44 protein-coding genes and 1 pseudogene (2 of these 45 cut by a window edge) are annotated in these 57,671 nt (G+C 47.2%); 24 read left to right on the forward strand and 21 right to left on the reverse strand.

Annotation, left to right across the window (positions count from 1 at the left end):
• From ABWV76_RS13165 to ABWV76_RS13180, 4 genes and pseudogenes are all read left to right on the forward strand, one after another.
• Positions 1 to 530, forward strand: the 3' portion of a protein-coding gene (locus ABWV76_RS13165) for an ABC transporter six-transmembrane domain-containing protein (protein WP_353376187.1). It extends 370 nt beyond the left edge of the window; 530 of the gene's 900 nt are visible here — the last part of the coding sequence; the start codon falls outside the window, past its left edge; it ends in the stop codon at positions 528 to 530.
• A 389-nt stretch (positions 531 to 919) separates the two neighbouring features.
• Positions 920 to 3,160 (forward strand): annotated as a pseudogene (locus ABWV76_RS13170) (ribonucleoside triphosphate reductase).
• Positions 3,161 to 3,162: 2 nt separating this feature from the next.
• Positions 3,163 to 3,789 (forward strand): anaerobic ribonucleoside-triphosphate reductase activating protein, encoded by a 627-nt coding sequence (locus ABWV76_RS13175; protein ID WP_353376188.1) that lies wholly within the window; start codon positions 3,163 to 3,165, stop codon positions 3,787 to 3,789.
• Between the two features lie 128 nt (positions 3,790 to 3,917).
• Positions 3,918 to 4,706, forward strand: coding sequence for a CLCA_X family protein (locus ABWV76_RS13180; protein ID WP_353376189.1), 789 nt, complete (start codon positions 3,918 to 3,920; stop codon positions 4,704 to 4,706).
• Here ABWV76_RS13180 and ABWV76_RS13185 read toward each other — a convergent pair.
• A complete protein-coding gene (locus tag ABWV76_RS13185; protein ID WP_353376190.1) occupies positions 4,633 to 5,406 on the reverse strand; it encodes an FMN-dependent NADH-azoreductase in 774 nt (257 codons plus the stop codon). The two genes, ABWV76_RS13180 and ABWV76_RS13185, sit on opposite strands and share 74 nt — an antisense overlap.
• Before the next feature lie 121 nt (positions 5,407 to 5,527).
• Here ABWV76_RS13185 and ABWV76_RS13190 point away from each other — a divergent pair, with 121 nt between their 5' ends.
• On the forward strand, positions 5,528 to 6,406 hold the full coding sequence (locus tag ABWV76_RS13190) for a LysR family transcriptional regulator (protein ID WP_353376191.1): 879 nt from the start codon (positions 5,528 to 5,530) through the stop codon (positions 6,404 to 6,406).
• Positions 6,407 to 6,491: 85 nt separating this feature from the next.
• Here ABWV76_RS13190 and ABWV76_RS13195 read toward each other — a convergent pair whose 3' ends face one another.
• The 4 genes from ABWV76_RS13195 to ABWV76_RS13210 all read right to left on the reverse strand — a co-directional run bounded on the left by ABWV76_RS13195 (position 6,492) and on the right by ABWV76_RS13210 (position 10,156).
• Positions 6,492 to 6,701, reverse strand: a complete 210-nt coding sequence (locus ABWV76_RS13195) for a cold-shock protein (protein ID WP_020412807.1) — start codon at positions 6,699 to 6,701, stop codon at positions 6,492 to 6,494.
• A 300-nt stretch (positions 6,702 to 7,001) separates the two neighbouring features.
• Entirely contained in the window at positions 7,002 to 7,829 is an 828-nt protein-coding gene (locus ABWV76_RS13200) for an SDR family NAD(P)-dependent oxidoreductase (RefSeq protein ID WP_020412808.1), read from the reverse strand.
• Between the two features lies 1 nt (position 7,830).
• Positions 7,831 to 8,799 carry an SDR family oxidoreductase gene (locus ABWV76_RS13205; protein WP_020412809.1) on the reverse strand — a complete coding sequence of 323 codons (969 nt, stop codon included), beginning with the start codon at positions 8,797 to 8,799 and terminating at the stop codon, positions 7,831 to 7,833.
• 13 nt (positions 8,800 to 8,812) lie between these two features.
• Entirely contained in the window at positions 8,813 to 10,156 is a 1,344-nt protein-coding gene (locus ABWV76_RS13210) for a flavin-containing monooxygenase (RefSeq protein WP_282953477.1), read from the reverse strand.
• A gap of 117 nt (positions 10,157 to 10,273) precedes the next feature.
• On the opposite strand from ABWV76_RS13210, the gene ABWV76_RS13215 reads away from it, so the two are divergent.
• The 3 genes from ABWV76_RS13215 to ABWV76_RS13225 all read left to right on the forward strand — a co-directional run bounded on the left by ABWV76_RS13215 (position 10,274) and on the right by ABWV76_RS13225 (position 16,701).
• The gene (locus ABWV76_RS13215; RefSeq protein ID WP_353376192.1) at positions 10,274 to 11,278 is read left to right on the forward strand and encodes an AraC family transcriptional regulator; all 1,005 of its coding nucleotides are present in this window, start codon (positions 10,274 to 10,276) and stop codon (positions 11,276 to 11,278) included.
• Positions 11,279 to 11,572: 294 nt separating this feature from the next.
• Positions 11,573 to 14,056 carry a radical SAM protein gene (locus ABWV76_RS13220; protein ID WP_353376193.1) on the forward strand — a complete coding sequence of 828 codons (2,484 nt, stop codon included), beginning with the start codon at positions 11,573 to 11,575 and terminating at the stop codon, positions 14,054 to 14,056.
• A gap of 407 nt (positions 14,057 to 14,463) precedes the next feature.
• Positions 14,464 to 16,701, forward strand: coding sequence for a multicopper oxidase family protein (locus ABWV76_RS13225; protein ID WP_353376194.1), 2,238 nt, complete (start codon positions 14,464 to 14,466; stop codon positions 16,699 to 16,701).
• 216 nt (positions 16,702 to 16,917) lie between these two features.
• On the opposite strand, the gene ABWV76_RS13230 is transcribed toward ABWV76_RS13225, so the two are convergent.
• The 4 genes from ABWV76_RS13230 to ABWV76_RS13245 form a co-directional block, all read right to left on the reverse strand.
• Positions 16,918 to 17,352 carry a MarR family winged helix-turn-helix transcriptional regulator gene (locus tag ABWV76_RS13230; protein ID WP_282953471.1) on the reverse strand — a complete coding sequence of 145 codons (435 nt, stop codon included), beginning with the start codon at positions 17,350 to 17,352 and terminating at the stop codon, positions 16,918 to 16,920.
• 258 nt (positions 17,353 to 17,610) lie between these two features.
• Complete coding sequence (locus ABWV76_RS13235; RefSeq protein ID WP_353376195.1) at positions 17,611 to 18,420, reverse strand: MipA/OmpV family protein; 810 nt, start codon at positions 18,418 to 18,420, stop codon at positions 17,611 to 17,613.
• 326 nt (positions 18,421 to 18,746) lie between these two features.
• Complete coding sequence (locus ABWV76_RS13240) at positions 18,747 to 19,811, reverse strand: FAD-dependent oxidoreductase (protein WP_353376196.1); 1,065 nt, start codon at positions 19,809 to 19,811, stop codon at positions 18,747 to 18,749.
• 194 nt (positions 19,812 to 20,005) lie between these two features.
• On the reverse strand, positions 20,006 to 20,563 hold the full coding sequence (locus ABWV76_RS13245) for a MarR family winged helix-turn-helix transcriptional regulator (RefSeq protein ID WP_353376197.1): 558 nt from the start codon (positions 20,561 to 20,563) through the stop codon (positions 20,006 to 20,008).
• 574 nt (positions 20,564 to 21,137) lie between these two features.
• Here ABWV76_RS13245 and betB point away from each other — a divergent pair.
• The 4 genes from betB (at position 21,138) to ABWV76_RS13265 (ending at position 26,405) form a co-directional block, all read left to right on the forward strand.
• Complete coding sequence (gene betB / locus ABWV76_RS13250) at positions 21,138 to 22,601, forward strand: betaine-aldehyde dehydrogenase (RefSeq protein WP_353376198.1); 1,464 nt, start codon at positions 21,138 to 21,140, stop codon at positions 22,599 to 22,601.
• Between the two features lie 12 nt (positions 22,602 to 22,613).
• Entirely contained in the window at positions 22,614 to 24,287 is a 1,674-nt protein-coding gene (betA, locus tag ABWV76_RS13255; RefSeq protein WP_353376199.1) for a choline dehydrogenase, read from the forward strand.
• 123 nt (positions 24,288 to 24,410) lie between these two features.
• Positions 24,411 to 25,628 carry a choline transporter gene (locus ABWV76_RS13260; RefSeq protein WP_020412822.1) on the forward strand — a complete coding sequence of 406 codons (1,218 nt, stop codon included), beginning with the start codon at positions 24,411 to 24,413 and terminating at the stop codon, positions 25,626 to 25,628.
• A 63-nt stretch (positions 25,629 to 25,691) separates the two neighbouring features.
• Positions 25,692 to 26,405, forward strand: coding sequence for a TorF family putative porin (locus tag ABWV76_RS13265; RefSeq protein ID WP_353376200.1), 714 nt, complete (start codon positions 25,692 to 25,694; stop codon positions 26,403 to 26,405).
• A 56-nt stretch (positions 26,406 to 26,461) separates the two neighbouring features.
• Here the strand turns inward: ABWV76_RS13265 and ABWV76_RS13270 are convergent, their stop codons facing one another.
• On the reverse strand, positions 26,462 to 28,135 hold the full coding sequence (locus ABWV76_RS13270) for a BCCT family transporter (protein WP_353376201.1): 1,674 nt from the start codon (positions 28,133 to 28,135) through the stop codon (positions 26,462 to 26,464).
• A gap of 275 nt (positions 28,136 to 28,410) precedes the next feature.
• Between ABWV76_RS13270 and ABWV76_RS13275 the strand changes: the two genes are divergently transcribed.
• The 3 genes from ABWV76_RS13275 to ABWV76_RS13285 all read left to right on the forward strand — a co-directional run bounded on the left by ABWV76_RS13275 (position 28,411) and on the right by ABWV76_RS13285 (position 32,919).
• Complete coding sequence (locus ABWV76_RS13275; RefSeq protein ID WP_353376202.1) at positions 28,411 to 29,355, forward strand: M15 family metallopeptidase; 945 nt, start codon at positions 28,411 to 28,413, stop codon at positions 29,353 to 29,355.
• Positions 29,356 to 29,576: 221 nt separating this feature from the next.
• The gene (gene ectB, locus ABWV76_RS13280) at positions 29,577 to 30,878 is read left to right on the forward strand and encodes a diaminobutyrate--2-oxoglutarate transaminase (RefSeq protein WP_353376203.1); all 1,302 of its coding nucleotides are present in this window, start codon (positions 29,577 to 29,579) and stop codon (positions 30,876 to 30,878) included.
• 64 nt (positions 30,879 to 30,942) lie between these two features.
• On the forward strand, positions 30,943 to 32,919 hold the full coding sequence (locus ABWV76_RS13285) for an acylphosphatase (protein ID WP_353376204.1): 1,977 nt from the start codon (positions 30,943 to 30,945) through the stop codon (positions 32,917 to 32,919).
• A gap of 87 nt (positions 32,920 to 33,006) precedes the next feature.
• On the opposite strand, the gene ABWV76_RS13290 is transcribed toward ABWV76_RS13285, so the two are convergent.
• Positions 33,007 to 34,701, reverse strand: coding sequence for a BCCT family transporter (locus tag ABWV76_RS13290; protein ID WP_353376205.1), 1,695 nt, complete (start codon positions 34,699 to 34,701; stop codon positions 33,007 to 33,009).
• A 295-nt stretch (positions 34,702 to 34,996) separates the two neighbouring features.
• The gene (locus ABWV76_RS13295; RefSeq protein ID WP_353376206.1) at positions 34,997 to 36,058 is read right to left on the reverse strand and encodes a DNA-binding protein; all 1,062 of its coding nucleotides are present in this window, start codon (positions 36,056 to 36,058) and stop codon (positions 34,997 to 34,999) included.
• Positions 36,059 to 36,251: 193 nt separating this feature from the next.
• Between ABWV76_RS13295 and ABWV76_RS13300 the strand changes: the two genes are divergently transcribed.
• The 5 genes from ABWV76_RS13300 (at position 36,252) to ABWV76_RS13320 (ending at position 42,677) form a co-directional block, all read left to right on the forward strand.
• Complete coding sequence (locus ABWV76_RS13300) at positions 36,252 to 37,259, forward strand: site-specific integrase (RefSeq protein ID WP_020412830.1); 1,008 nt, start codon at positions 36,252 to 36,254, stop codon at positions 37,257 to 37,259.
• A 335-nt stretch (positions 37,260 to 37,594) separates the two neighbouring features.
• Positions 37,595 to 38,293 (forward strand): SDR family NAD(P)-dependent oxidoreductase, encoded by a 699-nt coding sequence (locus ABWV76_RS13305; RefSeq protein WP_282953453.1) that lies wholly within the window; start codon positions 37,595 to 37,597, stop codon positions 38,291 to 38,293.
• A gap of 69 nt (positions 38,294 to 38,362) precedes the next feature.
• Complete coding sequence (locus ABWV76_RS13310) at positions 38,363 to 39,109, forward strand: flavodoxin family protein (RefSeq protein ID WP_282953452.1); 747 nt, start codon at positions 38,363 to 38,365, stop codon at positions 39,107 to 39,109.
• A gap of 673 nt (positions 39,110 to 39,782) precedes the next feature.
• Positions 39,783 to 41,489 (forward strand): thiamine pyrophosphate-dependent enzyme, encoded by a 1,707-nt coding sequence (locus ABWV76_RS13315; RefSeq protein WP_353376207.1) that lies wholly within the window; start codon positions 39,783 to 39,785, stop codon positions 41,487 to 41,489.
• A 342-nt stretch (positions 41,490 to 41,831) separates the two neighbouring features.
• Positions 41,832 to 42,677, forward strand: a complete 846-nt coding sequence (locus ABWV76_RS13320; protein WP_353376208.1) for a mechanosensitive ion channel family protein — start codon at positions 41,832 to 41,834, stop codon at positions 42,675 to 42,677.
• A gap of 68 nt (positions 42,678 to 42,745) precedes the next feature.
• Here ABWV76_RS13320 and ABWV76_RS13325 read toward each other — a convergent pair whose 3' ends face one another.
• On the reverse strand, positions 42,746 to 43,633 hold the full coding sequence (locus ABWV76_RS13325) for a LysR family transcriptional regulator (RefSeq protein ID WP_353376209.1): 888 nt from the start codon (positions 43,631 to 43,633) through the stop codon (positions 42,746 to 42,748).
• Between the two features lie 110 nt (positions 43,634 to 43,743).
• Here ABWV76_RS13325 and ABWV76_RS13330 point away from each other — a divergent pair, with 110 nt between their 5' ends.
• A complete protein-coding gene (locus ABWV76_RS13330) occupies positions 43,744 to 44,499 on the forward strand; it encodes an SDR family oxidoreductase (RefSeq protein WP_353376210.1) in 756 nt (251 codons plus the stop codon).
• A 91-nt stretch (positions 44,500 to 44,590) separates the two neighbouring features.
• A complete protein-coding gene (locus tag ABWV76_RS13335; RefSeq protein WP_353376211.1) occupies positions 44,591 to 45,088 on the forward strand; it encodes a DUF1097 domain-containing protein in 498 nt (165 codons plus the stop codon).
• Here ABWV76_RS13335 and ABWV76_RS13340 read toward each other — a convergent pair.
• A complete protein-coding gene (locus ABWV76_RS13340; protein ID WP_353376212.1) occupies positions 45,085 to 46,011 on the reverse strand; it encodes a LysR family transcriptional regulator in 927 nt (308 codons plus the stop codon). The genes ABWV76_RS13335 and ABWV76_RS13340 overlap by 4 nt on opposite strands.
• Positions 46,012 to 46,114: 103 nt before the next feature.
• Here ABWV76_RS13340 and ABWV76_RS13345 point away from each other — a divergent pair, with 103 nt between their 5' ends.
• Complete coding sequence (locus ABWV76_RS13345; RefSeq protein ID WP_353376213.1) at positions 46,115 to 46,708, forward strand: FMN-dependent NADH-azoreductase; 594 nt, start codon at positions 46,115 to 46,117, stop codon at positions 46,706 to 46,708.
• A gap of 78 nt (positions 46,709 to 46,786) precedes the next feature.
• Here ABWV76_RS13345 and ABWV76_RS13350 read toward each other — a convergent pair whose 3' ends face one another.
• Together ABWV76_RS13350 and ABWV76_RS13355 are read right to left on the reverse strand one after the other, a co-directional pair.
• Entirely contained in the window at positions 46,787 to 49,957 is a 3,171-nt protein-coding gene (locus ABWV76_RS13350; RefSeq protein ID WP_282953444.1) for an efflux RND transporter permease subunit, read from the reverse strand.
• An 11-nt stretch (positions 49,958 to 49,968) separates the two neighbouring features.
• Positions 49,969 to 51,144: an efflux RND transporter periplasmic adaptor subunit gene (locus ABWV76_RS13355; RefSeq protein ID WP_020412842.1), complete on the reverse strand. Its 1,176-nt coding sequence runs from the start codon at positions 51,142 to 51,144 to the stop codon at positions 49,969 to 49,971.
• Positions 51,145 to 51,393: 249 nt separating this feature from the next.
• Between ABWV76_RS13355 and ABWV76_RS13360 the strand changes: the two genes are divergently transcribed.
• Positions 51,394 to 52,077 carry a TetR family transcriptional regulator gene (locus ABWV76_RS13360; RefSeq protein WP_353376214.1) on the forward strand — a complete coding sequence of 228 codons (684 nt, stop codon included), beginning with the start codon at positions 51,394 to 51,396 and terminating at the stop codon, positions 52,075 to 52,077.
• A gap of 1,124 nt (positions 52,078 to 53,201) precedes the next feature.
• Here the strand turns inward: ABWV76_RS13360 and ABWV76_RS13365 are convergent.
• The 5 genes from ABWV76_RS13365 to ABWV76_RS13385 all read right to left on the reverse strand — a co-directional run.
• A complete protein-coding gene (locus ABWV76_RS13365) occupies positions 53,202 to 53,546 on the reverse strand; it encodes a hypothetical protein (protein ID WP_353376215.1) in 345 nt (114 codons plus the stop codon).
• A gap of 9 nt (positions 53,547 to 53,555) precedes the next feature.
• Positions 53,556 to 53,726 (reverse strand): hypothetical protein, encoded by a 171-nt coding sequence (locus ABWV76_RS13370; protein ID WP_353376216.1) that lies wholly within the window; start codon positions 53,724 to 53,726, stop codon positions 53,556 to 53,558.
• A gap of 30 nt (positions 53,727 to 53,756) precedes the next feature.
• Positions 53,757 to 54,107, reverse strand: coding sequence for a hypothetical protein (locus ABWV76_RS13375; RefSeq protein WP_353376217.1), 351 nt, complete (start codon positions 54,105 to 54,107; stop codon positions 53,757 to 53,759).
• 646 nt (positions 54,108 to 54,753) lie between these two features.
• Positions 54,754 to 55,002: a hypothetical protein gene (locus ABWV76_RS13380; RefSeq protein ID WP_353376218.1), complete on the reverse strand. Its 249-nt coding sequence runs from the start codon at positions 55,000 to 55,002 to the stop codon at positions 54,754 to 54,756.
• Between the two features lies 1 nt (position 55,003).
• On the reverse strand, positions 55,004 to 57,671 hold the final stretch of the coding sequence (locus ABWV76_RS13385; protein WP_353376219.1) for an RHS repeat-associated core domain-containing protein. The gene runs 4,364 nt beyond the window's last position; the window shows 2,668 of its 7,032 coding nt (coding positions 4,365-7,032); the start codon falls outside the window, past its right edge; the stop codon is at positions 55,004 to 55,006.

Below are 57,671 nucleotides of genomic sequence, written 5' to 3' on the forward strand. Positions count from 1 at the left end.
CACGCTCCAGTTTATTAACTGAAATTGTCGAATTCTTTGAAAATAGCCTGCCAGAAGTTATTACCGTTTCTATTGGTATGGTGGGTTTGCTCATTATCATCAGTGCTATCAATCTCAACGTCTTTCTGGCTTGCCTGGCAATTCTCGCTTTGATTATCCTGATCTATTGCGTAATCGGAAATACCAATTACCGGCTGAATGAATCTTATAATAATGAGCTGGAATATCAGGTTGATGCGCTTAAACAACCAAATGTTGAGCATGCAAAAGCACACTTCCGGCGCCTTATGCGGTGGAATATTGAATTGAGCGACCTGGAAACTTGCACCTACTTTATATTGTGGACTGGGATAATCGCTTTATTTGTTTACGCTCCCATAGCGGCAATCGATGAGGGCCTGGTTAATTACGGATTAATAGTTGCCTTATTGATGTACGTTTTCGACTTTATCGGGAAGGTCTCTGCGTTACCACTCTATGTTCAGCAGGTTATTCGTTTGAAGGAGATTTCTAATCGGATTGGATCATAAGAAAAAGAGGCGGGAATACAGTGTCTCGCGACTGGGAGTATGAATTAGAGTCAATTTTTATTCTTGCCTTAAAAGCTGCTTCAATTAGTCGAATAGGAATCCCTGTACTCCAATCACTTAAACGAAAGGACCACTAGACAATTGTTATCTAGCAGCAAGTGTGAAACTCGCTACTACTTGTGCAACACACCCCAAAATACTGCACCCTACCCCTATTACCCTAGTACTGACACCTTGATATTTAAATGTTTTTCAACTAGGCAGCTTGTCATCCAGGCACAACATAGTGTGCCAATTTAATCATAAAAGCACCATATATAGTGATCCAGATCAAGCACTCCTCTCTTGCACTTCTTTAAGCTTCCCTCACAATCTGTGAAGGAAGGCCCATGACAAGCACCTCTACCCCTGAAATTGACAGAGCCACACCTCCTGTTCAAGACCTGAGCAGCTTACTGGTACGAAAGCGGGATGGTCGCGCTGTGGCTTTTGATCCTCAACGTATTACTTCAGCACTTGTGCGAGCCGGGCAGGCTACTGGTGAATTTGGTGAGGATGAAGTTGATTGGCTAACCCAGGGCATCCTGAAAGTGATTAATCATCGCTTTGATGCAGCGACACCAGTCGATATTGAGGAAATCCAAAATATCGCCGAGCAAATATTAATCAATTGCGATTACATAGATACAGCACGGGCCTACATCGCCTATCGGGAGCGACATGCTCGCATACGTAATGATTGCCAAACTCTGGTAGATGTTGGGGCTTCCATCGAAGAATATCTGGAGCAGGCGGACTGGCGTGTCGCTGCTAATGCCAACCAGGGCTACTCTCTCGGCGGCCTGATTTTAAATAGTGCCGGTAAAATGATTGCCAATTACTGGCTAAATCATGTCTATTCCCCGGAGATTGGTGCAGCCCATCGGGATGGCGATTTACACATCCATGACCTGGATATGTTGGCCGGCTATTGCGCAGGCTGGTCACTTCGCACCCTGCTGCACGAGGGGTTGAATGGGGTTCCCGGCAAAGTGGAGTCTGCACCGCCCGCCCACTTGACCAGTGCAGTTGGGCAGATCGTTAACTTTCTTGGCACATTGCAAAACGAATGGGCTGGAGCCCAGGCATTTAGCTCCTTCGATACTTATCTCGCACCCTTTGTACGCAAGGATCAGCTGGATTACGCCAGTGTGCGCCAGTGCATGCAAGAGCTGATTTTTAACCTGAACGTGCCATCCCGCTGGGGCACCCAGACTCCCTTTACCAACCTCACTTTCGATTGGGTTTGCCCTCAAGACTTGCAAGACCAGGTGCCGGTGATTGCCGGCAAAGAAATGCCATTCACTTATGGTGACCTGCAGGTGGAAATGGACCTGATTAACCGCGCCTATATTGAGGTGATGAGTAAAGGGGACGCGCGCGGCAGAGTCTTCACTTTCCCAATTCCAACTTACAATATCAGTGAGGACTTTCCCTGGGAGAGCGAAAATGCCGAGCGGCTATTTGCCATGACTGCCCGCTATGGACTGCCCTACTTCCAAAACTTTATTAACTCAGACCTCAGTCCAAACATGGTGCGCTCCATGTGCTGTCGCCTACAACTGGACCTTCGAGAGCTGCTTAAACGGGGCAATGGATTATTTGGCTCCGCGGAACAGACCGGCTCTCTCGGTGTAGTAACGATCAACTGTGCACGTCTGGGCTATTTGTATAAGGGGGACTGGGACCTCCTGCTCGCCCAGTTAGATAAACTACTGCTACTTGCACGGGATTCCCTGGAAGTGAAACGCAAAGTGATTCAGCGGCATATGGACGCCGGCCTGTTTCCCTACACGCGTCGCTATCTTGGCACACTGCGTAACCACTTCTCCACCATTGGCGTTAACGGCATTAATGAAATGCTGCGAAACTTTAGTGAAGACCGTGAAAGTGTCGTCACAGAGCCTGGTAAAAAGCTTGCCGAGCAGTTGCTCGATCATATTCGTTTGCGAATGACAGAGTTCCAGGAACAAACCGGCCACCTCTATAATCTCGAAGCCACACCGGCTGAGGGAACTACTTACCGTTTTGCCCGCGAAGACCAAAAGCGCTATGAGGACATTATTCAGGCTGGCAGCACGGAAGCACCTTACTATACCAACTCATCCCAGCTGCCAGTCGGCTTTACCGATGATCCTTTCGAAGCGTTGGCCCGGCAGGAATCCCTACAATCCCGTTATACGGGTGGCACTGTGCTGCACCTATACCTGGGCGAACAACTGCCAGATGCCGATAGCTGCCGCCGCTTATTACAGCGCGCCCTGAAAAATTATCGGCTGCCCTATATCACAGTAACTCCCAGCTTTTCTATATGCCCAGTACACGGCTACCTGAGCGGCGAACACGAATTCTGTCCCCGCTGCGATGAGGCTCTGCTCGCTCGTGAGCAATCTTGCTGCAGCGATTAAAACCAACCACCAAGGAGAGACATCATGAATAAACCAACCCCACCACTCAAAAATGAAGAGCGCACCCGCTGTGAAGTCTGGAGCCGGGTGATGGGCTATCACCGCCCAGTTTCCTTCTGGAATCCAGGCAAACAATCGGAACACAGGGAGCGCCGCTTTTTTGTTGCTGGTAGTGACAAATAACCATGGCTGAAAAGCTGCGCATTGGCGGTTTTACACCATTTACCGCTATCGACTTCCCTGGTGAATTGGCCGCGGTGGTCTTTTGCCAGGGGTGCCCCTGGCGTTGCCGCTACTGCCATAATGGTGATCTGTTGCCGGCCCGCGCGCCCAGTGCCTACGACTGGGACCAGATATTGGGGTTCCTCGCCAGCCGGCAAGGACTGCTGGATGCGGTGGTATTTTCTGGCGGAGAGCCAACTGCCCAGGGGGCACTGGAAGCAGCCACTGCCCAAGCCCGAAGCCTGGGGTTTAAGATAGGTTTACATACTGCCGGGATCTACCCTCGGAAACTGAGTCGCTTGATCCCCAGTTTGGACTGGATTGGGCTGGATATAAAAGCGTTGCCGGAAAATTACCCTGCCATTACCGGGGTAGATGGTAGCGGTACAGCACCCTGGCAATGTGTAGAGCTACTAGTCGAGGCGGGAACAGCAATGCAAGTACGCCTTACCAGGCATCCTCACCTCACCAGCGATGAGGAGCTAGCTCAAATTCAGGAGAAGCTTCGCAAATGCGGTGTTCATCATTTAGAGGTGCAGCGCTGCAATACCGAGCAAGCGCTTGACCAAACTCTGAAGTTTATTTCATAGGGCTAACAAGTTTGGCGGGCGCTTGCTGAATTGGCCTGACCTGACAAGCATCACTCGCTGCCTTGTTGATGGAACAGAGGCTGTATTAATATCCAAACTTCCCCAATAGACCCCTGCCCTAATCCACTATGGTGTTGTCCCGACAGTTCTATCGCCAAGGCCCCAGCCGGCGGGATAATTCACTGGTCTCTTTTGCCGATGTCAGAAGGCGCTTTGGCTTCAGATCTATAGCAGTTGGGCGCTGGGTAACCGATAAAGAGCGAGATCGAGCTGCGGGCCTATTTTACGATGCCCTTGTTGATTTAATGGCCATCCTCAAGGGGCCAGAAGCACTTATATCCCTAAGAGGCAGCTTGTCTTTTCAATATGGAATCGGCGGTCGGCCAGGCATGTCGGCTTTTTATGACCCTTCTGCACGTAGCTTTTCACTAGCTAAAAACGCCGGACCCGGATCTATCGCCCACGAATGGTTCCACGCGCTGGATCACTACCTTGCCCAGAAGGCATTCAGTGATACTTCTCAAAGTATGTATGCCTCAGACGCCTGGCTCCGCGGTGCGACTCCCGAACCCCACCCGCTAAATGATCTTCTTTTCGCATGCTTCAAAACCATTATGTTAGACGAGGAAGGCAGCAATCCCAGCGATCTGGTTACTGCATCCGTAAAGGCTGATAAGACAAACGGTTCCATCTATTACAGTGAGCCAGTTGAACTTTGTGCCCGTGCCTTCGAGGCCTTTATCCAGGATTCCAGTATCAGCAACAACTTTCTGGTGGCGGGCTCAAAGGCCAGTAAAGAGGCCAAGCTTGGCCTCTACCCGATAGGACACCAGCGCCAGCAGATCAATCTTGCATTTGAGCAATACTTTGCTTTCTTAGGGCGAGCGCTTTGGGCTGAGTTGAATGAGAGTGAGTAAGTTGGCTTTTGAGTTTAGTAGCAAGCTCTTCGGCCAATGACTGACTTTGCAATAAAGCCTGGTTTACCGAATTTCGATGCCGTTCATCCGCAAACTCCTGGAATTCCGCATTGATTTCATGGACTTGATCGACCCCCAGGTAATGGCTCAGTGTCCTGATATGAGGACCCAAGTGATTCATGTTCTCGCGTATTCCCCCCTCTGCAAAGCCAAACTCTCCGGCAGAAGTAATTAGCACCAGAACCTTCCCCGACATAATGGGCTCAAGCGGATAGTCTCCACGGGCCAAGTCAAAGGTGAAGGTCTTGTTGATGCGTATCACCTGGTCGAACCAGGCTTTTAAAGCCGCCGGCATACCGTAGTTATACATTGGGGAGGACATTACTATGACATCCGCCTGGTCGAGTTCATTGATCAAAGTATCCGATAATGTAACCAACGATTTTTGCTCTTCACTACGCTGATCTTCTGGAGTGAATACAGAGGCAATCCAATCCTGGGTAATGAATCCTGGCGGGGTCTGGCCAACATCCCTATAGATGAGTTTATCTTTTGGTCTTAGCCCAAGCCAACGCTTCACAAAACTTGCGGCAACGGCCTTGGAGATAGAGGAGTGTTTTGGTATGTCCCTATACTCCTCCGGTACCTGAATAGTCCCGAAAATCTGGGCGCTGGCTTCAATATGAAGAAGGGTTTTCATTTGCTAGACCTCGAAAAATTCATCATTTGGTCCAGCGATAGTGCAGTCTACAAGCATTCTTGACAAATGAGATATTTTTCCTTATAGATGAATTAGTTTCATCTATAAGGAAGAGTAGTCCATGTATCCAAGCCTACCCTCCCTCAATTCCTTAAAGGTTTTTGATGCAGCTGCGAGGCTCGGTAGCTTCAAGAAAGCTGCAGAGGAACTCTTTATCACTCCTACAGCAGTATCCCATCAGATAAAAAGCCTGGAAGAAACGCTAGACAGCCAGCTGTTTGAGCGTAAAACCCGCGCAATACAATTAACAGAAGAAGGAAGGCTACTCGCAGAAACAACTTCACGAGTTTTTCAGCAACTTGCCGCAGCAATAGGTGAAATCGCTAACTCAAATAGTGTGATTGCTGTCAGTACAACTTCATCTTTTGCTGCACTGTGGCTGGTTCCCCACCTGGAGCGCTTTTATCAGAAGCATCCTGGTATCGAGATATCCATTTCGACCGGTGAACAGATAGATGATATTGAGCGCGACCGACACATTGATGTAGCTATTCGCTATGGTGAATTTGATCCAGAAGCCAAAAATAGCACAAGGCTTATTACTGAATCAGTGGGTATGTATGCTACGCGGAACTACTTATCAAACATAACCGACCTCGAGCAGGCACAGCTATTAGAAACCAAATGGATCAACCAATCTTTAACCCCATTCAGTTGGAAATCCTTACTTGGCGACTTCAATAAAAACCTTACCATTCGTCAATATGATCAGGAGTATCATGTCATACAAGCCGCACTAGCGAGCCAGGGGATTGCATTAGTCAGCTCCCTACTGATTCAGAATGCCTTACAGAACGAATGGTTGGTGCCATATAAAAGCGCAGCAGCTACAAAGCAAAAGGCTGAAGGGCTTTCATACTGCGCAGTAATCCCAGACCGCAATATAAATAACAAGCAGGTTAGTGTGTTTCTTGATTGGCTACTTGAAGAAATAGAATAAACTATGTATACGATATCGCCCTTACGAGCAAAGCTCGAAAGGGCGATAAACAAGCCATCACTAAAAAGCAATAAGACTTAAAAATTTAGAGGCAAATAATATTTTCTGCCTGAGGGCCCTTGGCACCCTGGGTAACTGTAAACTCTACAGCTTGCCCTTCCTGCAATGTTTTAAAGCCACTGCTGGCAATGTTGCTGAAGTGTGCAAAAACATCGGGGCCGGATTTTTGTGCAATGAAGCCAAAACCTTTGGCTTCATCGAACCACTTAACAGTACCAGTCGTTGTGTTAGACATAATAAATATCCTGAGAAAATAAATTGATCATAGTTGACCTGTTGGTCGAGCGGGCAAAAACTGAGAATTTAAAAGAGACAGAACGAAGGATTATGACTAAAACCACGAGTTGAACTAAAATAAAAACTGGGCGTTTATACCAGCTATCAGGATAGTAGCACCTAGAGCTAACTCGTGTCTATAAAAATAGAAATTAAGGATAGGAATGAAGCAGATAACTCAATAACTGTATTATAAATGGCCTATTTTAAAGATTTTCCGCTCTAGCTATAGTTCACTCAGTGTCCTAGAGAGCTCTCACTAGGGAGTGCTACCTAGCTCCATACGAAAACGCCTTCTTAATTGTTTGAGAAAGGTCATCGGGGCCAGCCTGTACAAGTAGGCTCCAATCAGGCTTATATCTTTTGGAAACCAACGCTCCCTGCCCTTTTCCAATGCCGTCATAATCTGATTGGCCATCCACTCAGGGCTACGCACCGCTCCCACGGTGCTCCTTTGGTGCCGCGCCTGCCCACCATCTCCAGCTAAAGCGTTCTGCTCAATCGTTGTAGCCAGGAAACTTGGGTAAACCATTAATACACTAACTCCATCGTTCCGCACTTCCTCACGGAATACCTCAAAATACTGGTGCAATGCACTCTTGGCTGCGCAATAGCCCGCCCGCCCCAATACCGGCATCCATCCAGCCATTGAACTGATATTTACCACACAGCCTGATGCCGCTTTTAGCTCCGTAAACAAGCCTTGAGTAAGCTCTACCGGGACATGGTAATTCACCGCCATCACCTTGCGAATAACCGCGCTGGACGTCTGTGTAGAGAGGCTTCGGTGTGTAATGCCAGCATTGTTTACCAGCAGATCGACTCTTGAATGCTCATTCCGTAAGGATTGAGCCAGCTCCTCTAATGCCAAGCAGTTTGATAGGTCAACGGTATATATCCTGACTCGAACACCGATAGCCCTGAGTTGGGCCTCTCTTTGACGAAGTTTTTCAGCTGAAATATCGACCAGAACAAATTCAGCTCTATATTTTTTTGCAAGGCACAGGGTAATCGCCCAACCCAAGCCTTCGGCAGCCCCTGTAATCACAAAAGTCTTCTGTAAATTTTCCGACTGATTTGTGTCCATCTCAACTCTCCTCCACAGACAAGGGAGTTTTACTGGAGAGTGCTACTATGCCGAGTGCCCTTTCTGCAAACAGGTGAAAAACCTCTTTTGAAGTCTTCTCCGGAATAAACCCCAACTCTTCTTTTAAACGGCGATTATCCAGTACCGGCCTGTATTGCAAAAAGGCCACGTGGTCTGGGTGGGTATCCGTTAGGTGGAGGCTGTAACCCAGCCAGAGAACCGCTTTTATCAGCCATACTGGTGGTCTCATCAGTGGTTTGGACAGAATTTGTCCTATTTCCTTGGGGCTGAGACTGCCATCACCGGTTAGATTGAATATGCCACTGTTCCCAGTACTCACACCAAGCGTGAGTGCGCGGATCACATCCTGGTCCCAGATAAAGACAAAGGGGGAATTATGCCCACCGGGGTCCAGAAGTACTTTTCGGCTAAAGAGTGCGCTGATCTTATTATTGGTGTTGGCACCTAAAACGGAAGACACGCGAAATACCAGTTGCTTGAGATACGGATACCGCTCACGGTATTCAGCCAGCAGCTTCTCAACTTTGCGCTTGTTATTGGAGTATCCAAATTCAGGGTTCCCCCTCAAAGGGTGATGTTCCTCGAGTTTGGGTGGATTATCCGGATAATAACCATAGGCGGCGCCACTGCTTGTTACAGTGATATGTTCAACTCCCGCGTAGAGACAGGCCTCCAATACATTTCTTGTGCCTTCCACATCTATACGGTATTCAGCAGCGTGGTCACGTCCCGCAGCCATCACTGATGCTAGATGAATCACATGGGTTATAGATTCGTTCTGAATTATCTTACCCAGGTCTTTATCACAGATATCATGAGCAAGAATTGGAAAACTCGCGATTCTAGTTCGGATATCAATCCCGGTCACAGGAAAAGTCTTACTCAACTGCTCCCCAAGCTGGAGACCTATATATCCCGCCGCCCCAGTAATCAAAATCCGCTTGTTCATTTTGAGGCTCCTATCAGGAAGTTGCTTCTGGCCTGCTTGTGCAGAAAACCTCATCTTGTGGTAGGAGATCTTTTTGTAAATCTGCCTTATGTGTTCTGAGTGCCCTTAAATAGGCGTCTTTGTGTACATAATACGCCATGCGCTCAAGTTCCAGATAACGTATACCGCCGTTTACACGTTTTGCCGATCTCTGCTGGATGATTTTCCTAAATCTACTAGCAGACGGTGCGCCAGAAATTAACTGACGAATAAAAAGTGCAACAAGTTCCGCTTGCTTATTGCGTCCTTCCCATCCCAATCCAGCCGCCTCTACCATACCCATCATAAAGAGGTTGTCGGACTCCGGATGGAATACATTCAGATAGAGGCTTGGTGCATGACCACCCCAGTTCAGCTCGCTGCTATCCAAGAACGGGTAATGCAATTTGTAACCGGTAGCTTGCACGATCAGGTCATACGCTCCGCAACTTCCATCTGCGAATCTCACCTTATTCTCATTGACTGATTTGATATCAGGCCTGGGATTGATATCTCCATGGCCAATATGATGCAGGAGCAAGGAGTTGACTACTGGGTGAGATTCAAAGAATTGATAATCAGGCTCTGGCAAGCCGTATTGAGATGGGCGACCCAATGAAAATTGGGTCAGCGCCTTTGTAAGGCGCCGCTTAACAAAGAGAGGTAACTGTAGTTTGCCGCCTAACTGATCGATAGGTTTGCCGGCAATGTACTTCGGCAGAAAGTAATAGCCACGGCGCAGGCTGATATCAACGCTTTTCGCTCTATGTGCTGCGTCTACAGCAATATCCGCCCCACTGTTACCACAGCCAATCAACAGGACTTTTTTCCCGGCAAAGATTTCAGAGGACTGATATTGCGCAGAATGTAGTAACTCTCCAGCAAATTGGCCCGGAAGTTCAGGCTGGTTGGGGTGGTGCAAAGTTCCGCTGGCAATGAGTAGTCCGCTAAACTCCCGAGTTCTTTCTTGCCATTTTCTACGAGTGGTAATCAGCCAGTTTGGCCCGCTACGTTCACATCTCAAGACTTCTGTGTCGAACTCGTAATGGCCATAAAGACCAAATTTTCTCGCATAGGATCGGAAGTAATCACGCATCTCCCTGTGACTTGGGTAGTCAGCGACGCCCTCCCCCATCGGAAACTCAGCAAATTCGGTCATCTTCTTGGAGGAAATAAGGTGCGCCGACTCATACATTGTGCTGGTGGGGTTATCGATATCCCATAACCCCCCGACATCACTGTGCAGCTCAAAACCAATACAAGGAATTCCATGCTTGAGTAAATTTCGAACGGTACAAAGGCCCATAGGACCGGCACCAATCACTGCATAGGGTTTCACGGCAGCTCCCTTTCCCTGTTTATTCGTTATAGCGCCAAGATAAAAGGAATATACCGTGACAAATCAATTACAGATCGTCATTATCGGGCATGTACTGGTTAATTTGGGACATTTTTGATGGATTTGACCGACACCAGAAGTGTAAACCTTCACTATACCAGGGCCTTATTCGAGGCTCTGACCAGCTTGGGTCTCGCCATACCAGAGGGAGCGAGCAACTTACTGTCCCAAATAAACCAGGAAGAACGTATTCCAATTTACCTGCAGGACCTGTTGTGGGAGTCGGTAATCGAGAGTTATCACGACCCTTTATTGGGGGTAAGGCTTGGGCTTGCCATGCAAGCGAGCCAAATCGGCCTAGTGGGTTACCTCCTGATGACCCAAAAAAATTTGGGAGAGGCGATAGAGCAATTGATTACCTACCACCCGTTGCTGGGCGAAGGTGGTCACTTTGAAATGCGTCGCGATGCATTTGCTGTAAACCTGTGTTACCACCCCAGCTGTTTAAGCTTTGCAAAAATCCGTGTAGAAACAGTGCTCACTGCTTGTATTGCTCAAACACGAATCTTGACTGGCGGAAAGTTTCAACCCCTCAAACTACTTCTCTCGTACCCTGCGCCTAGCCTTGCCCTACAGCAATGTTATCAGGAACTTTTACAACTACCACTTGAGTTCAATGCCAAGGTATCAGCGATTCAATTCACAGCTAAAGACTTAGCTCTACCGTTAATCGCGGCGAATAAAGAAGTCGTGGCCTGCTTAAAACCCAAAGCAGATGTTCTCTTACAGACGTTTGCCGCAAAGACCCTACACCGAAAGGTAACACTTTTACTTCAGCAGGCCCCGGGTTTAACACGTGAGAAAGTCGCCAAGCATCTTTGCCTAAGCCCTAGACATTTGGGTCGTAAGCTGCAGGAAGAACAGATCAGCTTTCGTGCTCTTCAGGATGAAGTGCGTAGTCACTATGCGAAACAATGGCTTAAAGAAGGGGAAAAAACAATTGTCGAAATTGCCTCGACCCTAGGATACTCCGATGAAAGTGCCTTCGGTAAAGCATTCCGGCGCTGGGAGAGCATTTCTCCTGGCTCTTATAGACAGAGTCTTAAACACAAGACAATTTGATTCTTCAATAGTAGAAGCCGATCTGTTCACTAATACTGGCCTTCTTGTAGCCAATTTCTTCCTCATACTCCCTCAAAAGTAAGGGCGCGCTCCATATTTGGGCGGCTATATCCCGATCATTCCGTTTGACCAGAGCAGGCGCTACAAACATCTCCATTGAAAGCGCTAAATCTAACCTCCCAAGAATAGTTAATAAACACAAGCGGCACTTTATCCGACAAAGACCCGGCCACTACACAGAGGCTATGATCAAAATTCGAACACTAGATTTTTTTTGTAAGGAGTTCGATATCAATGAAAGGCGGAATTTTTTCTAGGGCGCAATTTAGCAACTTAGGTGATTACAACTCAACTGATCCTTTTATTAAACGATTTCATGCCATCAATAAAGATATTCGGACCAGAACTTATGGCAATTTTCCACCCTTGAGGGGAAATTACGAAGATTGGAAGAGCTTTATTGAGGACGCTGTGGCCGAGGATGCCAAAGCAAGTTTTGAATTGATTGAAGCCAACCAGATACTTGCGGCCTGGGAAACTGCACTGGGTATTGGAAAAGTTTCATCATTTCCAATCAGTATCAGTGCGAGCATTACTGACATCTGTAACGCCCGGTGCAACTTTTGTGCATACCTGCCTGAACGGGTATCAAATCAGAAACTGTCATTTGATCAATTTCAAAAAGCCAACTGGCTTAAATTTTGTCGTGCTTTCAGGCCCAATGGCGGAGGACTTGGTGAACCTTTTGCCCACCCAAAAATTCTGGAGATACTGGAACAGCTTAGGGAAACTGCACCATATTTGTCTCTAGGGTCTGTCACTAATGGCTCAATTATGCGTCCAGAGGTGGCAGATATTGTCGCGCAGTATTTTTCATACCTCTATGTATCGGTAAATGCCGCGCGCAAGGAAACTTATGAATGGACCATGGCCCCATTAAAGTGGGAGCGGTTCGTAGACAATATGGATCGACTTAATGACTTAAAGCAACGACACGGCAGAGAGCGCCCATGGCTAAGGGCTGGATATGTTGTTCATAGCGGCAACCTTGATGAACTTCCGGAATTACCAGCTTTGCTACGCAGGTTTGGCTTCAAGGATTTGAACGTTAATCCAATGGTTCCGCCACCCCAGTATGGCCGCAACCAATTGCTGACTGAGGAAGCCAGTATTTTCAAGATTCCTCATAGGGCAGATTATGTTTTCCGGCAGCTTGAACAAGAGTGCGCTATCCACGGCATTGCACTTTCAAAAGCTCTTCCTAGTTTGAAGAAACTGCTTGGTGCGGCAGAAGGCGATAGAGTATGTCCACAGCAGAATAACCCCTCAATCGTAGCTACTGATAGAGAGTATCACATCACACCCAGCAGTTATAAAGTACCAGGCATGCTGAGCAATACCCCAAAGTCGCTAGTAATAACCAACAGGTTATCCAAGAAACCGATTGACAAGAAAGTTAATACTGCCAATGCCGCATTGAGAGCGAGTAAACCCAAAATCAGGCCAGCCATGGTCTCCATGCCTCAGGCGACAGGCTTAAACCTAGCAAAGGTAGTGGTAAGTAACAGTGACCTGGAGGCTATGGCGGAGACTGGTGATGGTGTGTCCTACAGCTACGAGTGGTCTGTTTTTGAGAACCAAAACCTAATTCCTATCTGCTGGGCCCCATGGAGAGCTCTCAAGATAGATATCTTTGAACGTACTCAAGTCTGCTGTAACTTTTTCCGGAAATTACCAAAATTTAAATGGACCAACGCCAAGGACTTCCATAGCGAAAAAAACATGTGGAATCACCCTTATATGCAGCATCTGCGAGAAACAATGGGTACACCTGAGGAGGTACCTTTTTGCACATTATGCAAGTCAACTGATAAAAGGCATTTAAAGAACGACAAAGAAAAACGTTCAATAATGCTGAAAAGCCAAAAAAAGTATTATGAGATTGTAGCCAAAGTATCTGGTGTAGAGCTATGTGGCAAACTTGACTCTGTAAAGTCTCCACTACCTGATTGGAGCATCAAAAGTTCATTGCCCGATCAAAGGCCAATTTCACCATACACAAAGGGGATTGATTATTACAGGTACTCAGTCTTTCAACATGGATTCCATAACATTGGTAAAGTGTTGATGCTTGCAAGAGTCCCTGCAGTCTGGGCCCCCTTTCTCGCAGAAGTCAATGAATCGGTACATATCCTAAGCCCACGACGAGGCCAGTGTGTTATCGCTGAGGATGTGTTAAAAGCATTTCAATTTAGTAATTACAAATTCACTCGTCTCGAGCAGCAACTTCTCGTAGCTGCCCCAAGTAAATTAGAGTTGTATGATGCGGTCTGGCTTGATGGGCTCATTTTTGAAGCCTTCATCCGTGACGAGGTACTCTTGTGGGTACGTAAGATGCTAAAAAATGGCGGGAGACTTAGAGTAATTGGCGCTCCAGGCATTGGCAAAGTTGCAGAATCAATTCTTTCTAATCCTGAAAGCTCATCAGGAAAATTAGAAACGTTACGAGCTGGCATCCAGTTTTCTGGTAAGGGCAGCTATTTCACTCAGGATGGTGTTCTAGGTGCACTCAAAAAGTATAATCTTGCTCTAGATCGCCTGATGCCGCCCTCTGGTAGCCGTATTGTGCTTGCAGATGGTGTAAAAGGCACCGAAAAACTGAGTGAAACAGAGTTGATCAAAAAACTGGAGCTATTTGTCAGCGGCGGTGAATTAAGCCCCCAAAAGTACTTGGCAGGTATGGACCGAACAGTATCTTTTGCAGCACTAGCGGTCTAACTGCAGAAAAACTGACCTGACAAAGGCCGCCTAAATAGCTGTAAAGAGGCGGCCTTTTTCAACCGCTAGAAATTAGCAATACTGACATGCATCTGGATTAATGATGCGAATTTTTTAATGACATATTATAGGGTGACAAATTAGGTGAAATTACTTAATTTTTTTCTTTTCTTTTAAAGAAAATTTCAGATTTAGAATTTCTACTGCTAGTGTTATTCATAAACCTGAGAACCATAAAGATCACCAATTTGAACCATGGATACGTCAGAGTCGAAAATAGACGAAGTTAATTCGTCAGGTCTTACCTGCACATGAAAAACAAAGGGCCTTATAGGTAATTAAGGGAACAACGCATTAAACACCGGCGCCAACATTGTACATAGAATATGGATATTGAGAGGCAATTCATGAGACAAGGAAATATACGTTTACTGATGGTAGCTGCTGGGGCCTGCTCACTCTTGGTCAGTAGTCTCGGGGCTGCGAATGTGGATGAGAGTGACGGCGATACGAGTAACGAAGTCACTTATTTCCAGACTAAGCTGGTAAAAGCCGAAAAAGTTTGCAAATTTGAGAATGATCTACCAATCCCAGCCACTATTGATGTTCGTGACGCTATACCGCCTTTCAATAGAGTCAACCTTACCGTTGAAAAGACTCAGGCTGATTTGGGGCTAAAATATTGTGATGGCTCCAATCAGGTGTTCCCCAAGGCAACAGTCTACGGTTTCAGATTGGAGGGAGAAAGTGAGGTACATTCCCCTGGCCCAACATTTCTAGCGAAAGAAGGTTACCCTATTTCTGTTGCCTTCGATAATAAATTGCAAGGACCCCACTTATTCCCTGTTGACACTTCCATACATGTTCCATATGTAGTCCGGAAAGATCCTGATGCGCGCCCCATTGTAATTCATCTACATGGTGGGCATACAGAACCTCGCAGTGATGGTCATCCTGAAGCTTGGTACACAAAGAATTTTGCATTTACAGGGAAAACATTTGATCTTGATAACTTCCGCTACAATTATTCGAATACTCAGGATGCCACAACATTATGGTATCACGATCACACAGTTGGGCTCACCCGACTCAATAATTATGCGGGTACTGCTGGCTTCTATCTAATTACAGATGACAATGAACAGGAGTTGATTGCCGAAGGAAGGCTTCCAGATGATAAACATACTATCCCAATTATGGTGCAGGACAAACTGTTTAGCACTGACGGACAACTCTACTACCCAGGGGTACATGGTGAACCCTTATCACCGTTTCCCAATGTTGACATACGGCCGGAATGGCCCAACCCAACGATTCTCGATGAATTCTTTGGCAATATTATCTTGGTAAATGGGAAGGTATGGCCGAAGCACCAGGTAAGCCCTACGGTATACCGACTTCGCTTGCTTAACGCATCAGATACGCGAACCTATGTGTTTAAGTTTGAAACTGAATCCAATGATGCGGTGGAATTTTATGTAATTGGGTCTGATGGAGGGTTATTAGAGCACCCTACCAAGGTCGATCAACTGGTGATGTCTCCAGCTGAGCGGTATGATATTTTGGTGGATTTTTCGCCTTATAAAGGCAGTCGTGTTTTCTTGCGCAATGAGGGGGCTGACAGCATGTTTAAGGGGTATTTTAATCCCGAATTGCCAGCTCCAAACGGCCAGACCGAACTGCTGGTCTTTAAGAAAGATGAAAGCTGGTTCTTGCTTAGGAAAGACGATGAAATAGCTCCGCCTACAGAGGTTGCCAGGGATATCTTGCGCTTCGATGTAGGGAATGATCTTGATCAGAGAGACCGTTCTTTTGAAGAAGACTGTAAGCCTAACTGCATAGGGAATTTAAACCTATCCGCTGATACTCAACTAGGCAACCCGCCAATCCTGCCTCAAGTAGTCGACCGGCGCCGGAGACTATCTCTATTTCGAGTTTCGGACAACGAGGGGGACACATTAGATCACGGCCGCAGCTTGCTTATGCTAGGTACTTTTGAATTTGGCAGCCTCTCTTTTCAGGATCCGCTAACAGAGATCGTCCAGGTAGGTACAACAGAAATCTGGGAGTTCCACAATACTACTCGCGCAGCACATCCGATTCATGTACATCTCGTAGAGTTCGATATACTGAACCGGCAGCAAGCTCTTTACGAGCTGATTGATAGGCCGCAAGTGGACCCCTCTGATCCTTTCGGACAATTGATTACTGGCGCGATTATCAACCCATTAACATTCAAGCTTACGGGGGACGAGGTGCTGCCCCAACCCAATGAGTCCGGCCGTAAAGACACTGTCATCACTCTTCCTGGCTATGTTACTCGGATCAAAGCAAATTTTGACTGTACGGGAATCGATTGTACTAACGGAGAGTATGTGTGGCATTGTCATTTGCTGTCCCATGAGGACTACGACATGATGCGCCCTATGAAAATGTATGGCAGAACTTTAGGAGATAAAAAAAGACCTATTCCTTATCCGCTGAGTTCGAGAGAGCAGGATTCAAACTTCAGCTTTCTTGAAACTCTCTTAGGTAAAAATGACGAGCCGACCTGGCCTTTCTACACCAAGAGTTTCAAGCAAAGCTTGAAAACCAGCGATGCAGGCAGCCACCTCACCTGTGAACTCACCAAGAGAAAGATGTAAGAATAGATCAATGGATGGCGGTCACGTGGCGTTCCGACTGACTGATAAATGAGACTGACAAGCATGATTTCTTAAGTATATGTTATTAAGCAATATACAAACACTTTTTACATAGTGAGCGTCGCAATTGTGACGCTCTTTTTTAGAAATCCCGCTATTTGGAGCGACACTCAACCCCACAATCAAGCAAGTCTTCTGTAAGAACAAATAACATGCTTAACCCACATTGCATAAATTTTCTGAAAGTTGATCAGCTACTGAGAAGAATACTTTCAAGTCTTCCTTGCTAATACCTTTAGTTAATTGCTGTGAGAATTCAGCTTCTATTTCTTCTATGGTTTCGAAGAATTTGTAACCTTTCTTGGTAAGTTTTAGCAACTTACTGCGACCATCATTAGGGTTGGGTACTCTCTTTACCATATCCAGACTACAAAGTTCATCTACAAGTCGGGTGACCTGTCCTTTGTCGCGTTTCAGCGTAGCACTCAGTTCAGCCAGGGTGGACTCTTCCTTAGTCCAAATTTGCCGCATGGCCCTCAGTTGTTGGGGAGCAAGCTTCATGCTCAGGCGGCCAAGTTCCGGGGCTATCTGCAAGCTTAAGTCATAGCTCAAACGAAATGCAGCTTCATGAACCGTTCTGTTTTTTGCCATTGGCACAACTCCATATTCAATGGTGAGTACAGCAGGTGCGAAGCACCCGGCTCCATTATTCCTTAACTCCGTTCGTTGACAAGCAGCAATTGCTTCAGCATAGATGACATATATCAACCAGATTGATTTAGAGAAGATATTGCAGGGTAAAACACCAGCAAATTTGCAGGAAGTATTAGCGGCCGTATAATCAGAATCTGCCCCTCCTTCAAAGAGGTGGTTAGTTAGACAGCACTAATATGCCCCGGAAGAGTATGCCTAAAACCAGTAGTTCAACATAAGTGAAACCTGGCTCGCACTGTTCACTGCCACTATAGGGCTATTACTAATCTCATCACCATACCAAGCATGTTGAACTCTCCCCAATAGCATCAATCTGGGAGTAAAGCCATAGCCGACTTGCAAGCCTAATTTAGAGACAATGCCGGCATCCGCTTTATATGCAGCCCTATTTAAAGTGGCTTCATCGATATTCACGCCATAGTAATAATCCAAGGTCTTCTCACTCTGCCAACTGGCATTTAATTCAGGCTTGATAATCCAATTTCCATGCTTATAAGGCAGGCTGTAGCCAGCAGATAGACTGTATCCGTCGTGGATACCGCTAATATCCTGAGACAATCCCACCTTCCAAAGTCCCACTGAGACGCGGTACTCCATAGACAAACGCGCAAGGATAGAGATATCCAACTCCTCCATATCAGCGAGTTCATCACTATCACCGCGGTCTTTATCGCCTACAAAGTCGCCCCCAACTCCGAATTTCACATTAATTCCATGATTGCGATACAAATTAGCTCCTAGCTCAAAGCCCTGGAAATAAAAACGTTTATAATGGGCGGAAAGCAAAGGAAATATGCGATTTTGGTTCTCGCCCCCTACGTAGATAGACTCTGAACTAAAGGCACCAATCCCCAGCGAATAGCCGGCTTCAGCCTGCCTTGGGGACTGTTCAACTTCTTCTTTGGCCCAAACGGACTGTGACAGAATCGCACTACAAAGTACGAAGCAGGTCCGAAAGGCTGGCGAAGTTGAAAAATGTCTGCACTTATCTCGCGTAATTGTCATGAGTTGATACCTTAATTATTATTAGTTGCAAATCCTTGTGAGCATTGTATCCATCACAAGTGAACATTTCGTAACCAGCGTCACTTCCAAAGCAAGTTCATCGTTAAGAATTGTTTACCTGAATACGAGCCCAATACCTATTTTTGCTGATTATTGATATGGGCAGTTCCTGATGCACTTAGCATATTAAATTGTGTATAGGTTGATCTTTAGCGGCCTTCACAAAAGTTGGCAACCCAAACAGGCAAAATTTAAAATTTTTTTCAGCAAATCTTAAGGCTGGCTGGCATATTTACTTAACTTTCGCACAATCAGAGAACTGCTACTTAAACTGAAGTCCACTGCTTCATAAATGCGCGATGGAGAGGAGGTATAGATGATATGCATTTGGCGGAGAACCAAAATAAAGATTTTGCCAGCGGGTTCTCAGAGGATATCAGGTATCTTGCGATTTCTGTTTTCTTAACAACAGAAGCGCCCACCTTACGACGCGTATAAGAATATTGATCAACATTTCCATAGACTATAGACATTGCGGCAGCAATAGCATCTGCCATACCCAGGTTCATCCCTTTCCCGCCTACTGGAGAATGGCAGTGGGCAGCATCGCCAGCCAATAGAACGCGGTTTTTACGATAGGTTTCCGCCTGCCTGATAGAAATTTGAAAGGTTCCGGTGCGCCGGACACTGCCAATATTCAGCGGTAATCGCATATTTCCCAGAGCGTCCTCAGTTGATGAGGCAATACGGGCACGATACTTCTCAATTGGCAGGATTAATGTAAATTGGCAATCTCTACCATAGAGATCAAGAGTAATCTCCTCGGAATCAAAATCTCCAACAATATCTACATCCGCAATAGACCACTTTCCTGGTAGATCTATTCCAGGGTATCCGATCTGTAGCTGCTCCCGGACGGTAGATTGGATACCATCTGCCGCAATAACCCAGTCGAACTCACCGCTGGTATTATCTGAAAAATGCGCTTCTGCTTTGTCTGCACTGGTAGAGATTTTCGTTACGGAAAGATCATATTCCACCTGTACACCTTTATCCATCAAGGCATCCCTTAAAATACCCTCCGTTCGATTCTGAGGCAGCCCCAGCGGAACCCGGTCTCTATATTCGTTTCCACTATTATCCAGATAAACCAGAGTCTTCTCATCGCGCAGGACATGGATCTTTCGCAATGGCATGGCTTCTGCCAGAAACGCATCTGCAACTCCCAGGGATTTCAAAGCATCAATCGTTACCGGCATTATGCCAACGGCACGAGACAACTCTGAGGGCTCACTTTTACGCTCTACAACACGACAAGTGATTCCCTTGGAGGCCAAAGCTGTCGCAGCTGTTAACCCGGTGGGACCCGCACCTATAATTAATACGTCCATACTCACCACTTGCCATCAAATGGGATTGAGACAGCTGCCGATACAAACGCGTCCCAATCAACTTTAAGAGCCAATTGATGCAAGCTTAGACAATTTTTTAATTGGGCAGTCTCAACAATCGGTTGTACGAACCGATTGCTGTTATCTATAAATGGAAGGGCTTAGTTACTCGGGGTTTAGTTACTCAGGGTGTGCTAAACAGATTCTGACTGTGTTTTTCCCCCTGCATCAGGAGCTTCAGTATATCCCAGAGCTGAGCCTGGCTTGTCCATAGCGGCTCCCTGGCGATCTAAAACACCAATATCCAGTACGGGGGATGCATCGATATGCTGAGCGTCCATCATCTGGGCAACTCGCTGCAATGATGCGATGATCATGCTTTGCTCCCAATCCTTCAGGTCACCAAACTGTCGAGTAAACTGGTCTTGTAGGGGGATTGGGGCGTCTCGCAAAGTTTCAGCGGCCTGCTCGGTGAGATAGGCATGAACCTTACGTTTATCCGACTGGGAACGCTGGCGGTAAACGAAGCCTCTTTTTTCCAGGCGATCCAATATATTGGTCACTGTCGCCTGACTAAGGCTCACTTCATTAGCAAGCTCACCAATTGTCACTTCGCCCTTATTGCGAATGGTTTGTAGCAGTAGCACCTGTGGGGCTGTCAGCCCGGTAGTCTTGGCAAGATGTTTGGAGTGCAAGTCGGTTGCTCTTATTACACGTCGTAGCGCGACTAACACCTGTTCAATACTGTTCAAAACTACCTCTCAATCAAGTGCCTCGGCGGGTTGAGCTGGGATTATATAGGTGCATTTGAGGATCGCTAAGCACTTCTTCAGCCCTTGCTAGTTGGAACTTCCAGACCGCTAGATTTATCCCTCGCTGTGCCCTACTTCGTCAAATAAGCTCTCTTCAAAGCCAGGCTTATCATAGACCTTACTCTGAAAATGTGGCTAAAAATCAGACAGAACTTTCATAGAGTTCAAATAAGATTTTCAGTCTACCCATGTGGATTATTTAGAGTGAAAAAACCACATATAAGCGGCTATTCCGGGAAAATAGAGCGGGATTCAACACCCTCTCGCAATTACTTAGAACACCAACAATTAGAGTTCAAATTAAAAATATGTTACATTTTGTGCCATATCGCCCGATATTTGACCGTCGGGCCAGGGCTGGAGCCTGACGACTTGGGACAAATGTCTACGTCAGACCGGCCCATTTTTTTGCGATGACTAAAGGTTCACGGGGCGGCCATTTACCGTTTTCCGCCTTGCCCCATCGATAACAAATAACCGACTGACCCTCTGTTAAAGCAGTATGGAGAGACAGATGTCACTGGACAAACAACGGAATTTCGTAGACGGCCGCTATCTGTCGAATGAGAGCGGCGAGTGCTTTGATGTATATAACCCGGCTACCAACGAGGTCAGCTATCAGGTTGAGGTTGCCGACGAAAAGGTACTCGCAGAAACCATCGAGAGCGCCAAGCGTGGTTTTGCCCAGTGGTCAGCGATGATGCCGGTCGAACGCGGTCGCATCCTGCTGAAAGCAGTAGCACTGTTGCGCGAGCGCAACGACGAACTGGCAGCTATCGAAGTGGCTGATACCGGCAAGCCCTGGCAGGAAGCCAGTGTTGTCGACGTGGTGACTGGGGCCGACTCCATCGAATTCTTTGCCGGCTTGGCCGCAGGCATTGAGGGCAATCAGCAGCAAGTCGGTGATGACTTCTATTACACCCGCCGCGAGCCCCTGGGCATCTGCGCCGGAATCGGTGCCTGGAACTACCCCTTACAAATCGCCTGCTGGAAAGCCGCCCCGGCCCTGGCCTGCGGTAACGCCATGATCTTCAAGCCTTCCGAAGAGACCCCCAAAGGCGCTTTGAAGTTGGCTGAAATCTTTATTGAAGCGGGCATGCCCCCCGGTGTCTTCAATGTAATCCAGGGCGATGGCGCCGTGGGTGCCTGGCTGACTAACCACCCGGATATCGCCAAGGTTTCCTTTACCGGCGAAGTGGGTACCGGCAAGAAAGTAATGGCCGCAGCGGCTTCCAACCTGAAAGAAGTCACCATGGAGCTAGGAGGTAAGTCCCCGCTGGTGATCTTTGATGATGCCGACCTGGAGCAAGCTGTTTCTGCTGCCATGCTGGGCAACTTCTACACCCAGGGTGAAATCTGCACCAACGGTACCCGGGTATTTGTACACCGCAGCATCCACGATCAGTTCCTCGCTCGCCTGAAAGAGCGTGTTGAGCAAAACATTATTGCCGGTGATCCGATGAATCCGGACACCAACTTTGGCGCGCTGATTTCTGCCAAGCACCAGCAACTGGTGATGGACTACATCAGCAAGGGTAAAGAGGAAGGCGCGACTTTGTTCTGCGGCGGCCACACCCTCTCCCCGGAGAATTCACCTAACGGTTACTTCGTTGCTCCCACCGTATTCACCGACTGTCATGACGATATGACCATCTGCCGCGAAGAGATCTTCGGCCCGGTAATGTCGGTACTGGTTTTTGATGATGAAGACGAAGTGATCCGTCGCGCTAACGATACCCGTTTGGGCCTCGCCGCCGGCGTATTTACCCGTGATATCACTCGCGCCCACCGTGTGATCCACCAGATGCAAGCGGGTATCTGCTGGATCAATGCCTACGGTGCTTCGCCGGCAGAAATGCCGGTGGGCGGATACAAATTGTCCGGAATCGGACGCGAAAATGGACTTGCGACCCTGAATCACTACACCCAGCTAAAAGCGGTGTATGTGGGCCTGGCACCACTGGAAAGTCCATTTTAAGCGGTACCCTGTATGAGTGAGTTTGACTATATCATTGTCGGCGCCGGGTCTGCCGGCTGCGTTCTGGCTAACCGCCTGTCTGCCCAGGAAGATAAAAAAGTCCTCCTGGTAGAAACCGGCGGTAGCGATCGCAGTATCTTTATCCAGATGCCCACCGCACTATCCATTCCGATGAATACCGACAAGTACGCCTGGCAGTTTATGACTGAGCCAGAGCCGTACCTGGACAACCGCAGCATGCATTGCCCCAGAGGCAAGGTGCTCGGGGGTTCATCCTCGATTAACGGGATGGTTTACGTGCGCGGGCACGCCAAAGACTTTGATGAGTGGGCACAGCACGGCGCCGAAGGCTGGGACTACGCGCACTGTCTGCCCTACTTCAAACGCTCTGAGACCTGGGCTTTCGGCGGTGACGATTACCGTGGCGACGACGGTCCTCTGGGGGTCAATAACGGCAATGAAATGGCCAACCCCCTTTATGGAGCCTTTATCGAAGCTGGCAAAGAAGCTGGCTACGACTACACCGCAGATTACAACGGTGAGCAGCAAGAGGGCTTTGGTCCCATGCATATGACGGTAAAAGATGGAAAGCGCTGGTCTACCGCCAACGCCTACCTGAAGCCGGCCATGCAGCGCTCCAATTTGACAGTATTGACCCACGCCACTGTGCATAAGGTGATTCTGGAAGGTAAACGGGCGGTCGGAATCAAACTTGAACGCAAGGGAAAGATCCTGGAATTCATAGCGCGACGGGAAGTCATCCTCAGCGCAGGTCCCATCGGCTCCCCTCACCTTCTTCAGCTCTCCGGAATCGGAGATCCCGACACACTGGCAGAAGCCGGTATCGAACTCCAACACGAACTCCCCGGCGTCGGCCAAAACTTGCAGGACCACCTGGAATTCTATTTCCAGTTCCGCTGTAACCAGCCGATTTCCCTGAATGGCAAGCTCGACCCCTGGAATAAATTCCTGATCGGCGCTCGTTGGATACTGAAGAAGGATGGTCTCGGAGCCACCAACCATTTCGAGTCCTGCGGTTTTATTCGCTCCAAGGAAAACGTGGAGTGGCCGGACCTGCAATATCACTTCCTGCCGGCAGCCATGCGCTATGACGGCCGCGAAGCTTTCGATGGCCACGGCTTCCAGGTACATATCGGGCACAACAAGCCCAAGAGTCGCGGCAGGGTCAAAGTGGTGAGCAGTGATCCCAAGCAATCCCCTTCCATCCTGTTTAATTATTTACAGGAGAAAGAGGATATCGAGGGTTTCCGTGCTTGTGTGCGACTGACTCGCGAGATTATCAATCAGCCGGCGTTCGACGAGTACCGAGGCGATGAAATCCAGCCCGGCACCGATATCCAGACTGATGAACAAATTGACGCTTTCGTACGGGAATCCGTCGAGAGTGCTTACCACCCATCCTGCTCCTGCAAGATGGGCACTGATCCAATGGCAGTGGTAGACCCGGAAACCCGTGTACACGGTTTACAGGGTTTGAGAGTTGTAGATTCCTCCATCTTTCCAACCATTCCCAACGGCAACCTGAATGCGCCCACCATTATGGTGGCGGAGCGGGCTGCTGACCTGATTTTAGGGCGCCCCGTATTGGCGCCCTCCGAGGCACCGGTAGCGACCAAGGCTACCAGCACTCAGCGACCTGGCCGCCCTGCGCGCTCTGTGAGCTGAATTTACGTCGGCGCTCTGGCAGAGATTTGACTGCCCCCTTCAAACGCGACGGGGATATTCAAATCTCGAACAGCAATGCCCTTTGGGGGCGCCGGCATACCAATAACTAGCTGGAGACTCAGCATGACAGCTTGGCTTTCCGCGGGATTATTGTTTACCTTCACGGCAATAATTTTCTCGCTGATTAAATGGGGAAATGTGAAGATGGTCGGGGTAACCCCGGTCAAAACCTTCACTTTTATAGCGATCCTTTTCACCTCCGGCCTTGATGTAGGCCTGATCATGTTCCCCCTCACCGAGTTCGGTGGCTACGCAGACTTAGCCAATAGCCCAGAATATGGTTTCACCAACCCACTCGCGATTGAGTTTGGTTTTTGGGCCTTCCTGATCTGGGGCTTCTACTTCCTCACCTGTTTTTACTTCTGCATTATCGAGCCCAAAGTTAAATTCTTTGAGTTGGGCCCAGTAAAGCTGATCAACAATGTGGTGATTATCGGAACCTGTGCCTTTACCGCCTACTTGCTGCTCAGCAACCTGCCCTGGTACCTGCCGCAAGTTGGCGATGGTGAAACCATTGTTGGCACCTTCTACCTGATCGTCTTTGCAGTGATCGCCGCTGCGGTCTACTCATCTACCAGCCTGCGCTATGTGCGCTTCCTCAGCCTGGCAACTACCTGGATGTTTATTGGCCTGATCGCGGTCATGTGGGTAGGCGCCTTTACCGGTGAGAATGGCAGCGTTGGAGACTTCGCTTCCACCTTTGCGCTGCTCGGCGGTTACTTCGGTAATATCCACCAGTTCGTACTGCCTCTGAATGACTACCACGAATTTTACCTGTTCTGGTGGTTTGCCTGGAGCATTATGATCGGCCAGTTTACCTCCCGCTTTGTGGGCGGTCTGCGCACTTACCAAGTGCTGGCGGCAATGCTGATTTTCCCATCTATCCCCATCGCACTCTGGTTTACCGTGCTCTACTACTACTCCAGCCAAGGCCTGGATACCAGCGGCTTCTACAACCTGGCTATGGTGATTGTGGGTATTACCTTCGTGATCAACTCGCTGGACTCCCTGATTCGCCTGTACACCGACAACCTGGGTATGACCGTTGCGCGTCTGGGCAAGTGGAAATACTTCGTACTGAACCTGGCTGCGATGAGTCTTCTCACCCTGTTGTTCAAGCTGGACTTCCTGCAAATCCAATGGATCGGTGCCCTGGTGATTGGCATTTTCTTCTGCTGTCTGGGTTACATCCTGGTGAAGCGCTTCAGGGCGGTAGCAGCTATCGACTCCTCGCCTAAAGAAAACAAAGTCGACTTTAACAAGATCGAACTGGCGAGCTAACTGTTGAAATCCCCCACCCTCTTAGGTGGGGGCTACAAAATATAAATAAGTGGTAATTGAACAATGAAATCGACGTTGAAACTTTCTGCACTGACCTGTGCTTCCCTACTGGTACTTGCCCAACAATCCCAGGCAGAGCTGTCTTCTACTGTAAATCTGACCACCGACTACACCTTTAACGGTGTTAGCCAGACCCAGAATGACCCAGCACTGCAGGCTAGCCTGGACTACGGCTTTGATAACGGTTGGTATGTTGGTACCTGGGCTTCCAACGTGGACTTTGGCAAAGGTGATGACACTAACCTGGAGTGGGACTTCTACGCAGGTAAGTTCATGCAGCTTACCGACAAAGTGAGCCTGGACACCGGAATCGCTTATTACACCTATCACGGTGATAATGATTTCTCTGAAGAGTACGCTTACCCCGAAGCTTATACCAAGTTTGGCTACAGCTCTGCACTGGGCGATTCCGAAGTCAACGGTTGGTACAGCTGGGATTACTTTGGCCAGGGTGGTGGCCACTACATTATGATGCTGGCCCATACCTTTGAGCTTGCAGAGGGTCACAATATTCGCTTCAGTGCTGACCGCTCCACCAGCGTCAATAAAGATAACTGGACCTGGGAAGGTAAAAAAGCCTACAACCACTACCGTGTAGAGTACATGACCTCCCTGAACGGCTTCGACCTCAATGTTGCAGCAGAAAACACTACTCTCGATTCTGAGAATGCCGACGAACGTATTGTTTTCTCTGTTGCCCGCACCTTTAACTTTTAAGTTAAGAATGCAAGCCGGGGCCTAAAACGGCCCCGGGATTCCTCGCCAGGCAACTCCTAAGGCAACTCCCCTTCACTGCCCTTGCCGAGCTTCTCAGCAGATTTCATCATCACTTGTTCTTGCGCAGGCGCCCCATTTGAGTTCCGGTGTTCTTCTTTTGGCAGGCCCTCTAAAACGATTTCCTTTTCAGCCAAGGCCGGATGTAAAGCCAAGTCGTGCCGGGCAACTTTGACGATTGAGATACAAAGTAAAAGTGCGATTAGCAGTAAAGGTACACCGGCAATAATACTTGCGGCCTGCAGTGTTTCGAGCCCACCGATAAACAGCAAGGCGATTGGCATTACTGCCAGAGCAAATGCCCAGAAAATTCGATTCCACCGAAGAGGCTCGCCATCGACCTCCTTCTGCACAACGGCCGCAAGAATGTGAGAAATGGAGTCAAAAGTAATAACCGTGAAGACCAGTGCGATCAGTGTGTATAGCAACACAACCAACTGGCTTGCCGGGAGCGTATCCAAAATCGCAAAGATCGTGCTATTAGCACCTTGCTGATTCAGCATTTGCACCAAATCCAACTGACCCGAGAAATGCAGGTAAACCCCGTAGTTGCCCAGCACCATAAAGAACAAGAAGCATCCGAGAGTACCAAATAATATTGAACCAAGGATCATTTCCTTGATGGTCCTGCCTCGGGAAATACGCGCAATAAAAAGGCCAATACTCGGCGCAAAAACCAGCCACCAAGCCCAATAGAAAACGGTCCACTCCTGGGGAAAACGGGTGTTGGGAAACTGCTGGAAATGAGAGAAGGATTCAGTCCAAGTGGCCATCTGCAAAAAGTTATGCAGGGCCCTGCCCAGAGAGTCCAGCCCGCTGTTAAGCATAAATAGCGTTGGGCCAACGACAAATACAAAGAATAGCAGTGCAAGGGACAGAAAAATAGTGAAGTTCGAGAGTGCGCCAATTCCCCGTTTCAAACCTGCAAGGGCACTGTAGCCAAACAACAGTGCACATATCACAAGTACGCCAACCTGAACCCCCAGTCCGGTAGGCATGCCAAATATCTTATAAAGCCCCAAAGTAATCAGCGGCGCAGCAATACCAAGTCGCGTAGCGGCACCTCCGAGCATCCCAAACACCAGGGAAATATCTATAGCCTTGCCAATGGGCCCATTTGCTCTCCCCTCCCCCAGCACAGGCGCAAGTGCTTGGCTAAATTTCAGGACTTTACGCTGGCGTACATAATAGAAGTAAGCAATAGGCACCGCAGGGATCAAATAAATGGACCAGGCTAATGGCCCCCAGTGAAAAATTCCGTAAGAAACGGCCCAACGGGCGGCTTCGACTGAGCTCGCTTGAACTTGGAACGGCGGCTGTTGATAGTAGTAGATCCATTCAACCATCGACCAATATAAAATCGAAGCGCCAATGCCAGAAGAAAACAGCATGGCGGCCCAGGACACAGTTGAGAACTCTGGAGCTTCCTTTTGGCCTCCCAGTTTTATCCGGCCGATATCGCTAAATGCAACATATAGCACAAACAGCATCGCCCCTATGCCAAGTAGAAGATAAAAAACACCTAACTTTTCTGTTACCAGGTCTTTCACTGCCAAGAGCCACATAGAGCCAGCCTCTGGATATAAGATCAGAGGCAGTGTTGTCACTAGCAATATTGCCAGAGCGCCCAAAAAGGTGGGCCAGTCTATTAGATCTTCCGATCCCCTATTCAATAAATCTCTCCGTATTAATTGATATTGGTGGTCAAAAGAAAAATAACATACACCAGTATCGCTATTATGACTTGAGCCTTTTATAAACCCCCTACGCAACACTACCGAACATTAATACGCCAATCTTTTAGGAAGACAATGTGATGCCAAAAAGTATACTGATATGACATTCATATGGCGAAATTCACTACTAACTTTCCTTGCCAAACACAGATCGGCACATATTCAAACAGCTTTGAAAGTTAAATATTTCAAAGTAAAAGAGAAGGATCGATATGTATAAATTGGCGATCACCATTCTATTTGGCTTAGCTCTGTGGGCGTGTACAAAAAGTCCTTTAAGCGATATTGATATCTATGACTTCAGGCCCGAATCCGAAATAGGTGTTTATGATGTCTCCCAAAAGGATTGTGAGCTAATGGGATATAGGCAAGTTATCAGGAGTGATTCTCCTATCGGCTGTGAACGTCTAAAGAGAGTAGTTTTTAATTTCCATCCACTTTTACCTAACCCGACAGAAAAAAGTAATGCAACCAGTAGTAATAAAGGTGCCACAAGTATCAATCAAACAAGTACTAATGAGACCCCTGAAAAAGGGGCAATTATTGTACTTGATGTCGTTGCCGCTGAAGTATTGGATCTTTTTACAGAGCTATACCAATTGCATTTTCCGATAGAATCAGCAATACCAATTGAGTATTTCACGAAGAAAGAGCGTCTTGCAGATGATATGAATAACACGCTCGCCTTTGATTCCCGGCCCATCACCGGCGGAAATAAGTGGTCTGAGCATGCTTATGGTGTTGCCATTGATATCAACCCCCTACAGAATCCCTATCTACATATAGATAAACACTCAAAAGCAGTGGTAATCCCGAAGGATGCAACAGAGGGTTATTTAAACCGAGCAAAATACCGGGCAGGAAAGCCGATACGCAAAGGAATGTCTGAAGATATAACTACAGTTTTTGCCAAGCATGGCTTTGCTGTCTGGGGAGGAGATTGGAATGCTCCGATTGATTATATGCACTTCCAGGTGGGTTCCCGCCAGTTTATTAACCGGCTCGTTTCTTTACCGGTAAAGGAAGCAAAGCTGCTATTCAACCAGTATGTGAGCCTGCTTAATCAGTGTTTCAAAGAGAACACGCTTATCAATAACCCCACTCACCTCAGAAAATACTGTGTAGATCGGGTGATGCCTGCATTTGGTTCTCAATAATGTAACTGTGGTAAATAGCGGCTAAATTGGCGCCATATTTTTAGTAGCATATCTAAGACGTCATCTTAGAGGTACGAATCGCAAAATATCACGCCTTTATAATACAAGCTAGAAGATCCAGGCAGCGTTGTATCAAATGGCAATTTTAGCTCCCATATAAGTACCCTATTTGGGATACCACTACACTCATTTAAATAGCCAAACTTCATTAAGAGTACAGAATGAAGATTTTCGATGAGGTTGAATCGGAAGTGCAAAGCTATGCACGATCCTTCCCAAAGGTGTTCTGTCGCGCAAAAGGTGAATTATTGTGGGACCTGGATGGAAACCAGTATTTAGATTTTCTGGCTGGAGCAGGTGCACTCAATTATGGGCACAATAACGCACTATTCAAAGGGGCTCTATTGGATTACATCCGGGCCGACGGTATTACACACGGTCTGGATCTACACACCAAGGCCAAGGGAGAGTTTCTCCAAACCTTTAGTGACAATATCCTTGCCCCCAGGGGCATGGAATACATTATCCAATTTACAGGACCTACAGGTACTAATGCAGTAGAAGCCGCCATGAAGGTTGCCCGCAAGGTCACTGGACGGCCAGCCATTATTGCCTTTACCAATGGTTTTCATGGTGTAAGTCTTGGTTCCCTCACAGCAACGGGAAACTCCTATCACAGAGATGCGGCAGGTATTCTACTAAGTGGTACCCATCGAATGCCTTATGACGGCTACTTGGGGAACGGCATTGACACAACGGAGTACCTGGATAAGGCACTATCGGACTCCAGTAGTGGTATCGGCTCACCAGCTGCCGTTATTGTGGAAACAATTCAAGGTGAAGGCGGTATTAATAGTGCCAGTATCGGATGGTTAAGAAATCTACAGAGTGTTTGCAGAAAACATGAATTGCTTTTGATAGTTGACGATATCCAGGCTGGCTGTGGACGAACAGGCGATTTCTTCAGTTTCGAAGAGGCGGGAATTGAGCCCGATATTATCACTCTTTCCAAGTCGCTTGGAGGTTATGGATTACCGATCGCACTAGTCTTAATGAAACCCAAGCTGGATCAATGGAAGCCCGGAGAACACAATGGTACCTTCCGCGGTAACAGCCTGGCATTTGTAACCGCAAAAGCGGCAATTGACCACTACTGGTCAGACCCTAGCTTCTCTGAAGATATAAAGCGAAAAGGCAGCTATATCTCCTCACGTCTTAACAGCATTATTAATCAATACGGCGAGGGCCTACTGAAAAGTAAAGGCCGTGGTATGTTTCAAGGCATCGACTGCGTAACAGGCTATCTGGCCAAAAGGGTATCCGAGTATGCGTTTGAACATCAGCTGATTATTGAGACCAGTGGCGCCGATGACCAGGTTCTTAAACTGCTTTGCCCCCTAACTACCAGTGATCAAAACCTTCAAGGCGGTATCGATATTATTGAAAAAGCATTTCAGGAAGTCTTTGCCAGGGAAGAAAATATACTGCAGACAATGACCAACATTGACACCTGCCGAATATAATTTATCCGGCGGACCAAGAATAGAAAACACCTAGAGCCTATAACATACATGGATGTATATATTTATGTTGAATGAGAAACAGATAAATTTAAGTAATATTCTCACTGAAGAGAATGACTATTCCAACTCCCCTTTTCTTAAAGTAAAGGAGAGAGATCTTAGCCTGCCAATAATAACTGCAGAAGCTGAAAGGTTAGGATGCACTTTCAAGTTTCATGAAAAATCTATTTACGAGATCATCAATGGGGACCTGCGAGTCCCATTCTTGAGCAACTCCCCATCAAGCTCCTGTGTTCATAGCTACTGTGCAAGAATCAAGAACATTGCAAAGAAGATGTTAACTGAGAATGGAGTGCCGGTTCCGGAGGGGAATGTTTTCAAGGATATTAAGAGCGCTCTTGCCTATTTCAAGAACTTTAATGGCAAGGTTGCCATCAAACCAAACAATGCTTCCATGGCCAGAGGTGTTACCACCGGTATTTGCACCGAAGAAGAATTCATTAGCGGCTGGGAATTTGCAGCAAAGTACAGTAAGGAAATTATTGTTGAGAAAAGCATTGACGGATATGATTTAAGGGTCTGGGTAATTGGGGGCAAAGCCGTAACAGCATTTGTTAGAATTCCTGCAAATGTAGTTGGCGACGGAATAAGCAGTATCAGGCATTTGATAGAAAAGAAAAATGAACGCAGAAAGCTCAATCCTAATCTGATTCATGACCCGATCAATCGGTTTGACTTGATCGATAGGAAGGGCCTCACTTTAGATTATGTCCCCGAGCATAATGAGCGAGTATGGCTTACAAGCGTAGCAACAGTTGGGGGGGAAATAGTCAATTTTATTGACCACGTAGATAAGGCAACACTTGAAATTGCAGAGAGGGCAGCCGCTACTTTTCCTGGAATTATACAGGCAGGCGTTGACTTGATTGTGGATACAGAAAAGGAAAATGCCAGGGCCGTTGTCCTTGAGGTTAACTCCAATCCAGATATATCTTCCCCTACATTTCCGGGATACGGCGATCAGATTAACACCCCTAAAGCACTACTTGAATATGTTTTAAAACACCCATCTGCGGCCACTGGAAACAAAAAGGCTAGCTACAATCCAGCCCCTCAATACTCTTACACCATAAGTGATAATGCATCACTTAGAGAGCTTGGAAACTCAATAAAATTTATCAAACAGGCTGCCCTAAGGAAAGGAATCAAAACTGAGGATGTAGATGACAATGTGTTTATTGCCAAAAATAAAAAACAATCGCACCTATTTCTTGGCTGCATGCCAGAAAGCACATCTTTAGTATCGCGAATAATATGCAATGATAAAAGTTTTCTCTCAAGCTTCCTGAAGTACAAAAAAATACCTTACTTCAGTAAAAATGATGTAGGTGAAAAACTAAAGATATACAGGCTGGTACTAATAGATGGTGCGGTAGTGTCCGTACTTCAAAGCATTCATGAAGGATACAAGCTAAATACAGAGCTTGGAGTAAACCATAGATGGCAGGAAGTAACCAGGGAGATACATTGCAAATTCACGGAGATTGCGAGTCATGTTATATCAGAGTTGTTCCACCCCTACCTTTCCGGGGTAACTATTATTGCCGAAGATATATCTGCATCTCCTAAAGACCAGGAATGGGCAATTAGAGATGTCACATACAAGCCCTTTCTGGCTTGGCATCACCATCCAGATATTGGTATTGGTCGAGATGTAGCTGGCGCTTTACTGGACTCTTTATTTGAAAGTGAAGATCAAACTATAACCATTCAAAAATCTATACATATCCAACTAGATAAAGAGGTATCTTTTAAAGATCTTGCTGAAAAAATACAAAAAAGTGCGGCAAGATTTGGCATTTCAGGGTGGGCGAAAAACACCCAAAATGAAACCTTGGAAATGCTTTTAGAGGGGGCGCCCAGAGCTCTTGATGACTTTCTTACCACCTGCCAAGACCTCATGGGAGCAAACTATGGAGATATAATTCGAATTGAAGAATATAGTAAAATTCAACATTCAAGCTTTGTGGTGGTTAGCTAATGGCAACTCCTTGATTTTTTAAGAGTGATCTAGAAGGCACCTCTAGAAAAAAGTGCCTTAGAGCGCTCACCAGGGCATTTCCTGTTCTTATAGCCTGGACGGATGGCTTCCAGGGTCACCTTCAATATGGGGCTTATCGTCATGTGATATCCCATGGGTGCCATGACTGGGTATCTCCCAGTCCCCTTCCTTAGTCCAGGGGTCTTCCTTCGGGAAGTCTTCGATATAAATTTCCTTTTCCTCATAATCAGGCTGGTAGCGCAAATCATAATCAGCAGCTTTAACGATCGATATGCAAAGCAGGAGGGCAACAATAAGCAATGGGACTCCACCAATAACGCTGGCAGTCTGCAGAGTGTCTAATCCACCGAGAAACATCAAAGTCACCGGCATCACAGACAAAGCAAAAGCCCAAAATAGGCGATTCCATCGCGCTGGTTCCTCATCTACTTCCTTCTGCACCACAGCAGCGAGAATATAAGAGATGGAGTCAAAGGTAGTTGCTGTAAAGATAAGCGCGAGTATGGTGTAAACCAGGATGACCAGCTTACTGGCGGGAAGTGTTTTAAGCGTAGCAAAGATAGCCTCTGTAGCCCCCTGCTCATTTAATATCTGTACAACATCCAATTCACCGGAAAATTGAAGATAAACTCCGTAGTTACCCAACACCATAAAGAACAGAAAGCAACCCAGGGTACCAAAGAAGATAGAACCGACTACCATCGTCTTGATAGTCCTGCCGCGAGAAATGCGAGCAATAAATAAACCAACACTGGGTGCAAAAACCAACCACCAGGCCCAGTAAAAGATGGTCCAGTCTTGCGGGAAGTGTGTATCCGGGAACTGCTCAAACCTGGCAAATGGCTCAGTCCAGGATGCCATATGGAAGATGTTGTCCAGCACACGGCCCAAGGCATCTAACCCGGTATTTAGCATAAACAGGGTTGGACCAACAAGAAAAACAAATACCAGCAGAGAGATCGAAAGCCACATGTTCACATTGGAAAGCGCCCGAATACCCTTCTTCAGGCCTACAAATGCGCTATAGCCAAAGATCAGCGTACAGATCATTAGTACGGTTACCTGGGTACCCAGCCCGGTTGGCACACCTAGCAGTTCATGAGCGCCTTGGGTAATCAAAGGAGCGGCAATCCCTAAGGTAGTGGCACCACCTCCAAGCATGCCAAACACAAACAAGACGTCAATCAGCTTGCCAATACCCCCTTGTGCCCGCTGTTCCCCCAAAACCGGCATCAGTGCTTCACTGATCTTCAATACACTGTGATTGCGTACATAGTAGAAATAGGCAATAGGTAGTGCCGGTATCAAATAAATAGACCACGCCAAGGGCCCCCAATGAAATATGCCGTAAGCGACCGCCCAGCGTGCAGCCTCAGGCGTTCCCCCTTCAACCTGAAAGGGCGGAGACTGGTAGTAGTAGATCCACTCGACCATGGACCAATAGAGGATTGAGGCCCCAATGCCCGCGCAAAAAAGCATGGAAGCCCAGGATAGTGTTGAAAATTCAGGGTTCTCTTCAGGGCTACCCAGTTTGATCTGACCTATATCGCTAAATACGATGTAGACCATAAACAGAATCGCCCCAACTCCCAGCAGCAAATAAAAGACCCCTAATTTGTCAGTAACAAAATTCTTAGCCACCAGTACCCAGGCTGCACCGACCTCAGGGTAAAGCACCAAGGGCACAGTCACCATTATCAGCAGCGCCAGCGCTCCAAAGAAAGTGGGCTTATCAATAATCTCTCTAAAGTTACTGGACAACACTTGCCTCCTGTTTGCCATAAAAAACTGCGGCAAAATAAAAGCAAGTGAGACTGTATATAAAGAACTGAAAATAAGGCGATGTTATTGAGCTAGAACTTATATAGAAGAAGGAATCAGAATGAATTGCTTTTTAGTTTTGCTTTTATGCTGGTGGATTTTATCAACATCTCACTGAAGTTCAATGCAGACTCCACTTTCTCCTCGTATATATAATCTGGACCACGAGAGCCAACGCCTGTTTTCAGCCCGCTTCTCTCATAACCTCAACGACTTAATCGTTGCCACAAGACTTTCACTTCTGAATCTTCAGGGAGTTCTCCAGCTGGGTGAACTGCCCTTGTATCATCGCCTTTTCCTGCAGCAGGATACGATTTTCATCCGCCAGCTGCTCTATGCGGTCCTTGGATAAAGTCAAATCTATTTCGAGCTTTTCCATGGACTGATATTGTAACTGTGCCTCTTTGGCGAGAGCTGAGTAGTCACTTTGCAGTTGGGCTAACTGGTTCTGTAAGCTGGTTATCTCCGTAGCTCTAGCCATGTCCAGCTTGCCCTGATCTTCAGCCTGCCTTCTAAGCACTTCCACTTCCGCTTGAGATGCTCCAACCTGTTCACATAGATCATGCTTTTCTCGATTAACTTCTGCCACCAGTGCCTGCCCGTGTTTATTCAGCAGCTCCTGCTCACTTAACTTGCGCTCGGTCAGTGCCAACTGCTCAGTAAGTGTGGCCACTTGACCTTTCAGCTGCTCACTTGCGGAGCGGAACTGATCCCTTTCATGCTGACGATCGCTGGCAGTTCGTTGCTGGAAATGCTCGAAGTGCTCACGAATATCACGGTTCTCGAGCCTCATTTCCTCAATGGACTCTTTCTGCTCCTGAATGCGGCCCAAAGCCTCTTCACGTTGAAATTCGCTCTTCTCAACCGCTTTCTGCGTATCATCCAGAGCCCGCTTTAGCTGGCGCTTTTCGGTTTCCGCAATCGCCAGCTTCCGCTCCAGCTCACGAACACTGGCCGCCTGCTTGGAGTTTTTCTCCTGAACCTCGCTGAGTTGGGCGGCTATTGATTCTTCCTGAGCCCTAAATTCCTGCTGAACCTCTTCAACTCTTTGGTCCGCCTGCCCCTGGATGCGCTGGTGTAACCCTTTGAGAGCCTCCACCAGGTCCCTAGGGAGGCCACTAACATCTGTGTCATTGGCAATCTCGCTACGCCAACGCTTTAACAGTGGCGCGATAGTGCTTTTGCTGCCAGTTCCCAGGTGAGATCGCACCCGATCTACCGTTGGCTCTTCCCCCAGGGCCTTTACCGCTTTCGCAGCCTCAACAATATCGAAATAAGTAACCCCTGCACGTGCCATTAGCCTTTCCTTAGATTATTTCGTTACAAATTACGTAATACGTAATATTACATAATACTTTACAATTAACCAATTCTTGAATTTACCTTTATAACCTTCGATAATGATTCTTATCGAAGGTTATATTTATAAGAAAGCCCGCATTTCCCGTACCACCAGTACAATCAATACTTCTTAAGGTGTCTTGAAAATCATGGGAATCCAGCCCTCCCCGCCCGGGATACCCCCGCTAAAAACCAGCTCTCTTAGTACAACTGGACAGGCTGACGCTCTGCTATCAGAAGAGGACATCCAGAAATACCTGCGTGCGGCCACCTCTGACAGTACGCGCAAGGCTTACCGCTCAGCTATCCGCCAGTTCGAACGGTGGGGCGGCAGGCTGCCTACCGATGGCCACTCACTAGTGAGCTATCTGATGAGCCGGGCAGACAAGTTGAACCCTCGCACATTGGATCTGCACCTTACCGCCATTGGCCAATGGCATCTGTATCAGGGAATTCCAAATCCAGTCACCGAACCCTTGGTACAAAAGACTATGCGCGGCATTCGCCGCACGCATGGCAAGCCCAAACAAAAAGCCAAGGCTTTGAGCCTCCAACACATTGCCACTATGGCTAATCAGTTGCGCTCGCAACCGGATTCAAATAAGAAGGCAAGGGATCTCGCTCTGATTCTAATTGGCTTCTTTGGGGCATTTCGGCGTAGCGAGCTGGTAGCGATCCAGGTGGAAGACCTGGTCTGGGAAGAGGAAGGCCTGATTGTGCGTCTACCTAAATCCAAAACAGATCAAAACGGTCAAGGAATTATGCGTGCCCTCCCCTTCGGTAAACCAGAATCCTGCCCAGCTCAAGCCCTCAAAACCTGGCTAAAAGTAAGTGGTATTGTTCGTGGGCCGGTATTCAGAGCGGTTAACCGCTGGGATACAGTTCAGGACCGGCAATTAAATCCCACTGCCATCAATGACCTACTGAAGAAGCTTGGGGCAGATTGTGGATTTGACTTCATCAATGAACTCAGCAGCCATAGCTTCCGCCGCGGACTATCTACATCTGCAGCCCGGGAAAAGGTTGGTTTTGAGCTGATCAAAAAGCAAGGTGGCTGGAAAAGTGATGCCACAGTTTGGGAGTACATTGAGGAAGGGCAACAATTCACCGAAAACGCCTCAGCAATTCTTATGAAGAAGATGGCAGAATTACTTTAGCTGCTATGGGAGCCCGGAATCTGCCTCAGGCTCCCGAAAAAAAGCCTGCTAAATCTGTAAGCTTGAGCTGAATCGCCCTATGGGAGCACCAATACCTACCCTGCCGATCCACTTTCCATCTATCTCAGGCTGTCTACACTGACAAGCTCATAAAATCAGCCACGCTCGCCAATAAACACCTGGGACCAACTAAACTCTCCGGGCAGCAACGGGCAATATCTACTAACTAACCCTAATTACCACAGCACTCTTGTACCCAGGCGCCAAAATAGTTCTTTTTGAGCCGTAAATTGGCCCGGGTCAGGACTCACCAGCTTTTCCTGGAGACACCAACCATGGCTAAACACACCTGCGTCGTTGTAGGCGTCGGGCCTGGAAATGGGGCCGCCTTTGCCAAGAAGTTTAATCACGAAGGCTACCAGGTGGCGCTTCTTGCCCGAAATAAAAGTTACCTAGATAAATTGCAGGCTGAGCTGCGCCAGGCAAAGAGTTACATCTGTGACGTTACCAAACCTGATCAAATTGCCGATGTATTCAGCCGTATCCAAGCTGAAATGGCCCCAATCGAAACATTGATCTACAACGCTGGCTCTGGCCACTCCTGCACCATTGAAAATCTCGATATCTATGAATATGAATCGGATTGGAAGATAAATTGCCGGGGCTGCGCTCTATTCGGCCAACTGGTGACTACTGAGATGATCCAGCATGGCAAAGGAAACATCATTATTGTGGGGGCAACCGCCTCCCTCCGCGGCGGAGCGAACTTTGCTTCTTTTGCATCAGCAAAGGCTGCGCAGCGCAGTCTTGCCCAATCGATGGCCAGGCATCTTTGGCCCAAAGGGGTACATGTAGCCTACCTGATCATTGATGGGCCGGTAAGTAAAAGTCGCACACTAGATGGAAGCACAAGAGATAATCAAACATTTTTGCAGCCACCAGATATCGCCGACACGGCCTTTTTCCTGACAACCCAGGCCAAATCCGCCTGGACTTTCGAGGTGGATCTTAGGCCCCATGTGGAGAAATGGTAACAACTATCAGCTAAGTTAAAACTGCTCATTCTGATTTGCCGGGAACCAGATTTTGCAAGGAGGCCAATAATGACCCTTAACAAGAAACAAATTGAAGAGTGTGAATCCAGCCGTTGGGACTTTTCTGACCTGAAAGCTGTATTTCTTAACTGCACTCTGAAGCCTACGCCGGAACTATCCCATACGGATGGACTGGTTACTATCTCCCGAGAAATCATGCAAAGAAACGGTATATCGGTACAGGTACTGAGACCAGTTGACCACGATATTGCCTTCGGCGTTTACCCAGATATGACTAAACACGGCTGGGAGAACGATGACTGGCCACAGATATTTCAACAAGTGATTGAGGCCAATATCCTGGTTATAACAACACCTATTTGGCTGGGGGAAAAATCATCCGTATGCACCCAGGTTATAGAAAGGCTTTATGCCAATTCATCTGATCTGAATGACCAGGGACAATACGCCTATTATGGGCGAGTCGGGGGCTGCCTTATTACTGGCAATGAAGACGGAGCCAAACACTGTGCGATGAATATCCTCTACTCCTTGCAACATCTTGGCTATGTTATCCCACCCCAAGCAGATGCAGCCTGGGTTGGTGAAGCAGGCCCTGGCCCCTCATATCTGGACCCAGGTTCTGGCGGCCCGCAAAATGACTTCACCAACCGCAACACCACCTTTATGACATGGAATTTGATGCACCTTGCGAGAATAATAAAAGATGCCGGTGGTATCCCCGCCCATGGAAATCAGCGCTCGGCATGGGATGCAGGCTGCAAGCCCGATTTTCCCAACCCCGATTATCGATAGGGACGCCCTCCCCCGTTGATCAATCTGTGTCCATCGATTGGCGGGGAAGTGTAAATAAATCGAAGCATGATGTATCAATGCCTTACCTTGGCTCTAAGTCAGAAAGTAATAGCCTTTTGCTGAGGATATATCTAACCATTTCGTATCGCTATTGATCGGCACTATTGAAAGTTGCCCTCAGAACTTGCCACATAGAAACCAGATAGCGGTACTGCCAGTCTTATGACCAAGAAACCCAATGTGTCTGCTTCATGTCATAGGTAGTTTCACGCGCGAAAGCCAGTGGTCAATTTGCGCATTATCCATTTCGCGCTGGAGCATTCATCCTCGAAACCTAATACCATCATACTAAATATCCAACGCTCATCGCCTTAGCCTCAACCTCAGCCAAATCACTCTTTCAGGAGCTCATCACTGCCCATAGAAAACTCAATCGGACACGACTCACTGACTGATAAAAAGGCACTCACAAGCAGGTGCTATTTGAAAAAACAATAGTGTAAAGCCCCAATAAAAATAACAGTTACTTTCTTTGAATTAAGGTTCATAACCATGATGGCCTATTAGCCTTTATAGCAACTTAAAAATAGAAACGAACTAAGCTATAAGAAACAAACGCAGAAAATCGATCAATATGAACATGCAAACAGGGATATAGAAGGCAAACTTATTTATGAGCCATTCTACAACACATCCAATATACAATGGCGCTTATGCCATAATTGATCAATTAGATGCAAACAAAGTAGATTGTATTTTTGCCTCGCCCATCGCCATTATGGCGCCAGTGTGGGAAGTATTCGCTGCTAGAGAAAATAAAATAAACATACGCTATTTTCGTTGTCGTCATGAACTATTGGCTGTCAGCCTTGCCTATGGATACTTTAAGGTTAAGGGAAAGCCGCAGGCTGTTTTTCTCCCTTCCAGTCTGGGAGTATTAAACGGCTCTATGGCACTAAGGTCCTCATTACAAGAACGAATCCCGATGCTCGTTATATCACCTGATTCATTAACCTACGGTGAGGATGCTACAACCGATCCAGGTCCGGAATGGCCCTCTTTACTTGTTGATTTTGCAGGCCCAGCAATAGAGGGAGAAAGAGTCGTCAAATGGTCAAAAAAAGCAATAACTTCTTCTGATCTAGTACAAGAGCTTAATCGGGCCCAATTTATTGCAAATGCTGTCCCGCGAGGGCCCGTTTTACTTGAAGTATCTTTCGATATATTACTACATGAAGCACCCAAGTCTCTGCCTCCCGTTCTGGCTTCAAGTCCGGTAGTGGCTACAAAAAGCCAAATAGAAGAAATAACAAATCTGTTAGCAAGTGCATCATTACCTATTATTATCACAGAATATGGTGGACGAACAAAAGCTGAAAAAGAACAACTAATCCATATCGCTGAAACTCTTGCAGCTCCTGTTTTCGAGTTCATGATGCCTGCGTATCATAACTTCCCCAGGTCTCACCCGCTGTATGGGTTTGAAATTACAAGTGAAATCCTCAATAAAACTGACGTCATTCTGCTCATTGGCTGTAATGCCCCCTGGCATCCTCCCCACCGGGCATTAATGCCTGATTGCACTGTCATTCATCTTGAAGAAGATCCATTAAGGCCTCGTGCGCCCTATTGGGGTTACAAAACAACCCATACTATTGCAGGTGACCGCTTTCTCAATATGAAGCAAATATCAGCCTCACTGGAAGACAAAAAAATTGATAACAAAAAGCGTGCTAATGATTGGTCACGTTATTCAAACTCAATACGGGAAAAAAACCGTAAAGATGCACAAGAAGTGTTACAAGCAACGAAACAAGGTATTCCGGCTTCAGAATTATTCCGAGTTTTACATGATACTTTACCCGAAAACTGCGCATGCATCGATGAGATTGTTGCCCAGGTTCCTCAGATGCTGAATCATTTGTACAGTACTAAATTATTTCAACAATTTAGAGGCTGGTGTGGTGCATTAGGAACCGGATTGGGCACAGCATTAGGGGTAAAACTTGCGAGCCCCGACAGGCTCGTCGTTTGCATTATTGGTGATGGCGCCTGGCACTATAATCCTATTCCCGCTGCGCTGGGATTCTCTCAGGAATATGGATTACCGCTTTTCATCGTCTTATGTAACAACAACCAGTACTTATCGCAAACTTGGAATATACAAAAGTACTTCCCAAATGGTGCAGCAATTAAAAATAATCATTTTGTTGGCAATCTTATACAGCCTGAACCTGATTATTGTAAAACGGTCGAATCTTACGGAGGGCAAGGCCTGCGAGTAAAAGAGATAAGCGAGTTAAAAAAAGCTATCAACAAAGGATTGCAAAGTATTCAGACCGGGAAAACATTTTTGCTCGATGTTAAAGTTGTGCCATAAACTAGAGAACCTGTATCAACTCAGACCTGGACATGTGTCTAATTCACCTCATAATGTTAACCAACGGATGAGATGTTTCGATAACTCTCCCCGATTCCAGCTATCGATAGAGATATCCTATACTTGGTCTTTTTTGGGTGTCTATAGCCTAAAAATATGGGCATTTGGCCAATCCTATCCACACTTTTAGCAAGCTATTTACAAGATTCACAACCAAGGATAGATTGCCCGCCTTCGTGATTTTTACCAGTCCCCACCACTCTGACTTTGTATGCCCGCCTTCATCGAGAAGTCGAGCGTTGATATGGTGGCTTACCCATCTCCGTGAGGTCCCTTTTCCGAATGAAACCAGAGTTCTTGGAACACATCCTGGATAGCAAACTATTTGTCACTGTATGCCTAGTTACAACCATTATGCTGTTGCGCGGCTTGCTTACGCTAGCCATTGCCCGAAGTAGCTGGCAGAAAGCTGATAAACGTCGCCGCATCAATACTGTACATAATATCGGCAACTTATTGCTGGTAGTCGGTTTAATGGTGATTTGGGTAAGTGAACTTCGGGATTTTGCCCTGTCTATTGCCGCTTTCTCTGTGGCAATTGTTCTGGCACTTCGTGAGGCTGTACAGTGCTTGGTTGGCGGTTTATATCAAGCCAATATGCGCTCTTTCACCGTTGGGGACTGGATTAAAGTTGGCGACCAGTTTGGTGAGGTCACCGACAGTGATTGGTTAAGCACCACACTTTTGGAAATCGACCCTCACGGACTTGGCAATGGTTATACTGGAACCACCCTTTACATTCCCAACAATGCGTTCTTCACCCAACCGGTAAAGAACCTGAACTTCATGCGTCGCTATATCGAGCACACTTTCTCAATAACTCGCGAACGCAGTGAAATAAACCCTTTTGAGGCCAAGAAGTTTATTGCAGAACGCTTGAAGGAACACTGTGATTCATTCCGGGAAGTTGCCGAGCGCTACTGCAAGCTGATTGAGAGTCGTATGGGCGTGGAGCTATCTGGCCCTGACGCGAAAGTGAGTGTTACAACCAATGATCTTGGTCATGATGTGATCACTGCTACAATATTCTGCCCTCGTGAAGAGGCAACAAATATCGAACAGCTAGTGACCGAAGATTTTTATAATTTCTGGTTTGAGAAAACAAAAAATTTGAAGGCTGGAAACTAACAACGGCATTCTATCTCAAGCGCTGGTGGATAGCTTTTCCCAGTGCTTGGGTTGCTCCCACCTACACCCTAATGATCAGCAAAAATTTCTGTTAACCATTCAATAAAAGTCCTAACTCTAGGCGACAGGAAACGATTCTGAGTAAAAACTACAGAAACCGGTTCACTTGGTGGGCGAATGTTAGGTAACACTTCTATTAGATTGCCCTCAGTTAGATCCTTTTCAACATGAAACCTGGGGAACTGGGCCAGGCCAATCCCTAATTTAACGGCATCCCGATAACTCTCCGTACCCGTTACCGTGATAGGCGCTATAGCTTCCATGGTTTCAACCTTGTCCCCGACGCAAAATGATAGCGGCGTTGACTTCCCCGTTGTTATCGAACGGAGGGCCACTGCCCGGTGATGGCTCAAGTCACGTAGGGATTTCGGGGTGCCGTAGCGCTCAAGATAACCCGGTGAAGCACAGGTGAGTCTGTCCAGCATTGTCAGACGCCTCGCGATCAACTCACTATCGGCTAAATGACCATATCTGATCGCACAGTCCACTCCTTCCTGGACCAAATCAACCCAGCGATCCCCTTCGCTCATCACCAAAGTAATATCGGGGTAACGTTCAAAAAATTGCGGAAGCTTAGGCATAACGAAGTGGCGAGCAATTGTTCCCTGTACATCGACACGAACCTCCCCTTTCGGCAACGAGCCCTTAAATGCACCTTCCGCTTCTTCTACATCCGAAAGTATCGTTAGACATCGCTGGTAATACAGCTCCCCATCCAGCGTTGCTTTTACCTTGCGTGTGGATCTCTGTAACAACCTCACACCAAGCTGCTTTTCAAGCTTATTGATCACTTGTGTAGAGGTAGATCGCGGAACATCCAAGTCGCTAGAGGCCGCGGTAAAGCTGCCACGCTCAACGATTCGAACATAGAGCCGCATTGCATCCAGCTTATCCATATTAAGCCCATTGTTTATCTATTTAGAACAATAGGTTCCATTTTAGCTAGATTATCTACTCAAACCACGAGCTTATTCTCTTCGGGAACATTACTCATAGAGTCACAGCTGTGACTCCAATCAGCTTGAAGGTCATTTTGGAAAAAGTTGCACTAGTCACCGGCGCTTCCAGAGGCATAGGTGCGGCTATTGCCACCCGACTGGCAAAGGACAACTTCACAATCTTGGTTAACTTCGTTGGCAACTTCAATGCCGCTGAAAAGCTGGTCAATCAGATTGAAGCGGCCGGAGGAAAGGCCGTCACCGTTCAGGCAGACGTCAGTGATTCCAACGCAGTTACTAGATTATTTGAATCTGTGGAAGCCACCTTTGGTGGTATTGATGCTGTTATCAATAGTGCTGGCATCATGAAGTTAGCAACTTTAGCCGAAAGTAAAGAAGAAGACTTCGACACCATGGTTGCCGTCAATCTTAAAGGTACATTCAACACAATGCGGGAGGCCAGTAAACGCCTTAGACCAGGTGGGCGAATTATCAACTTGTCCTCAAGTGTTGTAGGCCTATATATGCCCACCTACAGTATCTACGCAGCAACCAAAGCCGCCATTGAGGCGATGACACAGGTAATGTCCAAAGAGATGCGAGGACGAAATATTACCGTTAATGCTGTTGCCCCGGGACCAACAGCAACCGAACTTTTCCTCGATGGCAAAACTGATGAGATGGTGAACAGCCTCGCCAACTTGTCTCCACTGGAGCGACTGGGAAGCCCGGAAGATATTGCAAACACGGTTGCCTTTTTGGCCGGGGAGCAAGGGGGATGGATCAATGGGCAGGTGATTCGGGTTAATGGCGGGATTATATAAATCCAACCTTAAGCCCGGTTCATTATTCGCAGCAGTTTAAGGAACTTAAGCTGCTGCTATTGATTATTTTTCTGACTTGGAAAGAAAGCCGATGCCCTCCCTAACCCAGGCGTTAAACCTAAAGCGCAGTAGAGATACCTTTATTGCTGCAACTATTGCCAGTGCCGCCGCCTTTACCTGCCTTGCAACAAATTTAGCTCCGTGGGCAATGTTTGTCGGCTGGGTTGTCTTTTTCACCAGGCCCACCTCTATTTCCAACACATTAACCGGTAGTATTTGTGTCACTTTGGGAATTTTACTCGGCGTAATTGCTTCTGTAATAAACAGTGCGTTACTGCCTGTAATGGGTAAAGCTGCCTTCGCTGCGACAGTATTTATTGTAGCTTTTATCGTGGTTTCCCTCAGGGGAAAGCCCATTATCGGCAATATTGCCGCTTGGTTTCTGGGGTTAATTACCTTTTTTGCTGCACATGCCGAGACCACTTATATAGGAATAGCCTCACTGATCGCCCCTGTTCTCCTGGGAATATCCTCAGGCCATTTATGTACCTATCTACAATCCCTACCAGGAAAAAATAAAGCGGATTAATCTGCTTCCAATTCTCTTAGGCGCTGGCGAATAATTTCAGCCAGCCTTCTTGCTCCTGGGCCTGTAGTCTCGCGATCGGCAAATATCAGGTACATAGACACCTGCCTTTCATTGCCACCGCGTAAGGGCAATGGCTTTAAGGTGCCCTCTTCCAGTTCCTGTCTAATTTTCTCCTCCGGCAGCCAGGCAAAACCATAGCCACGGCAGGCCGCGCCAATGGAGGTGGCCATATTGCTGACAGTCCAGCGTTGGGCCACATCTACCGTATGGGTCCGACTGGTTCTCTGTGAGCCTGTATCCCGCACCACCAGATGGCGATGATTGCGTAAGTCTCGCAAGGTCAGCTCTCGCCCCAATTGGTGTAAAGGATGATCCGGGTGGGCAACGGGAATGATTCGTACCGGGCTGTAAAGCAGCTCACCATTGAAGCCTTTGGGAATATGTGGGCTGATAGCGAAGTCGATCTTACCCTGCTGCAGTGCTTCAGGCCCACCGCCGATAACGGTTTCATAAACTTCAATACGGGTCTGCGGGCTTTCCTCGCCAAACTGGTCAAGACACTCCAATAATAACCAAGTGGGAAAAAAGACCTCTATGCCGATAGCAATTTCTGACTCCCAGCCAGCAGAAGCCTTACAGGCTGCAGCCTCTAAAGATGCGGCATCCTCCAGCAGCTGCCGTGCATGGCGGTACAGCATATCGCCCGCTTTTGTCAGCACTGCTTTGCGGCCACTGATAGTGAATGCGGCCACACCCAGCACAGACTCCAGTTTTTGCACCGCATAGCTTACCGAGGACTGGCTCTTATGCAGGCGTTCCGCCGCCTGGACGTATCCTCCGCCCTCAACAACCGCTACCAAACACCGCCATTGCTCGAGCGTAATTTTCGGGTTTGAAGATGATCTGGCAAACTGATTAGTCATAAATCGGATATTTCGATAGATTTCAGTGAAATTTTCTAATTTTTAATCGAATTAACCAATGTTTCAATAGTGTTCAAGCTAATTGATTCACTAGGAACCAGTCATGACAAAGTTGCTCAATATCCAATCCAGCATGTTCCAAGCCGGAGGACAGACCTCCCAGCTGGCTGCAAAGTATATCGAGAGCTGGAAAACGAATAATCCGGATGGCGAACTAATTCAGCGTGATCTGGTGGCAGAGCCGGTGCCCCACCTGTCTCTGGAGCGCTTTCAGGCCTTCACTACCCAGGCTGAGCAGCGCACCGCAGATCAGCAAGCTATTGTTGATTTTTCGGACAAACTTATTGAAGAGATTACTTCGGCAGATGTGCTGGTACTGGGTGTACCTATGTACAATTTCACAATCCCCTCCACCCTGCACACCTACTTCGACCATATCGCCCGAGCCGGCGTCACCTTCCGCTACACAGCGAATGGTCCTGAAGGATTGCTGAAGAACAAGAAAGCAATCGTCTTTGTCGCTCGAGGTGGCTATCACGGTGACGATCATGCGCAGAGTGCCTTTCTACGTCAGTTCCTCGGCTTTGTAGGTATCACCGATGTTGAACTTGTTTACACGGAGGGGCTTGCGACCGGTGAAGAGGCAAAAGAAAAGGCCGTCGCAGCTGCAAATGAACGTATTACTGAGCTTGCTTAAACCTGCAAGTGCTACCGCATTCATTGGAAATAAAAAAGCCAGGCCCTATTATCCGGCCTGGCTTTTTCAGATATAAATTTATACAGCTTCTACAGCCTCAGTCTCATTGCGTTCAGGAGCATCAGCCTGAGATGACTCTTTATTATTAGCCTTTCTCCCAAACAGCCTCTGCACCACCACAAAGAACAAAGGAATAAAGAAGATTCCCAGCAGCGTGCCCACAACCATTCCCCCCAGTACCCCGGTTCCAATTGCGCGCTGCGCGCCAGAACCTGCACCAGTGGCTATCGCCAGCGGAAGAACTCCCAAACCAAAAGCCAAAGAAGTCATCAGGATAGGACGCAGGCGATCGCGTACTGCACGCATAGTAGCCTGCACCAGCTCCATACCATCCTCTAAGTTTTGCTTGGCAAACTCCACAATCAAAATGGCGTTCTTACTGGTTAAGCCCACAGTGGTCAACATGGCCACCTGGAAATAGATATCCCTTTCCATCCCCCGCAAGCTATTCGCCAGCACCGCGCCAAGAATACCTAAAGGCGCCATTAACAATACGGCTGTTGGTACTGTCCAGCTCTCATAAAGTGCGGCAAGGCACAGGAAAACAATCAGTAATGACAGGGTATAAAGCAGTGGTGTTTGTGCTCCGGCGGCACGCTCCTGGTAAGAAAGGCCACTCCACTCAATACCAACACCCGCCGGCAACTGAGCTACCAGTCTCTCCACTTCTGCCATGGCCTCACCAGAGCTGACTCCTGGAGCTGCCTGGCCGTTGATTTGCATGGATGGCACGCCGTTGTAGCGCTCCAGGCGAGGAGATCCGTACTCCCAGGAGAAGCTGGCAAAGGAAGATAGAGGCACCATATCGCCTTTATCATTGCGCACAGACCAAAGCTGGAAGTCTTCCGGCACCATGCGATATGGCGCATCCGCCTGCATATAAACCCGCTTCACCCGGCCGCGATCGATAAAGTCATCGATATAGGAGCCACCCCAAGCGGTACTCAGCGCGCTGTTAATATCGGCAATAGACAAGCCGAGGGCCGCAGCCTTGGCGTTGTCAATTTTCACCCGGAACTGCGGCGTGTCCTCCTGGCCATTGGGGCGTACGTTAGAGAGTAATTTACTCTGCCCGGCCATCCCCAAGAATTGGTTGCGGGCAGCGGTCAGTGCTTCGTGCCCCAGATTGCCGTTATCTTTTAAGTAAAAGTTAAAGCCACCAGAAGAACCCAACTCTGGCAGAGGCGGCGGCGCAAAGGCAAAAGCCATGGCATCTTTAATTTGCATCAGCGCGCCCATAGCACGCATGGCTACTGCTCCGGCACTTTGCGATTCCTCTTCCCGGTCGGACCAGTCTTCCATATTTACAAAGGCGATACCGGTATTCTGGCCGCTGCCAGCAAAACTAAAGCCCTGCACTGAAAATACCGACTTCACGATACCCTGCTCGTTGTCCAGAAACTGATCTTCCACTTTGCGGATAGATGCCATGGTGCGTTCCTGGGTCGCACCTACAGGTGCCTGCACCATAGAGAAGAGCACGCCCTGGTCTTCATCCGGCAGGAAGGAGCTGGGTAAGCGCAGAAACAGGAAGGCCATCACGGCCGAAAGGGCCACAAACAACAGCATAAAACGGCCGCTGCGTTTTAGAATGCCCTGCACTCCGCCCTGGTAACGCTGGCTGCCGCGCTCAAAGTTCCGATTAAACCAACCAAAGAAGCCTTTCTCACCGTGGCTTTCTCCTTTTGAAAGTGGTTTCAGCAAGGTGGCACATAGTGCGGGGGTCAGGATAATCGCCACTAATACAGACAAGGCCATGGCAGCAACAATGGTTGCTGAGAACTGGCGATAGATTACTCCGGTAGCGCCATCCATAAATGCCATAGGCACAAACACTGCCGAGAGCACTACGCCGATACCTATCAGTGCCGCAGTAATCTGCTTCATGGATTTTTTAGTTGCTTCCTTTGGTGACAATCCCTCTTCACGCATCACCCTCTCTACGTTCTCCACAACCACAATGGCATCGTCCACCAGCAGGCCGATGGCCAACACCATGGCGAACATAGTGAGCATATTGACCGAAAATCCCAATGCCGCGAGAACCGCAAAGGTTCCCAGCAGTACTACTGGCACTGCAATCGTGGGAATTAAGGTTGCACGGAAGTTTTGCAGGAACAGATACATCACCAGGAAGACCAGCACAATGGCTTCAATCAAAGTACTGATCACACCTTTGATGGAGACCTCAACGAAGGGCGTGGTATCAAAAGGTACGACCGAGGTAAGTCCCCTTGGGAAGAAAGGCTCCAGCTCCTTGAGCTTTGCTTTAACGCCCTCTGCGGTATCTAACGCATTGGCACCAGTAGCCAGGTTAATGGCAATACCCGTTGCCGGTTGGCGGTTGTAGCGGGAGATAAACTCGTAGTTCTCTGCCCCCAATTCAACACGAGCGATATCGCCAAGCCGCAGCAGGGAGCCATCATCATTGGCACGGACCACAATTTCCCGGAATTGCTCCGGGGTTTGCAGGCGTCCCTGTGAGGTAATGGAGGCATTGAGTTGTTGCCCCGGCACTGCCGGCGCACCGCCAAGGCTGCCCACGGTAACCTGGGCATTCTGTGCCCGCACTGCTGCGGCGACATCATTCGGTGTCAGGTCGTAAGTGGTCAGCTTATTGGGGTCAAGCCAAATACGCAGTGCATACTTGGAGCCGAATACCTGCACGTTTCCAACGCCCGGTACCCGGCTAACCGGGTCCACAATGGCTGAATTAATATAATCGGCAATATCGTTGCGATTCATACTGCCGTCTTCAGATACAAAGCCCGCAACCATCAGGAAGCCGCCGCGGGACTTACTGACGTTGACCCCCTGTAGCTGTACCTCTTGGGGCAACAATGGCATTGCCAACTGCACCTTGTTCTGGACCTGTACCTGCGCGGTATCTGGATCGGTACCATTCTCAAATGTCAGAGAAATGGAAGCACCACCGTTGGATTGACTGGTAGCAGACATATATAGAAGGCCATCCAGGCCTTTCATATTCCGTTCCAGGATCTGTGTAACGGAGTCCTCGACCACCTTGGCAGAAGCGCCCGGGTAGTTCGCCTCAATATTGATAGAGGGCGGTGCAATATTGGGATAACGCTCCACCGCCAGCTTGCTGATGGACAATGCACCAGCCAGCATTGTGATAATTGCCAGAACCCAGGCAAAGATGGGTCGGTTGATAAAGAAACTCGCCATAACCCCTACCCTCAGGAACCCTGCTCAGCTGTGGTTTTTTCATCGCCAATTGCTGCAGGTGGCTGTTTGTCCTCACGCTCACTCGGCTGCACCGGGGCGCCGGGGCGGATTTTCTGCAATCCAGCCACCACGACACGGTCGCCGGGCTCAAGCCCCTCTTCTACCAGCCATCGATTGCCAACTGTGCGGCTTACCCGTACTGAGCGCTGAGCAACGATATTCTCTTCATTGACCACCATGGCTGACGTATTGCCTTTCGGGTCCCGCGCAATACCTTGCTGAGGCACCAAAATAGCGTTATCGCGTACACCGCTGCCCACTATTGCACGCACATACATGCCCGGCAGCAACATATTATCCGGGTTGGGTACAACTACCCGTAGCAATACGCTACCAGTTGAGGGATCAACACTTGCTTCGGCAAACTCGAGTTTGCCCTGGTGTTCAAACTCACCGCCATCTTCCAGCAGGATCTTGACCGGCAGATGAGTGGCATCCGCCAGTGTGCCGGCCTGGAGAGCCCGGCGAAGGCTTACCAACTCTGCAGCCGACTGAGTAACATCCACATAAATGGGGTCCAGCTGTTGCACTGTGGCCAAAGTTGCGGCCTGATTGGCCGTCACTAGTGCCCCCTGGGTTACAGAGGATTTACCAATTCGGCCCGTAATCGGGGAAGTAATTTGGGCGTAGTCCAGCTGTATCTCAGCCCGGTGCAGCTCCGCTTTAGCCTCGGCCACATCTGCACGAGCTTCCTGCAAATCCGCCTCAGCCGCATCATTTTCCTGCTTGCTAACGGCTCCATTACTTATTAAGCCTCTAGTCCGTACCGCCTTCAATCGCGCGATATTCATGGCGGCGTTGGCACGCTGTAACTTCGCGCGGGCACTGTCCACATCCGCTCGGTAAATGGCATCATCCAGCTGATAGAGCGGCTGATTTGCATCGACACGGCCACCTTCACGGAACAATTGCTGTTTTATGATGCCATTAACTTGCGGGCGAACTTCCGCCACCTTGAAAGGGGAAGTGCGCCCCGGCAACTCCCTTGTGAGGGTCACTGGCTCAGATTCCAGCGTGACAACTGTAACCTGAGGCGCCATCATCGGCGGTGTAGCGGCCTTTTCATCGCAGGCCGCAAGAACAGAGGATGCGACCAGAAGACTGATTAGCGCTTTTTTATTGAACATGGTTACCTCAATAAGGGCTGACTACCGGTATTGCGGGTCAGTTGCGGGGAAACATGAAAAGAGACAGGAAAGTCTAGTTCTAGTTGCTTGACATTTTATGTGCACGCATGAAATTCAATCAACTGTTCATCAGCGCGTAATAATCGACTAAGATGCACTTTCACCCAGTGTTTTCAAGGGTTTGCACGAATATCTCATTTAGCTACCGTGCGGCGAAATGCGGTGAATATGCGGTCAGATGAGACAAACATGATTAGAAAAGAAGCTGCAGTCCCCATGACCAAACTCAGAAAAGAGCAAACAGCGGCAACTCGTGAGCGTATCCTGGACGCCGCGATGAATGTATTTCATGAATTCGGGGTATCACATGCCTCCCTTGCAGAGGTGGCTGAACTGGCCGGGGTAACCCGTGGCTCGATCTACGACCATTTCCGCAGTAAAGCTGGATTGCTTAATGCCTTGACAGAGCGCATGGAACTTCCCGGTGAGAGACTATGTGAGACTGCCGGGAAAGAGCTGAAGGAAAACCCTTTGGGAACCTTGCGTACCCGCTGGGTTTGGTTGTTCCATGATATTGCCTGCAATGAACAGTGGCAGCGGGTCCTCGAGATTATCTTCCTACCATGTGAGGCTGTCAGTGAAGTGTGTGAATCAACCCAGCGTATCAAGCAGGGCCGTACTGCTGGCTTAGAACGCATGGCCAACTTAATGAAGATGGCAGTTACTGCAGGGCAGTTGCCTACAGATTTAGATGTAGATCTGGCGCAACAGATGCTACATGGTGGTCTTTTTGGTGTATTGGAAGACTGGCTGCAGTCTCCACGAATTGAGGATTTGGGTGAACTGGGCGAGCGTTACATCGACACGCTACTAGATATGATTCGCTTTTCTTCTACTATGCGTTTGGACAGGCAGCAGCGAACCTTGCACTGATCCTGCCTTTAATATTATTAGTTCTATGCGGTTTTTAGCTGCTAACCACATGTAGGCAGATTCCCACACCATGGTTGCAAGTATCATTTTTCCTTTCCCCCGTGAGTAGTTAAATAGCAGCCCGGTACTCTCCGGGTTTGCACACATTAGTAGAATGAGTTTCTAAGCTTCCTCAGTGACAGAATCTTTAAGTATTCCTGATAAGATATAAATAGGGTAAATATCATCTCCAACAATTTCGACGGATACTTGAGTAATACCTCAATGTTCTTTCCTAGTAAGCTCAAGAAGCCTTGAGTGTAGTGGTCAACTGTTTTCTGACAGTAAGTTAAGTTTTTCTTCCGCCTTTATCATAGTGATGTTGGTGAGGGCGCTCTCCTTTGTTGATGGGAAGGGTCAGAAATGCATAAAAACCCGTAATCTTTTTTGAGTTAGTTCAGACTTGACCTTACAGACAGTGTCAGATCGTATTAAAATCTTGAATCAAAACTAGCCTTTAAGTCAGTGATCAACCAAATCAATCTTCAACTCTCTCCTCTCAGTCAAGAGCAAATTATGTGCCCACAGGGTTTACTCTTGACTGAGAGGGTTGAAGCTGGAACCCATTGCAGAAAGATTCAAAAGTTAAACCTAAGCCAATCTGAGCGACTACGCATTATTACCAAATGATTTCAAAAAGTGCCCAGAATTCTGAGAATAATAAACGCTGCGTGTATGGTTTGCATGATTGTCAGCAGTTGCTTTCTCCTAATTACAACTAAACTGAAATTCATAGAATTACCTGCCGATTTTCTCCCTACCTAGATATAGAATCGGTCCAATATTGTTAGACAATCAGCACAGGTTCCCTCTCCCTCCCTTCTTCTGACCATAAGCCAAGTATAAAGACAATCACTGATCTGCTTTTGATTCACTTCTTAATATATGGGTGTCCTGGGTTCTCTGTTTGAGCCTACCACCATAATTAGCATAGCGCCTCTGGGGAAGCTGCTTGAAGATTACCAAGTTTATCTGCTATCACAGAAAATATACTTGTAGAACCTCCACCCATTTTTTCCGCCAAGATAACTATAGTTCGATTTGCTGTACACGCCTGGGAATTATGGCTAACCCCTTTGTCACAACTAATTACAAAAGAGAGGTGGATGACTTTCAGGATATTCCTTTTTTTCCAAAAACTGCTCTGCATACCCCATTATCACTTTAGCCCAAGGGCTACTACCCAACCCTTCAAAGTTAGCGGATTGGTTTTCCGGTGTGGCGAACTCACTAGGATAACCACATGTATCAGACCACAACTTCGTAGGTATGTATTGATACTTAGCATTTAACTTATCAAAATTAAGTTCGCCTAATGATTGCCAGACTTTGTCCTGATTACGTTTATTGAAGTCAATTGACTGGACATCGTAAATAGCTTCTTCCTGTGCATCGTAAGTACGTATCAATCGTAGGTGAACAAGACTCATATTAATTCCTTATACTTGGGTGAACAGGTCCAGGGATTCAACATTTCGCCACTTGAGTGCTCTTTCGTGAGCAGGCATCAACTCTCCAGTTTTTCTAAACTGTGCAGACTCTTTCAGCTCATGTAGATAAAATTCAATATCATACTTAGTTGTATTTCCATTTTGCAATCGTTCAAGCATTGATCGTTCCCATCTCTGAAATTCAAGTTGTTACTTTCGAGTAAATTCAGGAAACTGATCCTTTAAAGCACTATCCAAGTGACTTTCAATACGATTCAGACCCTTTTCTGTTATTCTCGGTATCCCCTTTGTAGCATCAAGTGCATCCTCTACCTTATCCTCAAGAGTCTTTCCTCCAGGTACCCTACGCGCAAGAATGCCAACAACAGCCCCTGTGACATCACTATCCAAAACATCTCCTACAGAATCTACAATCCCGCCAGGAACATCAGCATTCTCAATCAATGCTTCACCGAGAGTACTATCCCCCAAAAATTGTTCATTAGTCTGCTGTTTAGATAGATCCCATAGGTCACCCATGTTGTTATACGTATAGGTCATGAAATCCCAAAAGGTAAAGTCTCCTGGCCCGTAACAAACTACAGCCACACCGGAGCAACTTTCTTGTGATCCAATACCTAAAAGGATAACTTCTTCAACTTGTCTCTATTTGATTGAGCCGTCCCCAGTGTCACACTCCTAAAGTTGGCACCTACTGTATTTCAAGTACTCTACAATAACTAGATCTTAACCCTATTCTCAAACGACTGAGCTTCTCACCAAAGCTTGAGCCCTATCTCAACTAAAATATTGAAAGCCACTTTTAAAGTTTGGTAGATTCAATAGAAGCTATACGACAAGCCAGCGCACCACTGAAAAGTGCTAGACACACGGTATTAGCGGCTCGCCTTCCTTCTAAAAACATGCTCACTTCCACCCAACTTCTTAGTACTATTTCTTTCGGCTTTTATCAAAAATCAATATTTTGGAACTCCAAGCATCATTTCTCAGTGCATCAAAATTCCTCAGCATTATTCCAGAAAGCAACTCCGCTAGAGCGAGTGCCAGCACCGCTGCTAACACCTCAAATCTATGGGTTTTCTGAATTAGTTTCTCCCTAAGATTGAGGTTTCAAGCGGCCAGCTGGCATTGATCGCTGAGCAAAAAACGAATAGCCCCCAACAGCATTAGCTAACCGGGGGTATAGTCACATATCAATCGAGGTATTAACAACTTCTCTCTTTGCAATTTCAATTGCTTTTTCCATATCTTCTAATGTTATCGCAACATGGTTTTCATTAGAAAAAAAGCGAAACCATTGCACACCATTTTCATCAACTCTAACCTCAAGGAAAGCTGGCTCCTCACCTTTGGAAATCTCTAAAACCAGTCCTTCACTATCCGGCACAGAACACAATTGAAAATTTGCTTTTTCTATAATCTCTGTATTTTTCAATTTACAATCCTCTACCTAAAAATCCGATAAATTCATTCGTATCCGAGTTAAAACGTGCTCCTATTCCATTATCTAATTTAAACTCCGTAACATTACCATAAGCCTTGTGTGGCTTGTCAGACCTAGTGCCATTGCGCATAATATTTTTAAGAGCATCTGCCGCAGCCCGGTTCACACCTGCTTGACTACCAAATTTCTCAATCAAAGCCTTTTGAACCTGAGCTTTTGGTACATTAACTCCTAAAACATTTGGATGTTTGGTTGCGGCTCTTCCTGCATGTGTCCACCCCGCACGCTTAAACTGTGATACTGCATGCTTAAACATTGGGTTTCCAGCTAATCCACTTGTAGCTACTGTAGCTCTGCTGACAAATAAGAAAGTCCCAACTTTGATTGCCCCCCCAACAATTTGACCTTCACCGGGTATCGCTTGGAGCAATTTTAAAACTTCCCTACCGGTATTTTTTAATGCGTACCTTGAGTAATCTATAGTGCTAGGTTCATTGCCCGTAGGTAACGTAGGAATATCATCATATGGAGGGCCATCATTTAGGTAGATGGTGTCATTAATACCACCATTCTGTTCAGATAAACTAATCTGCCCAGATGAGCCAATCTCCCCCCAACCTCCACCTCCTGAAGAAGCAAACCCAGATGCACTAGGCGACTGACCCAATGAAATTACTGAATTAATATAAGTCTGGCCAGTGAAAGTTCTTCCACCCGGTCCGGTTGGGCAGGACCCGCCTTCAGCACAGGGTGGTAGACAACCTCTACTTTCTAGATTACACCTACTTCCGAAATTTACGGACATATACCCTGTCGGGTCTACAAGAGAAAGAGGGTTATTTAAAACGTAAGAATAACGGTTATAACTTTGCGAATTTTTTGGGCTTTGAATAAATGGATCAGGACTCAAAAATCTGCCAAGACTTGGATCATATACACGCCCATTCATATGAATGAGCTGAACACCATCCAAATGCTCATGATCCGTATAGCCTCGAGCCGTAACAAAGGGCACATAGTCTTCACCCTCTTCTGCGCCATTCCATAATGTATCACGCCTCTTTCCCCAGGGGCCATTTGACATCCACTGCACATCATCATTACTGTCAGCGTTAGCTCCAGATTTTGCCACTATAGAGCCAATGTGATCACGATGTTGGTAAAGGTAATAACCAGATGAAGCATCACCTTCTTGTATATATAACGCATAATCCCCTACATAATGAATTTTTTGCAGGATTCCGTTAAAGGTGGTTTCTTCATAAACACCGAGGCTCGCATAGATAGTTGAGCGGCCGCTACTATCAGTACGCTTAACACGACTCTGATCTGGGCCATACGTGATTTCGGACCAACGGGTTACACCATTAACAGTATTTTCTATGCGGGTAGGCTTGTTAAATGCAGTATAATCTACAGCACGGTGATTGTTACTGTCCTTAGTTGAGCTGGTCAAACTACCATTCTGATTATAATAGTTGGTATATCCACGAGCGCTGGTTACCGCATTAGGACCCGCCCCGTTTTGACCGTATTGATAAATATCAGAATTATCATACAGTGTTTTTACATTACCCAAAACATCATAGCTAAAGTCGTTGGGTGCGCCAATACAATTGGTAAAACATGATTTTGACAGGCGATTCACAGAGTCATAATAAAAGCTCTGGGTTAAGCCGTTCTTATTATCTCTGCGCTGGTCCAGATTACCTAAACTATCAAAATCATACTCATGACTCTGAATAAGGAAACTCCCCTTTTTTGCTACAACACTATCAATATATCCATTCGTTGGCTTGTATATTTGCTTGGTTACAACTCCGTTCCCTAAGGTAAACTCTGTTAGGTTTCCGCGAGCATCTTGCGAGTTCGCACTCCATAACACTTGACCATCATGAGCATTTTTTACTTTAACCATATGTCCATGGCTATTGTAATGATTTGCGATCGTATATCCTGTTGGATAGGTGGTAGCAAATGCCCTATTAAATGAATCATAGTGTTGACGAGTTATATAGCTTTTACCGTCAATAACCTGTTCAACTGACTCTGGTTGTGAAAAAGACGAATAACTATAATTTTCTGTATAGGCCGAGCCGTCTGAATTATAGCCACTGAGCGTTCCCAGTAGCCCAATACCATAAAGTTTATCGTCATAGGTCCAGCTGTGAGTAAGACCTGATGAGCCGTGAACCGCTGTAGCATTGTCAGTTCGCGCAATAGTACGCTCCAATTTATCGTAACTAAACCGAGTAACATAGCCTTCTGCATCAGTTTGAGCTGCTATTAAACCTAGCGGGTTATAATCATATAAGACTGTACCTGTGTTCGGATCACTCAGTAATGTTTTTCGCCCCAGTATATCGTACTCAATATTAATCAGAGTGTTATTATCATTATCAACCTTGGTTGACTGTAAATCTCCAAATGGCCAATAAGTATAGTCAACTTGAGTTCCGGCATTGTCCAAAGTTTTCATTGTCCAACCAGCGCCATTCACAAACAACTTGGTTGTTTGTACTTCCGACGGACTATGCTCTGATAGAACAGTTTTGGCAACTACTGTTTCAAGACCTTTATAGGTTGTTTTAACAGTGGATGAGTCCGCTTTTGTCTTTAGTTCTTCTCGGCCAAGCAAATCATACTTAGTGCTAACTTTA

The sequence above is a fragment of the Microbulbifer sp. NBRC 101763 genome, assembly GCF_040371615.1.
GTDB lineage: Bacteria > Pseudomonadota > Gammaproteobacteria > Pseudomonadales > Cellvibrionaceae > Microbulbifer > Microbulbifer variabilis.

What these genes read in the sequence shown, in the direction of transcription:
- ABWV76_RS13175 (WP_353376188.1), top strand. Translation starts at nt 3,163, where the DNA reads ATGGCTGAAAAGCTGCGCATTGGCGGTTTTACACCATTTACCGCTATC.
- ABWV76_RS13180 (WP_353376189.1), top strand. Translation starts at nt 3,918, where the DNA reads ATGGTGTTGTCCCGACAGTTCTATCGCCAAGGCCCCAGCCGGCGGGAT.
- ABWV76_RS13185 (WP_353376190.1), bottom strand. Translation starts at nt 5,406, where the DNA reads ATGAAAACCCTTCTTCATATTGAAGCCAGCGCCCAGATTTTCGGGACT.
- ABWV76_RS13190 (WP_353376191.1), top strand. Translation starts at nt 5,528, where the DNA reads ATGTATCCAAGCCTACCCTCCCTCAATTCCTTAAAGGTTTTTGATGCA.
- ABWV76_RS13195 (WP_020412807.1), bottom strand. Translation starts at nt 6,701, where the DNA reads ATGTCTAACACAACGACTGGTACTGTTAAGTGGTTCGATGAAGCCAAA.
- ABWV76_RS13200 (WP_020412808.1), bottom strand. Translation starts at nt 7,829, where the DNA reads ATGGACACAAATCAGTCGGAAAATTTACAGAAGACTTTTGTGATTACA.
- ABWV76_RS13205 (WP_020412809.1), bottom strand. Translation starts at nt 8,799, where the DNA reads ATGAACAAGCGGATTTTGATTACTGGGGCGGCGGGATATATAGGTCTC.
- ABWV76_RS13215 (WP_353376192.1), top strand. Translation starts at nt 10,274, where the DNA reads ATGGATTTGACCGACACCAGAAGTGTAAACCTTCACTATACCAGGGCC.
- ABWV76_RS13220 (WP_353376193.1), top strand. Translation starts at nt 11,573, where the DNA reads ATGAAAGGCGGAATTTTTTCTAGGGCGCAATTTAGCAACTTAGGTGAT.
- ABWV76_RS13225 (WP_353376194.1), top strand. Translation starts at nt 14,464, where the DNA reads ATGAGACAAGGAAATATACGTTTACTGATGGTAGCTGCTGGGGCCTGC.
- ABWV76_RS13230 (WP_282953471.1), bottom strand. Translation starts at nt 17,352, where the DNA reads ATGGCAAAAAACAGAACGGTTCATGAAGCTGCATTTCGTTTGAGCTAT.
- ABWV76_RS13235 (WP_353376195.1), bottom strand. Translation starts at nt 18,420, where the DNA reads ATGACAATTACGCGAGATAAGTGCAGACATTTTTCAACTTCGCCAGCC.
- ABWV76_RS13240 (WP_353376196.1), bottom strand. Translation starts at nt 19,811, where the DNA reads ATGGACGTATTAATTATAGGTGCGGGTCCCACCGGGTTAACAGCTGCG.
- betB (WP_353376198.1), top strand. Translation starts at nt 21,138, where the DNA reads ATGTCACTGGACAAACAACGGAATTTCGTAGACGGCCGCTATCTGTCG.
- betA (WP_353376199.1), top strand. Translation starts at nt 22,614, where the DNA reads ATGAGTGAGTTTGACTATATCATTGTCGGCGCCGGGTCTGCCGGCTGC.
- ABWV76_RS13260 (WP_020412822.1), top strand. Translation starts at nt 24,411, where the DNA reads ATGACAGCTTGGCTTTCCGCGGGATTATTGTTTACCTTCACGGCAATA.
- ABWV76_RS13265 (WP_353376200.1), top strand. Translation starts at nt 25,692, where the DNA reads ATGAAATCGACGTTGAAACTTTCTGCACTGACCTGTGCTTCCCTACTG.
- ABWV76_RS13275 (WP_353376202.1), top strand. Translation starts at nt 28,411, where the DNA reads ATGTATAAATTGGCGATCACCATTCTATTTGGCTTAGCTCTGTGGGCG.
- ectB (WP_353376203.1), top strand. Translation starts at nt 29,577, where the DNA reads ATGAAGATTTTCGATGAGGTTGAATCGGAAGTGCAAAGCTATGCACGA.
- ABWV76_RS13285 (WP_353376204.1), top strand. Translation starts at nt 30,943, where the DNA reads ATGTTGAATGAGAAACAGATAAATTTAAGTAATATTCTCACTGAAGAG.
- ABWV76_RS13295 (WP_353376206.1), bottom strand. Translation starts at nt 36,058, where the DNA reads ATGGCACGTGCAGGGGTTACTTATTTCGATATTGTTGAGGCTGCGAAA.
- ABWV76_RS13300 (WP_020412830.1), top strand. Translation starts at nt 36,252, where the DNA reads ATGGGAATCCAGCCCTCCCCGCCCGGGATACCCCCGCTAAAAACCAGC.
- ABWV76_RS13305 (WP_282953453.1), top strand. Translation starts at nt 37,595, where the DNA reads ATGGCTAAACACACCTGCGTCGTTGTAGGCGTCGGGCCTGGAAATGGG.
- ABWV76_RS13310 (WP_282953452.1), top strand. Translation starts at nt 38,363, where the DNA reads ATGACCCTTAACAAGAAACAAATTGAAGAGTGTGAATCCAGCCGTTGG.
- ABWV76_RS13315 (WP_353376207.1), top strand. Translation starts at nt 39,783, where the DNA reads ATGAGCCATTCTACAACACATCCAATATACAATGGCGCTTATGCCATA.
- ABWV76_RS13320 (WP_353376208.1), top strand. Translation starts at nt 41,832, where the DNA reads ATGAAACCAGAGTTCTTGGAACACATCCTGGATAGCAAACTATTTGTC.
- ABWV76_RS13325 (WP_353376209.1), bottom strand. Translation starts at nt 43,633, where the DNA reads ATGGATAAGCTGGATGCAATGCGGCTCTATGTTCGAATCGTTGAGCGT.
- ABWV76_RS13335 (WP_353376211.1), top strand. Translation starts at nt 44,591, where the DNA reads ATGCCCTCCCTAACCCAGGCGTTAAACCTAAAGCGCAGTAGAGATACC.
- ABWV76_RS13340 (WP_353376212.1), bottom strand. Translation starts at nt 46,011, where the DNA reads ATGACTAATCAGTTTGCCAGATCATCTTCAAACCCGAAAATTACGCTC.
- ABWV76_RS13345 (WP_353376213.1), top strand. Translation starts at nt 46,115, where the DNA reads ATGACAAAGTTGCTCAATATCCAATCCAGCATGTTCCAAGCCGGAGGA.
- ABWV76_RS13350 (WP_282953444.1), bottom strand. Translation starts at nt 49,957, where the DNA reads ATGGCGAGTTTCTTTATCAACCGACCCATCTTTGCCTGGGTTCTGGCA.
- ABWV76_RS13355 (WP_020412842.1), bottom strand. Translation starts at nt 51,144, where the DNA reads ATGTTCAATAAAAAAGCGCTAATCAGTCTTCTGGTCGCATCCTCTGTT.
- ABWV76_RS13360 (WP_353376214.1), top strand. Translation starts at nt 51,394, where the DNA reads ATGATTAGAAAAGAAGCTGCAGTCCCCATGACCAAACTCAGAAAAGAG.
- ABWV76_RS13365 (WP_353376215.1), bottom strand. Translation starts at nt 53,546, where the DNA reads ATGAGTCTTGTTCACCTACGATTGATACGTACTTACGATGCACAGGAA.
- ABWV76_RS13370 (WP_353376216.1), bottom strand. Translation starts at nt 53,726, where the DNA reads ATGCTTGAACGATTGCAAAATGGAAATACAACTAAGTATGATATTGAA.
- ABWV76_RS13375 (WP_353376217.1), bottom strand. Translation starts at nt 54,107, where the DNA reads ATGACCTATACGTATAACAACATGGGTGACCTATGGGATCTATCTAAA.